Genomic DNA, 57,671 nt, shown 5'->3' with positions numbered 1-57,671 from the left:
GTCTGTTGCACCTTTCGTACGAGCTTTCTCGCGCCATTGTTGTTCTACGAAAAGGTCTCCAGCGAGTGTACTTTGAGCGCTTTGCTTCAAGTAAATCTCTGCTGAGTCGTTACTACAGCCACTGAGTACGATAGTTGTGAAGAGAAGAGGAAGTACACGTGACATCATGATGTAGTCTCCTTCTTGAAAGTTCGTTTCACAGAGGTAATGCTGTACCGGTCGTCATCGAACGTAACCTCATATTCGACGATAGCACGATAGAAACGTTTCTTTTCTTCGTCATTACTAAAATGAAGTAGAGCATACGTCTCGGTCGTTTCAACTCTGAAATCATTTTCGTTGAGGGCTTCTATATGATTGAATGTCATATCTTTTAATGTGATGTAACTATATGGATCTTCTTCAGGCACCTCAAGTAAATCACTGAAGTGGTCTCGCTCATCTTCTGTTAAATCATCTTCACCGTAGAATAAATCAGCATAGGAATTGTAGTCCTCGATGGTGGAATCGTAGTAATCCCAGACACCGTCTTCTCCATTATTGAGCAAGGGAAGACGCTGGGCGTAACTGTTTAGGAACTCGTACAAGGAATCTGCTGAGGCTGCATCAAACATGAGGTAATCCTCAAGGTCTTCATCATCTAGTTGATTACGTTGTGTCGCTGAGGCACCTTCCGGCAAGACTTGATCGATATCGGCCGCTGCATGTGTCAGCTCACTTGTCTTAAATAACGGTTGTGCAGCTTGATATTTGAGATAACCGAAAGTTCCTCCACCAATGCAAAGCAATACAATCAGCAATCCGATAAACCAGGATTTTTTTGAGGAACGGAATCGCGTGTGACGATTTTTTTGACCACATACCGGACAGTAAATCATTTGATCATTCATCGGGGTCTGGCAATTCGAACAATGTGACATAAAAAAGCACTCCTTTCTTACCTTCGTCATTATAATGTAAAATAAAGATAAAAAATAACAAATTTTTGAACGAAAGGAGAGGGAATCATGGATCCATATGAACGATTAGGAATATCGCGTACCTCATCGATGAAAGAACTGGAGCGCGCGTATGCTGAAAAGCTAGAAATACATCCGGAGGAGTCCGAAGAGCGGACGGAAATCGAACGGGCATACGTCGTCATTAAATACGAAAAGAAACAAAAGAATAAACGGAATAAAAGAACAGTAGGCATTGGAGCAATCGTTCTGTTGCTCGCTGCAGGAGGTGGAACTTATGTCTTTTTGAATCAGGAAGGGACGCCTCAGGCGGTCGAACAGAAGAAGCAGGATGCTTCGTTCGTCATTGGTGAAGAAGAGAAGGCAAGTCAGGAAAAAGCGGAAACGAAATCAACGGAGTCGACGAAGAAATCAGACTCGAAGGAAGTGTCCGATCAGGATTATAAGAACATTCAAGATATTTCAACGCTCTTTTTCCGTGAACTCGAAGATGCTCTGACGGAGCGGAGTGTCAAAGGACTATCCGTCAGTACGAATACTTATAATCAGAATTTCCAAGGTAGTTTGAACGATCTGGTCACAGGAGGTTATATCTTTGACGGTGAACTGACGGTCAACGACATTCCTCAAAACGATATTACGATCAAAGGAGATAAGGCGACGGTCAAAGCAACGATCGACTATTCCTCGCGATCCTATCAGCCGTATTTACACGAACGCCCTGAGGGCAGCACGATCGTCTGGGAACTGAATCTTGTGAAGTCAGGTCAAGACTGGCTCGTCGATCAGCGGAAATCGCTATCGGATTCGGCGACAGGCAGAGGTATGGAAGTTCGGGAGTCGGTTAAAGAGGATATCATAGGCGCCGTACATCAGCATGCGAAGGAATGGGAGCAGGCGTATATCGATAAAGACACGTCGGCGTTCACATTGTTCACTTCGTCTGCGTACTTAAGTAAGCAACAGAGTTACTATGCTAGCATGAATAAAAGAGGCGTCTATTGGGAAGGATACTTGGACGAAATCGAGTATTCACCAGCATCGATCAATGTCAGTGAAGTAGCAACTGATTTGAGCGCGACTGTCGAAGCGCTTTGCTATTACGAAGGTGATTATTATAAAGAAGACGATGATTCACTCGAAGAGCGTGATCCAGGAGAAGATGTTCCCTTCAAGTATTATCTGAAATATAACTTAGATGACGAACGCTGGTATATTGTTGATTCGGAAGCACTGAAAACCTTTAGTCATAACGATACGACGACGTATTAAATCGAAGGAGGAAATCCGGATGAAAAAAGTAGTTGTAGCTACAGCACTGGGTCTTATCATCAGTACACTACCGGTAGCAAGTGATTCGGTAGCGGCACTTAGTAAGACAGAGAAATCAATTGTTGATCGACAAATTGCCGCTTTGAAGAAAAGTAAACTATCGGGTGGATATAAACCGATCGATGTCCGATCCGTCTATCTACTTGGTGGAAAGTATCCCGAGACGTTTACGCTGTACGAACGATTCAACTCGAACACGTACATGAATGATGTTATCGGTAAAGCCCAAAAGTATGACGCGAAAAAGAAGAAATGGACGACGATTTATACGTATACGGATCGAGATACAGACTACTATGATGTTCGAGCGAAAGGAAAGCTCCTTGATACGAAAAAAGAACAACTCGTCATCGGACCCGCTGGTGGGAGTGGTGGATATGTAGTACCGATCCTCATCGGATCAACGGATGGGAAGACTATCAAAAAGATGTTCGAAGCAAAAGAAGCGTATCCATTCGGTCGGGCGCTGATTAAAGATAAAAAACTCTATCTTGGTTCGATGACGATCGTCCATGATGTCTACTCCTACAAAGGGAAGGCACTGAAGCATCGTGCCGGTACAGGAGCGGATGACCGGATTGTTGCCGGGAAGGTCTCTAACTATATGACGCTCGATTATTATGGCGGCAGCACGCATCTGACGAGTGGTAAAACGATGACACTCAAAAAAGGACAACGTTTCGGAATTGTTCGTAAATCGACGAAGGATACGAATCCATACGTCTATCGGGCATTTTCTTCAGGAGAAGGAAAGCTACAACTCGACGGGTACGGATTTAAAGCGATTAAGACTGGCGTCGAAAAATGGCACTTCGAACCAGACGCATATAGTGATGCTATTACGATGAAGTTTACAGTAAGATAAGTGCGAGCCAGTTGCTGATTGCTTTCAGGAGCTGGCTTTTTCGTTTGTTCTTCCAGTGTGATTGCAAGCGATTTCATGATACGCTGAGGGACAGAAAAACCTGTCCAGAAAGAAGGGATCCCTATGCATATTCTTGTCATCGATGATGAGGCGAGCATCCGCCATCTCGTCAAACTACAACTCGAGCTCGATGGTCAAACGGTCGAGTCGGCAGCCGATGGAGCAGCAGCACTTGCCCTACAGATGACGCAGACATTTGATTTGATCGTCCTCGATTTGATGCTTCCGGATACGACCGGCTTCGATTTGATTCCCCGTCTTCGAAAGATGACGCCTGACTTACCGATCTTGATGCTGACGGCGCGTGATCAGATGAACGATAAGATCATCGGGCTGCAGCTCGGAGTAGATGACTATATGACAAAACCGTTCAACGGAACAGAGCTCGTCTTACGTGTGAAAAATCTGTTGAAACGCGCGAAATCTCTAGCACCACCTGTACCCGTCGTGACGGATCCGTTTCTGTCCGTTGATCCGGAAGAACGGGTCATTCGTCTAGACGGACAACCATTGCCGCTGACATACCGGGAGTATGCGTTGCTCGCGCTCTTCCTGACGCATCCGAAACGTGTCTTCGAGCGTGATGAACTGCTCGAGCAAGTCTGGGGTTTTGACTTCTCTGGTCAGACCCGTGCTGTCGATATCATGGTCCAGCGTTTGCGGAAGAAGCTCGGAACGCAAGGCGAACGGATCAAGACGATTTACGGCGTCGGCTACAAGTGGATCGACGCATGAAGCTACGCCAGGTCATTACGGAAAACTTCGTCTTGCTTCTCGTTCCGGCTCTACTCGTCCTCTTCTTGATTCTCTACGCCTTCATTCAATCGAACCTGTACGAGAACGCCGTCGAGTCCGTCCAAAAACTGAGTCGGGAAGCCGATCTCTATACGACGAACTACCTCGTAAGCGAGGAGACGGACGCGCTCGCCGATACGGCAGTCCCGATCGCTTCGTATCTAGCGGATCGGTTCGATGCACGCGTTCAACTGTTCGGACCAAACGCGGAACTGCTTGCGGATTCAGAACGTGATCAATTACCGCTCCTCGCTAGTGATATCGATCAAGCATTGAAAGGGAAACCGAGTTATCTGTTCCTCAAGGAGACCGATGTTCCGGTGCTGTTTTTCTCAAGTCCACTGTACGGCAAGACGGACGTCATCGGATCGGTCCGTTTTCTCGTCGATCTCCGGACGGAAGCTGAACTGCTCAGGCAATTCACGTATGTCTTCGCCGGTGTGTTTCTGATCTTGATTGTGATTGCCGTCTGGACAGCGCGCCGGATGGCGAAGACGTTGATCGGACCAATCGACGATTTACGGAGCGTATCGCATGCCTTGACGAAAGGGCACTATGCGCATGCGTTGCCCGCGTATCCGTATGAAGAACTGAATCGACTGGCGGCAGACTTCTCGACGCTTGCTGACGCAATCCAACATAACATCGGACAGCTCGAACAACAAAGAAGCGACCAACAGACGTTCATTGATCACATCACCCATGAACTGCGAACACCGATGACGGCGATCATGGGCTATGTCGAGTTGATTCCGAAGCTGCCGCCTGATGAAGCTGCGAATTGCTATCACTATATCGAAGTCGAAAGTCAGCGATTGCTACGACTCGTCTCACATAATCTCGAGCAGGCAAAACAGCAACGTAACGAACGCCAGGTGACGTCGACGATGTTCGCGCTCGATGCTTTGCTTATAGACGCCTTATTCATCATGCAACTGCGGCTCGATGGACAAGGGATCCAAGTTGAACGAGAGGTTCCGTCTATTTACGTGCTCGGGCAACCCGATCAGACGAAACAGGTCTTGTTGAACTTACTTGAGAATGCCGTCAAATATAGTGATGCGATGACGGTGACGTTTGCGGTACTTACCACGAATACGACGTTGCAACTTATCATGACGGATGATGGAATCGGTATTGATCCGGTGGTCCTTGCAGAATGGGAAGAAGAACAGCACAGTCTGACGAGTGCGAACGGAAATGGACTCGGTCTACCGCTCTGCCGGCGTTTGATGCAAGAACAAGGTGGCGACTTCACGCTTGAGAGTGATACGAGTGGGACACGCGTTATGTTGACATTCCGCTTAGCGAACCAGACGTAATGTAATCGCTTACAAATGATACATTTACGAAACAATTCGACCGGATTTATGAAACAATTGCCCGGTAATCTAAGAATCAAGCAAGGAGAGGAATCATGAAAGCATCGACCATCGCATATCTCTTCCTGATGGGCATCTTGTTTGCCCTTGGTCTTCTTTTGCTTCAGCAGACGGTCTTCGGACGCTTACATGTCCTTGATGGACCGAAACGGCTGAATGCTTCCGATGACTCGATCCCGACCGAGTTGACGTTACGTCACCGGTCATGGGGCGAGCAAACGGTAGAAGACGGGACGGAAGTCCAGCGCATCACGACTCTTTTGAAGCAAATGAAGACGGTGACAAACGGTACGTGTCCGGCAGGTAAGGAAACGTTCAATGGAACGCTTCGTTTCTTAAACGGCACGACGTGGACGTTTTCGCTTGGAGAAAACATGACGCTAAACGGGCGATGTGTCGCAAAACGTCCAAGTACTGAGACGACGACACTGAAAGCACGGTTCTTGAACGCGTATCACGAACCGGAACAGCTCGCGCGTCAGTTCGCCGAGGCGGAAGTCGTAACGTGGTATGAAGCAGGGAAATCTCGTTCTTTGACTGCAAGCGAGCGAGAAGACGTTAAACGTCGTCTGACGCAGGCAGAGCCGATGACGGACTACGAAGAAGTCAGTCAGGCGCTTGATGCCAGTCAGGGACAGCCGCGCATTCTTAAGCTCCAGCGGTTCAAGAGTGAGCAGAACACGCGTGCCAACCTAATGAATATCACCGTATATGAGACATTGTTCAGTGTCCAGTACATGGATGATGACAATGGGAACACCTTCTATTTGAGAAGACAACTCCTGCCGACAGAGAAGGAGGCGGGACGATGAAAAAAGGAATGCTCTTCTTGCTGAGTATCATTTGTCTTATGAGCATTTGGATCGTCCGAAACAATGAACAGACGAAGCAAGGGACAGCCGCGCGGGAGACAGTTCCGCATTTGACGGCGTACGTTTCTGCGAAAGAGGATATCGGACGCGCATTGTTATCATCGTATTGTAAACAATCGGGGTGTACGTATGAGTTCGTGCGTCTCTCGACGGAGGAACTCGTCCGACGCGTGACGAAGGAAGCGGATCATCCACGAGCCGACGTCATCATCGGTGGGACATGGGATGCCCATCAGACGCTTAAACAACGTGGTTTATCGACACCATTCCCGAGTGATATGGATCAAGCGGAACTGCAAGATCCGGATCGCTACTGGATCGGTTATGAAGTCGAGCGTCTCGCGATTGTCATCAACACGGATGTCTGGAATGAACGATTTGGGGCAACGCCTTATCCGAAGACGCTCGCTGACTTGACGGCGAAACAGTACCAGGATGAATTAATCTTGCCGGACCCGAATCATTCTGGTACGGGGGCGACGATTCTGCAAGCTGTCTTTGAAGGATACGGAACAAAAGCGGAAGATATCTTACACCAATTGATCGAGCGAACACGTCTATTTACGACGAATGGTTTTGCGCCGACTTCGTATGTAGCAAGTGGGGAAGCCGTGCTTGGGGTCAATTTCATCGGGGATCAACAATCACTACGTGAAAAGTATTATCCGGTCAAGAGCATCCCGCTTGATACGTATTCGATCAACGCGATCTCGAAGTTAAAGGGACGGACGCAACAGAAGCAGGCGAATGCCTTCATGCGTTTTGTGCTTTCTTCTGACGGTCAGGCAATCCTACGGAAAGTATCGTTCGGTACACCGACCTATGCGATCGCGAAGACACAACCGATCCAGCAAAACATCGGACAGGATATCGTCGCCGATTACCGGGACTATCTCCGTCGATTCAATCAGCTCCAGGACAAATGATGCGAAGACTCTGATTCATGATAGGGGAAATGGAAGATGGGATTCTTCAGCATCAAAAAATTGCCGAATGCCGGCATACCGATTGAAGTACAACGGAAACAATGGTTGCAGCAATTTTTAAAAGCATTTTTAGTCGTCTTCTTTTCATATATGGCGATGTACCTAATTCGAAATAACTTTAAAGCCGCACAACCGCTTCTAAAAGAAGAACTCGGTTTCACGACAACTGAACTCGGATATATCGGCTTCGCTTTCTCGATTACATACGGGATTGGGAAGACGTTGCTCGGGTACTTCGTAGACGGTAAAAACACGAAACGCGTCATCTCATTCTTATTGATTTTGTCTTCTTTAATCGTGACAGCCATGGGGATGTTGATGAGTGCCGGAGGAAGTCCTGTCGGTCTCCTGATGGTATTGTGGGGGATGAGTGGATTCTTCCAATCGGTCGGAGGACCGTCATCCTATTCGACGATTGCCCGCTGGACACCGTTTGAAAAACGTGGACGTTACCTTGGTTTTTGGAACGTCTCACACAACATCGGTGGTGCGATTGCCGGTGGTCTTGCGCTTTGGGGAGCAAACGTCTTCTTTAACGGAAGTGTCGTCGGGATGTTCATCTTCCCTGCTGCGATTGCTCTCGTCATCGGGATCGTTGGTCTGTTCATCGGGAAGGATGATCCGGAGGAACTCGGGTGGAACAGGAGTGAGGAAATTTTCGAGGAACCGATCGAACCGGTGAACATTGCTGCAGAAAGCATGACGAAGTGGCAAGTCTTCAAGACGTATGTCATCTCGAATCCGTGGATTTGGACGCTCTGTATCGCGAACGTCTTCGTCTATATTGTCCGGATTGGGATCGATAACTGGGCACCGCTCTATGTTACGGAACACTTGCACTTCAGTACGGAGAGTGCCGTCAATACGATCTTCTTCTTTGAAATCGGTGCGTTATGCGGCAGTATGATTTGGGGGTATGTGTCCGATTTACTCAAAGGACGCCGAGCGCTTGTCGCAGCGATCTGTCTCATGCTGACGGCAGTCGCAGTCCTTGGTTATCGTTACGGTACGAGTGAAGTCATGATTTACACTTCATTGTTCGCACTCGGTGCCCTCATCTACGGACCACAGCTCTTGATCGGTGTCTCGGTCATCAGCTTCGCACCGAAGCAAGCGACAACGGTCACGAACGGAATGGTCGGAACGTTCGGCTACTTGTTTGGTGATTCAATCGCGAAAGTCGGTTTAGCAAAAATCGCTGACCCAGAAACGAATGGTTTAACGATCGGCTCAGTTACATTACACGGCTGGAGCGATACGTTCGTCATCTTCAATGCTGCGTTACTGTTCGGTTTGATTGCCCTTGCAATCGTCGCTGTCGTCGAGGAGAAAAAGATTCGTCGGCTTGGGAAGCTCGAAAAACAAACAAAAGAAAAATTGAGTTCTTGAAGACAATGACTTCTATTTCATCGAAGTCACGGATTTTAGATAAAAAAGATGGAAAGTCACTTGAATGTGGTTTCCCATCTTTTTTTGTCTCTCTCTTTCCTTTTTATTTTTAAATATAGTTTGTCAAATCAAGTACAACATTTCTTAATTAAGGCATTTACTTTGTCTTCTACCGATTCAGACAAGTGTTTGATTAATTCTACATGAGGTCGTACACTTTTTGTGTTTTCTTCTAAGTGTTGTACTTAATATTACAATTCGTCATATAAATATGCTCCATTAACCAAAATTTAAAAATAGATTACAAATTTTGTTTTTGGAAATGATTATTTATCAAGAAGATATAATATGAAATCGGCGAGTAAAAATAAATAATCGTATATAACGCGAAAGAAAATAGCTCTGTTCTAGATAGTTCATTTTCTTTGAAAAATACAGAATGTGAATGTTTTTGTGAGGGGAGGGTAAAAGTAAATGTTAGTTATATGAAAAGAAACCAATACTTACGGAGGCGGAAAAAATGAAGCGACTTGACGGATTTCCAACATCATACTGGCGCACTTCGATTGAACATACGACTTATCCGAAATTAGAAACAGACAGTACGACGGAGATCGTCATCGTCGGTGCCGGCATCGCAGGACTCGTCGCAGCTGTCCAGTTGATTGATTCCGGATACGCCGTGATGCTGCTTGAAGCGGATCAAGTCGCGAGCGGGACGACCGGGTATACGACGGCAAAAGTCTCATCGCAACACGGATTGATTTATGATCAATTGATTCAGACGATCGGCCAAGAGAAAGCACGTCTCTATTTTCAAGCGAATGAAGAAGCGATTGGTTTTTTACGTGAGCAGGTCGAACGACTCGGCATCGACTGCGAGCTTGAGACGCAGGATGCGTACCTGTACGTCGCGTCCTCAAAAGAAAAGGCCAGTCAACTCGAAAAAGAAATCGAAGCCTATGCCCGACTCGGAATGGACGGGGGAGAGGCGACGGCGGAAGTGCAAGCGAAGTTGCCCTATCCGGTTGAAAAAGCAGTCGTCTTACGTAATCAAGCCCAGTTCCATCCCGTTAAGTACTTACAAGGACTCGCACGGTACTTCACGGCAAATGGCGGTAAGTTATATGAACAGACACGAGCCGTGTCGGTCGAGACAAAGCGGACGCCGACCGTCGTCGTTGAGAACGGACGTAAAATCGAAGCGAAAAAGGTCATCGTCGCCTCGCATTTCCCGTTCAATGATTTAAAAGGGCTCTATTTTTCAAAACTCGAAGTCCACCGGTCGTATATCGTCTCCGGCTTCGTCGATGCAACGTTTCCGGACGGTATGTTCATGAGTGCCGATCAACCGAGTCGCTCCCTCCGGCATGCAAAGACGACAGATGGACGAACGCTCGGTTTCTTCGGTGGTGAAAACCATTTGTCGGGACACGAGACGCATACGAAAGCCAATTATCAAACGTTGGCGCAGTTCGCGGAAAACGAGTTCGGGGTCGAAGCAATCGAACAGTTTTGGTCGGCACAAGATTTGATTTCACTCGATAAAGTCCCGTATGTCGGTCAAATGACGAGTGACGATTCGAACCTGTTCGTCGCAACAGGATTCGCAAAGTGGGGAATGACGAACGGGATCGCGGCAGGTCGTCTCTTAGCCGATCTATTGACCGGGAAATCAAACCGCTACCGGTCCTTGTTCGATCCGAACCGGTCGAAGTTGAGCAAGCAGGATGCGAAACAGTTCGTCAAAAACAATGCTGATGTCGCGCTCGAACTCGTCAAAGGGAAAGTCGCACGTGGCGAGAAAGAGGCGGAGGCGTTAGCACGTGACGAAGGTGGACTCGTCCGCCACGACGGGAAGACGGTCGGCGGGTACCGGGACGAGACGGGTGAACTGCATCTCGTCAAGACGACCTGTACGCATCTCGGTTGCGACGTCAAGTGGAACGACGGGGAACGGTCATGGGATTGTCCGTGTCATGGCTCACGGTTCGATTACGAAGGAAATGTGCTCGAAGGGCCGGCCGTTAAGCCGCTGAAAAGAATGTAACGACAGCCAAAAGGCTCACGATGCGTCGTGGGTTTTTTTGTCGTATCTTCATCAATTCGAGAATTCCTGCTTTATTTTTTATAACATGTGCTATAATTACCTGGTATAAAAAATATTTAAGCGTATAACTATATCGGTCGGGTCGAGTATCATGTGGATGTTAAGAATTCACCATCACGAACGCCGTTTCCTGGTTTCATTCAAGCACATCATCTCATTAGCGTCGTGAACGCTGTAACCGAATTCGAGGAGGAAGCAACACATGAGTAAAGAAAAAATCGCCCAGCTTCGTAAACATGTCTCGCCGTTTGAAAAGGCAGACATCAAAGCGAGTGTCAGGCAGATGATCAACACGATCCTACCGTTTCTCGTCGCTTGGTTTCTCGCCTACCAAGCACTCAAAATCTCAGTCTGGCTTGCGGTTCCGCTTGCGATCGTCGCAGCCGGGTTCGTCGTCCGGACATTCATCATCTTCCATGACTGTACGCACGGGTCATTCTTCAAAAACAAGAAAGCAAATGCGATCGTCGGGACAATCACAGGAATCTTGACGTTATTCCCATATGAAAAATGGAAACGCGAGCATTCGATCCACCATGCGTCGAGTGGTAACCTCGATAAACGTGGCGTCGGTGACATTTGGGTCATGACGATCGAAGAGTATGTCGAAGCATCGAAATGGACACGGTTGAAGTATCGTCTCTACCGGAACCCGCTCGTCATGTTCGGTCTCGGACCATTGCTGTTGATTCTCGTCGTCAGTCGCTTTAACCGGAAGGACGCACGGAAAAAAGAACGCATCAACACACACGTCATCAATGCGTCACTCGTCGTCTTATATGCCGTCATGATTTATATCGTCGGTTGGCAGGCCTTCTTGATTATTCAAGGAACAACGATGTTCACAGCGGGCGTGCTCGGGATTTGGTTGTTCTACGTCCAGCATACGTTCGAAGACTCGTATTTCGAGGATGAAAGCGAATGGGACTACGTCAAAGCGGCGATCGAAGGAAGCTCGTACTACGAGTTGCCGAAAGTCTTACAGTGGGTGACAGGGAACATCGGCTTCCACCACGTCCACCACTTAAGTCCACGTGTGCCGAACTATCATCTAGAAAAAGCCCACACGGCGACACCACCCCTTCAAAAAGCAACGACGATCGGCTTGTTCTCGAGTCTCAAGTCGCTTCGTTATAAACTATATGATGCTAAAAATAAAACGTTCGTGACGTTCCGCGAAGTCAAACATCTGTTGCGTGAACCGAAAACATCTATATCCTAAGCAAAGTGCTCACCTGTTAAACGGGTGAGCGCTTTTTTGTCTCCGTCTTTAGGCGTAGGTTCCAAGTCGTTTTTCATGGTAAGCTATTCCGATAGTAGAAGGAGGGATGCTACATGCGCCGGATACCGATTGCCTATGTCACAGGAGGCGCCATCCTGTTAGCATTGTTTGGTTTTAGCTCGATGACGTATGAACAACAATCCTTGATTCCATTTTTGACGAACCATGTCCCGCTCGGCTGGGTCGATGCGTTTTCGTTCGTCTCGTTTCATTATGAAGTCCCGATCAGTGTCGCAGCACTCGGACCGGCCGCATTCGTCGAGTTCTTCATCCGCAAAGGCATGCACGCGGGTCTGTTTTTCGTCCTCGGTGTCAGTCTGGTCCATTTGTTGCGGATGCGACGTTATCGCCCGGTCCCCGCTGCCTTTTTTGCTTTTACGACAGCAATGACCGTCGGCGTGCTCGATGAGTTCCATCAACTCTTGACCGGTGGACGGACGCCTCTCGTCGGTGACGTCTTAATTGACGGGAGCGGGGCGTTCGTCGGAATCCTGCTTTACACGGGACTCCGGCTTTTCCTGAAGGCGGACCGGATCGTCAAAACGGACTATCAACGAACGAGCTAACCAAAACATCCCCCGTTCCCTCAACAATAGTTGAGAAGACGGGGGATGTTTTGATTCAGTTAAAAGCGTTGGACCCACTCGATTTTGTATTGTGTCCGGCCGTTCTCTTTTCGAAGCATGTTGTCTGCTTTTTTGCGGGCAGTCGTGTGATCACTCGCCCGGATGATTAGGCGATTGGTATCGACGATTTCTTCGCGTTCGATGACATGGTATTGGATGGTATATTCTTTGTTGAACAGATTCAGTAATCCCATGAAATTAAATACCATATTCTTCATTAAGATAGTTATTATATGGTATTTAAAAAAGGGTGGAAATCTAAAATAGTGGCTTTCGTCTCTTTTTATAATAAATAGTATATGAGTCGAATGATTTAGTGGTTTTTTTGATCAGAATGACGATAAAGCGTGATGAAATGCGAGATTGTTCTGAAAATTATTATTTTTGAATATTTTTTGAAATGAAATCCTGAATCATTTGACCCATTCAGAAAGTCTCGTACTCTAAGCGGAAGATATATTTAGATAGTTTGTTTGAGGATTAACAATAATTAACTTGGAATCCGTTTGGGATTATCGGTATGATAGGGAAGAGTGGTGAAGAGGCCATTCGTGAAGAAAGGGGTCGAAGACTGACCATGCACGACATCAATGAAACGAATCAATCAACCCGTCAAAAGGAACCGGTTGTAAGACGCGAGCATGTGTATTTTTGGTTGCTGCTCCTGACGTCAATCGTGACGGCATGCGGCATACTCGTTCTCATCATCGAATTTCCGATGGTTGGACTGATGATAGTAAGTGGAGTGGTTTTAGTACTCGGACTGGTTGTGATGAGAAAGTGGATCCAGCTGACGGCGTTACGGAGTGAACAAGTTTGTGTGAGTGACGTCTTGTTTTACGATCTTCAATCCCGAGTCGCGCATCAGGCGAAAGAACTCGGACTTTGGCGGATGCCGGAGACTTATTTGATCGACCATCCACAGCTGACGACACCACGAATCGTCTATTTTTTGCAAAAGTATACGCTGTTGCTTCCGGCATCGTACCAGTCGCTTGACGATACCGGTGAATTTTTGATCATCCGAGAACTCGCGCACGTCAAACGGAATCATCATGAAAAACGTCTTGTCCTCTTGCTCGGAAGCTGGGTGCCCTTTTTACGCGCGGCCTATGTACGTGCCTGTGAGGAAACGGTCGATCGGATGGCGCTTCGACGGGTCCCGCGTGACGTTGCCGTACGTGGCATCATCAGTTCGACGGTCGGTCGGGCGATGGTGGAAAATCTTGATATGAACGTCTACATAACAGAAAAACAAGCAAGGGCATCACTCGCGACAGAAATCGCACAACTGTTTCGGAAGCAACCGGACGTCTTACGGCGTCTACAAGCGACCGGAATCGATACTGCGCATCGGCAGACGATACGTTGGGTCGTCCGAGGGCTCGTCATGAGCGGAACGCTGGTCGCGCTCTTAGGGCTTGCTGTCGTCGGTCGACAAGTCCCGCAACTGTTTGCTGACTTGACGACATTCGTCGAACAAGAAGCCGGAATCGAGCAGGACTTAGGTGAAACGGAACTGATGGCGGCGATTCAAAAGGGGACGCTCGAGGAAATCGCACAGCTGTTACCGACGAGTGATATGCAGGCCGTCGATGCTGACGGTGATACGGCCCTGCATTACCTCGGATACCGAAAGTCGAGTAAGGGGCTTGAAGGTGTGTTTGACGCCTTGATTAAAGCCGGCAGCGACGTCGATGCGATCAACGACTTCGGGGAGCGACCGTTCATCACGGCCGTCTACAGTAACAATCAGGAACTCGTCGCCTTGTACTTGAAGCAAGGTGAGAAAATTGATCAGCAAGACGAGGACGGCTATACCCCACTCCACCATGCCGTTGAAGGCGAAGGCAAGCAGACCGTCAAGCTGTTGCTTGAGAAAGGGGCCGACCCGACGATTAAAAATGATGAAGGCTATACACCGTTAATGCTTGCGGAAGAATATGAACTCGACGACATCATTCTTTTACTGAAACAAAATGTACCGCAAACGTTATGAAAAAAGACGCTCTCCCGGTAAAGGGAAAGCGTCTTTTCGTTGTTTCTTAGTTTGGCATCGTTGCTGTATCGACGATGCGTCCTTCAATTTTGTAATCGACTTCTTTAAGTGATGCTGTGAAGTCGCGGAGGTTCTCCCAGTCCGAGAGACCGAGATCCGTGACGCGTCCATCTGCATAAGCAGTTGCGAATGGTGTGAGACCGTCGCCGCCCTTCGCAGTGAAAGCGTTCGTCGCGATGACGTACGTCTTCGCAGGATCGATTGCTTCAAGTGTCCCGTTGTTGTCGACTTCCATCTTCGTGACACGTTCGCCCTTAACATTTTTGCTGTTATATTCGAATTTCATACCCGATACATGGAGGAACCCACCGTTTTCGACTGGAGCGACACCGATGCTGATTTCAAGGAGGTCCTTGATTTCTGCACCTGTCATTTTCGCAGTCGCGAGTGTGTTACCGAACGGGAGTGTCGTTAAGACTTCACCGACTGTGAGTGGTCCGGCATTGATTGCTGCCCGGATACCGCCGCCGTTTTGCATCGCGATGACAGCATCTTTGTTGTATTCTTTAGCTTTTTTGAGCATGCCGTCTGTGATCAAGTTACCGAGTGCCGTCTCGCTGTTACGGACACTGACTTCGCCACGCGGGTTTGTGAGTTCATTGACGATGTTCGCCCCGACTTCTTCATTTTTAAGCTCAGCGATTTGATCCGCATATGGTTTGAGGATTTCGGCAGCTTTCGCGTCTTCTGCTGCTTTAGAAACGTCGATCAGCGAACCACTGTACTCTGTTAATTTCCCTTTGTAGTCGAACGTCAAATCGAGATTTCCGAGGAAATCACCGTATTGATACGCTTGAGCGATGATTGTCGGTTCTGTTTTACCTGGAACGTCTTCTCCATCGATGACGACTGGCGCTTCAAGTTTCGAGTGCGAGTGTCCTCCGACGATGACGTCGATTCCGTCAACGTTACGTGCGAGCAATTGATCGTTGTCGACTGCAGCATTATCATCGAAACCGATGTGTGTCAACGCGACGATTTTATTGACGCCACGGTCTTCGAGTTTCTTGACGGCTGTTTTTGCGCTCTCGATGTAGTTCGCGAAAGCGACCGTACCCGGACTTGAAATTTCTGCTGTCTCTTCTGTCGTTAACCCGAAGAAGCCGATTTTTTGTCCTTTGTATTCTTTAATTACACTTTGGTAAATTCGCCCATTATAAGGTTTAAATGTAGTTTTGTTCGATTGAAGACCCGCGAGAAGTTCGTTTTTACTGAAGTCGACATTCGCCGAAATGAATGGGAATTGTGCATTCGTAATAAAGTCTTTTAGAGATTGATGGTTGTCTTGGTCACCGAGATCGAACTCGTGGTTACCGAACGTCATCAAATCGTAGTTCATGTAGTTCATCAACTCAAGGTCAGCCTGACCACGGAATTTATTGAAATAGAGTGAGCCTGAGAAGACATCCCCTGCATCAAGTAAGAGGGATGGTTGACCAGCTGTTTCATAGCTTGCACGAAGATTTTTGATGACAGTTGCACGTTTCGCTGCTTTGTCAAGATTCGCGTGTGTGTCGTTCGTGTGGAGTAAACCGATTGAGAAATCTTCTTTTTTGGAATTATGCACAATAATTAATTTGATTTCAATTGGAGCTTGTTTTTTACCATAGACACCTTCAACGGTTTGGAGACGGTTGAATTTTTTTGTGTCGTACGATTCCCACGTGATTTTATCACCAAGATATGTAGCTGGTAATTTGACAACTTCTCCATTTTTGAAGACGAGTGTCTTTAGTTTGACCGTTTTGACTTTGACAGGTGTTGCAGCAGAAACAGTAGTTTGCGCAACCGGCACGATTGCCGATGTCGTCAAGGCGACAGCGACAGCTGCCGCGTAAAGCGGTTTTGATTTGGACATACGTAGAAATCCTCCTTCAAAGTGGGTATATGAATGCAAGGTCAAAATGCGATCGTTGACCTCTTCTTCTACTATAAGTGTTTTGGGAAGCACTGTGCGGATAATGTTTTGTAAAAAACGTAAATTCTTAGGTCGGACGACGGGACAACCGATTGGAGAGGTTTGCTTGTTAGACTGCAGACACTGAAAAAGTGAGTGAAAAACAAATAATAACGCTTTCATTATATGTCGGATTAGTTCAAAAGGGAATAAAAAACTATGAGAAGTTTATGGAGAATTCCCATTTTTTGATAAATTCCTTGTGGTTTTTAGTGATCCTCTCTTGTATAATATAAAGTAATGGACTAACGTGTGAAAGGATGATCAACTAAAAATGAATGAAGCAATTCGAGGGAGTTTAGTCGTCTTGATCCTCTGTTTGATGATTGTCTTACTCGGATGGGGATTATCTTCACCTCCGACGACGATTGGTAGTACAAATGTAATCAATTTAGAGCTGTCTCCGTTATGTGTCTCAGGACATCGATGAAGGCAGTTTTTTTGTTGTTTTGAAAGCTACAGTTTGGTGTCGATTTCTTCAATAGATTGACATGATTTTTAACGATGGCTAGAATTGATAAAGTGTATAATAAATATCACCTATTTTAAATATGAAGAGATTCATTCAATACGAAGGAGGAATGGTGTGATTAGGCAGTTATGATGAACTGTGAACGAAAGTAGATTCGTTTGATAACATCGCGAATTTGAGGTCGTCATTTTTAAACTAGAAGTAACGCAACTAAAATACATGTACCTTTATGGATCGGAAGGAACTTAATTATGTTGAAAGAAATGAAAAACATCATCCGCGAACAAATAGAGAATTTTCCATTGATTCGGCGCCTAGCACGATATGAAATTAAGTCAGCGCACGCGGAGCAACGTCTTGGTCTTTTATGGGAACTGCTTAACCCTGGTCTTCAAATCCTGATTTATTGGTTTGTTTTTGGTGTCGGTCTTCGTGGGAATAAGAACGTCGATGGCAATATTCCATTTATCGTTTGGCTTCTCTGTGGAATTGTAGTTTGGTTTTTCATCAACGATGCGCTATTACGCGGATCGAATTCAATAAACGCTCGACTTGCGATGGTGACGAAGATGAAGTTCCCGATGAGTGCCATTCCATCCTATGTAATCCTCTCAAGGATGTATCAACATTTCGCAATGTTATTGATAGTTTTGATTGTTATACTACTCAATGGCATCCCGATGACGTGGAAGCTATTTCAACTACCTTACTATATGGTAGCAACCTATATATTTGTCTATGCATTCTCACTTCTTTTCTCAACGTTGGTTACACTCGTTAAAGACATTCAGCTTTTCTTACAATCAGTGATGCGAATGTTCTTTTATGTGACACCAATTTTATGGAATATCGATCGTTTTCCGGATGTCTTACACGGTGTATTACGTCTTAATCCAATTTTTTATCTTGTTGAGGGTTATCGAGCAAGTTTACTCGGTGGCAACTGGGTCTGGCAGGAATGGGCAACAGGACTTTATTTTTGGAGCGTGACGCTTCTATTGTTCACAGCCGGAACGTACTTACACATCAAGTTCCGAAAATCATTCACCGAGCTTGTTTAAAGGAAGGAAATCGCTATGTCTATGATAAAACTCGAACATGTCACGAAACGCTTTGACATGGTTACGACGACGAAAGAAAAATTTAAGTTGTTATTCAAAAGTAAAAGCAAGAGCGTGAAGACGTTCACGGCACTCCGTGACGTCACGCTCGACATCGGATCAGGAGAAGTCGTCGGTCTCGTCGGCATCAATGGTTCTGGTAAGTCAACGTTATCGAACTTGATCTCAGGTATTATCTATGCGAACGAAGGCGACGTCGAAATCAATGGTGACGTCGCAATCATCGCCGTTTCGCAAGGACTGAAGGGTGTCTTGACGGGGCGCGAGAACATCCGACTCAAATGTTTGATGCTTGGGATGGACGACGCGGAAATCGAACGTCGGATGCCAGGTATCATTGATTTCGCGGACATCGGAGACTTCATCGATCAACCGATTAAGAAATATTCGAGCGGGATGAAGTCGCGTCTCGGCTTCGCAATCGCGGTCAACGTCGATGCTGATATTTTGATCGTCGATGAAGCGTTATCGGTCGGGGACCAAACGTTCTACAACCGTTGTATCGATAAGATGAATGAATTTAAGGATGAAGGCAAGACAATCATCTTCGTCAGTCACTCGTTGTCGCAAATCGGTAATTTCTGTGAGCGCGTCGTCTGGCTCGAGTACGGTCAAGTCAAACTCGACGGGACGACGAAAGAAGTCGTGCCGCAGTATAAGCAGTTCTTGACGTCATACAAGAAACTGTCGAAAGATGAGCAACATCAGTACCGCAAAGATCGCTTAAAGGAACAAGCAGAAAACGCGACACCGCGTAAGCAGAACGTCGATGCTGAAGATACGGTCAAACATCCAGGCTGGATCTTGTCCGGACTCGGACTGCTCGTACTCGCAGCCGGCAGTGTGATGGTCATCGATGAAACGCCATCGTTTGCATCACTGACTGACGCAATCGCCAACCTATTTTAAACACCGACGACCAGTGATACGTTTTGTGTCACTGGTCTTTTTTTGTCGAGGAAACAGGGAAACACGAATCAAAAAAAGAAGTAGTACAACGGACAGTACAGCGTTAGACGATTCAGCATAAGGGAGGGCGCGGGATGCAGAAGATTCGAAAAGCCATCATTCCGGCAGCGGGACTCGGAACACGTTTCCTGCCGGCGACGAAAGCGATGCCAAAAGAAATGCTTCCGATTTTGACGAAGCCGACGATTCAATACATCGTCGAGGAGGCCGTTGCTTCAGGAATCGAACAAATCATCATCGTCTCGGGACGAAACAAACGGGCAATCGAAGACCACTTCGATCATGCACCGGAACTCGAAAACATATTACGGCAAAAAGGGAAGCTCGAGCTATTGAAAGAAGTCGACGCCTCGACGACGATGGCAGAAATCCATTATATCCGGCAAAAGGAACCTAAAGGTCTTGGACATGCGATTTGGAGTGCCCGTCATTTCATTGGGAATGAACCATTCGCCGTCTTACTCGGTGATGATTTGATCGTCGCAGAACGTCCCGGTCTCAAACAGTTGATTGATCAGTATGAGACGACAGCGTCCTCCGTCATCGGCGTTCAACAAGTCGCACCGGAGCATACACATCGCTACGGGATCATTGATCAGATTGAACAAATCGGGAATCGGTACCACGTCCGGCAATTCGTTGAAAAACCGCCGCAAGGTACAGCGCCGTCAAACATGGCAATCATCGGGCGATACATTTTGACACCAGCGATCTTTACGTACTTGGAGACGCAACAGGCGGGTTCAGGGGGCGAGATTCAATTGACGGATGCGATTGAACGCTTGAATGGAATTGAGGACGTCTATGCGTATGACATCAAAGGAGAACGGTTTGATGTCGGCGAAAAGATGGGGTACGTCGAGACGACGCTTGCCTTCGCGTTGAAGGACGAAGAGATTCAAGAGGATGTCAAAGCATTACTGAAGAAGTATGTCGCGGAGTGGGAAGCTTAAAAAAAGAGGGGGGGAACCCCCTCTTTTAAACAGTGATATTAAGATTGTTTACGTTTGATCCGTATTCAAGTAGGACTTGACGTGAGGGGCTTCGTATTGACGAAAACGCTCGAGTAAGGCTTCAGGTGTTGACTCGACGAGCAGCATCGCTGCATGCTCGGGGATGATGAATCCTTGGGTTTCCATCTGCTTGAACAACGCGATGAGGGAATCGTAGTACCCGTCGATGTTCAAGATGCCGCACGGTTTTTCATGGAGACCGAGCTGGGCCCACGTGAAGACTTCGAAAAATTCTTCCATCGTTCCGGGACCACCCGGTAAGATGATGAACCCGTCCGCAAGTTCCGCCATCTTTGCTTTTCGGTCATGCATCGAGTCGACGAGGTGGAGTTCTGTCAGGTTCGGATGAGCGATTTCTTTTTCCTGTAAAAAGTGTGGTAACACACCGATGGCTTGTCCGTTCGCGGATAAAATGGCATCTGCGACGGCACCCATTGTTCCGACACGCGAACCACCATAGACGAGTCCGTAATCCTGTTTCGCAAGCACCGTGCCGAGCGTCGCGGCGGCTTCCTTGAAAAGCGGTGATGCTCCATCTTTTGAGCCACAAAACACAGCGAGTTTTTTCATGACAATCGTTCCTCCTTCAAGACTGGTCTTTTCTCAACATACCATATCGCCGCGGGAAATTGAAAAGCGACCTCGTCTTCTTAGCGGGAACTTTACATTGATGACGCCATTAGAATGGAGGGGACACCAGTGAGACCTAAAACAATTGTCTGGCTTGTACTGATCATTGCCGCAATTAATTTACTGCTCGGCATTTTTATACCGGAATCACCGACACGGACGACGATCAGTACGATTTTATTAGGCGTGATTCTGCTGTTAGGGGTAGGTTATTTCATTACCCTGCGTCGATCTTCTAAATGAACAAGCAATCTCCCTGGCTGGATGTTTCAGTCAGGGAGATTGCTTTTTTTGATAGATTAAGAACACAATAGGTATGAAGGAATATTCTAAAAAATCTATTTTTATACATATTTTCGACACAAGAGTGGATTAAATGTAAAAATTGCACAACTTTCGGGACGTATGACCCGCGACTAAAGTAATGAGAAGTGTAAATAATGTGCAAAATACGCATAATATTCGTATTCGAATATTTGGAGGGGGTCTAAGGTTATATGATGATATCAATAAGCCATATAAAAATATTAGGAGGTCATTAATCATGAACTTGAAAAATAAATTACTGATTTTAGCTGGTCTAGCGACTATTAGTTTTGCAACTGCAGAAGCAAATTCATCAGAAGTAATCAAACAAGTAACAAAGAATGACTTACCATATGAGTACTCAGTCAAACAAGTAGCGAAAAATGACTTACCGTATGAGTATTCAGTCAAACAGGTAGCGAAAAATGACTTACCGTATGAGTATTCAGTCAAACAGGTAGCGAAAAATGACTTACCATATGAATATATTGTTAGTCCCAAAGCATAAAAGCACTAAATGAACTCAGCTTTATTTTTTAAAATGATTTGCTGATATTCTTCCATCTTAAGAAGGTCGAAGAAAACATTTGCTCTAAAATAAGATTGTTTAATAATGGATTTTTCATAATTTAAGTTTTCTAAACAAAAACCTTGCTGATAATATAGTTGACCTAATAGGGACATATCCTTAAAACGTAAACTTTGTTCAATTGCTTCTTCTACAATCTTTAAAGCAGCTTTGGAATCTTTTAAGTGTAAAAGGGTTTTAGAAAAATTATAAAGAATTCTTATTCTATCTAATAGTAACTCTTCACTTTCGAAATCCAGTTCCAGTAGTTCTTCGTAAACTTTTCTACTGTGTATAAAGCTCTTATTTTCAGAATAGAGATTAGCAATAGCAGATTTAATACGAATGATCATGCTAGGTGAATAAAAAGTTGAAGAGTACTTTTCAGATAGTTGTCTTAACACTACTATACAAGTCCTATAATCTGTTTTATTTAATCGATGAGCAGATATACTATTGTAATACTGTAGCAATAATGACACTTCTTCATCTATATACATCTGATTTAATTTACTTTTTGTTTCTTCATATACAGTTGAAAACTCTCGATTTCTAAACTTTATTAACAAATCATCATCGAGATGATAAAAAGATTCCTTGTAGTTTGCATGATCGAAGAAAGAAGAAAAAGGCACTTGTAATCGTTTAGATAACGCAAACAACAAATCAACCGTCGGTGAATGTGTGCCGCTCTCAATCTTACTGATCTCCGCTTGGCTACAAATCCCGTTCGCTAGATCCTTCTGCGTCAAGTTATGCTTCTTGCGAAGACGGCGAAGGGCGAGGCCAATCTGGGGTGACGTGAATTGATCCATGGGTTCGGTCCTTTCTATCAAGTGGATTCGACTACGTGTCTATCTCCTTATTATAGAAGTGATGCCCGGACAAAACCAACTTTTTACTGTGATAATTCGTCAACGATTTTGATTATCCATTCTAAACGGAAGAAAGGGGTATTTCCTATGAATCTCATTTTTAAAGAATCGCGACGTACGATTTCATCTTGTGGCTGGTGTTTAAACGCTTCTACGGTTACGGTCGCACCCTTGGCTAGTCGGGAGATGGAACGCGTCAAACCGGTGACGAAACGTCGCACTAAAACATCTTAAAAAAACGTCCATTAACGGCGTGGCTTCATTCCGTTCGTTACGGTTTGAAGCCATTTTTTTACACACTCAGATGAAAGGAGAATGAACATGATTGGACTTACTGTACTCGCTGAGAGTGAAGGCTGGCTCCACCAGCTTGAACCGACAGCGGACTTCATCGCTTTTTGTCAGTCGCATCGTTTTTCGTTCGATCATTACGATTACAATGTGCACACGTTTCTTGATTTACTGGATTATATGGATTTTCAAGAATTTGAACACTATTTGTTCATTCTTCGGGGGAGCGGCGAACGGACGATGCGACTCGTCGCCTATCTTCAACAACGGATGCTGCATGTCCAGTTTCATTTGATTAATGACCGGGGGGACGTTTTGTTTGGGGATCCGTATTTTTTAGACGGCATCACGGTACCGTTCGAAGAACCGCTCGCTGACTCACAACCGATTGCCTTACAAGATGCCTTGATGTCTTTATTCACAGGTGTCTATCCGGACGCGACGTCCCGGCATCCGCAACCACTCCGGCATATTTACGCAGAAGAGACGAGTCTACTGAATTCCATCAATCCGGCACTATTCGATCAGATGACGATCAACAGCTTACTGTACATCGACCAACCGACACGGCACGATTTACCGGTCATTGAACTGATGAGCCGCGTTCCGGTCTTGGTCGCCTTCTCGGATACCCTATCGTTCGACATCAAGGCACACCTTGCCGTCGTCAGTCGAACGGCAATAGAAGCTGCCTTCGAAACGTGGCAGACGACGAGCCGCGTACCGAACCCGGGACACTATATGGGGATTCTCGATTATGCGACACTCACCGGGATGACCGTGTCTCATCGGCTATTTATTTTTAAAGACGGCGTCTGTGCAGATTACGGAAAACAAATCTGCTTGAGCGGGCTTGAAGAGATTGATATTTGTCAGTTGCGTCATCGTCAACGGGAGACATTCGCACCGATCGCGCCACACCTTCAACTCGCATTGTATCCTTTACTGTATCAGCTGGCCTCGGCCTTCTTGACCGAAAGTCAGTTTGTCACTCCATATACCCAGTTGGATTTACCTCGGACGGCCGGAAAGCTCGGTCCCTTAACGATGATTGGCATTCAAAATCGCGAAGGGGCATTCGTGTTCGAACTGACGACGAACCAGCTGTTTGAAACAGATGAAGTCTTTTTATGGATTTTAGAAGCCGATCAAAAAGACCGGTTCGATGTATTGCCGGAACGCCTCGGTTCTGATTATGAAACAGCCATTCAAGCCTATAAGGAGTTGATGTATCATGGGTGACGTACCACTCTTTGGACCATTTTCACGAAAAGGAAGTTATTCGAGAGTGACCGTGCTCGATGATTTCAACGCAGATAACCGTTTCATGCGTCTGCATCAGGAAACGATGCAACTGGCAGAAATCGATGAATTGACATTTTATCGCCGGTATTTAAATCGGAATGACCGTGTCCTCGTTTATGGAACGTTTGATCCGGGCTTGTTCAACACGTTATCTGAGGAAGGATATGATTTGTATCTCGTCGAACCGGAAGCCGGCCGATTGAATGGAATTTCTTCACGGTTTATGCATAAAGTATACGGTCTTAGTTATGATTTAATCGACGCTGTCGGGTATGAAGCATTTGAGAAGCTGATTTTGCCTGGGACGACGGTTGCCCGGTATTCACGCGGCGAATTACTGTTATTTTTCCGAAACATCCGCCAGCTTCTGACGACAGATGGTCAACTGTTAGTGAATGTTCATAATGCCAAGCATTTAAAGCAACAGACGCAACCGATCGCTTCAAAACGTGTAAAGGACTGTGCTCTATTCTATGGACAGAAGGTGGAGGGGGAGCGGTTGATACTAAATCTTTATCTGAAATCTGATCAGGATGAGAAAGTCAGTTATGCTGTCGAGCATCTCTATGAACCAACCACTCTCTTTGAATTCGCGAAACTATCGAAATATGCAGGACGTACTCTATATGCAGGGAAAACCGTACACATCTTAGAATTTGATAAATTAGGATGAATTTTAACAGGGGGCAGATTAATAATCTGCTCCCTTGTTTTTGTTTAAGGATTAAAGTACGGATTAGACTTTTTAATGAAGAATGATTAAAAAAATATTTTAAATATTAGTTTGAATGGGTCTAAAGTCAGGGTATTATTTAAACTAGTTCATCACTTAGGGGCAGCCATCATGAAATTCGGAGGATCAATACGTTATGGATAAAAAAATGGCACAATCACGGACTATACAAGCCAGCTGTTTTGAATTCATCTCTACCTTATTTCCGGAAGAAACGTTTCAATTCATGGAAGAGCAAACCTTTCCGGATGCATTCGGTCAAATCGGCACATATTTGACGTTTAAATCGAAGGAGCGGGAACTAAAATTTAGCTTCGTTGAACAAGCCCACCAAAAGTTCGAGCGGGTTTTTCTTGCGGAAAAGAGTAAGGAGTCTTCTTTTTTTAGTCGTTTGTTAGAAGCCACATATGAAGAGGAAACATTATACATTCATCATATCGTCAAACCGGATTGAACTAAAAAAACACGATGAGAAGTGCACGGGAATAGTTCCTGTCTACTTCTCATCGTGTTTTTTAGACTTCGATTGATTCGAGACCTTGCTGTAGGGCTTGATTGACAGAGGCAGCCATCTCTTCACGGACTTCATGTAATAGTAACCGACCGTTAAAGTAAACTTCATTCGAGAGTGTAAGGTGAACGAGTATATCTTCAAGGACAAGCTTAAAGTCGATTGGTTTCGATGGTTCGAGCGATTGGCTCATAAAATCACTAAGGGTCGGATGCTGGACGTGCTCTGGATCAACCAAATCAATGACAGTCGTGTTGAGGGCGATGGCGAGCCGTTCAAGTGATTGCGTGCTTGGCATCCGTTGTCCGCGTTCATAGGCAGAAATCGAGGTCGTCGATTCACCGCATCGCTCAGCGAGATACTTTTGTGTATACTTGTGCTGTTTTCGTAGTTGCATGATTTTTTTCCCGAGAGCTCGGTTCATGTTATAGGTTGTCAGACGCTCAAGACGTTAGTCAGGAGAGGGACATCCTTCACCTCCTTTTTTAGAATGTAATCGATTTATCGGTAGAGCAGCCAACGATAAAGCTTATGGTCTGTGAAGCTCAACTCCTACTTTTAACGGTACTGCTATAGTACTAAATAACCACTTCGACTATATCGCAAACCTATCAAATGTAAAAAAAAGTTTTTTAGTAATTCAAATTACATAATTATGTAACTAAAAGGGTCTCTAAACAGTAATTGTTCCATCGATTAACTGAGAAATTCAAGAAGAACTCATGGTATTCTAGAAGCGTATTGAATAAGGAGGACGAGTTATATGCGTAAAATTCCTTGGTCCGGTTACATCACCTTGGCTATTCTAATTATTTTATTTATTTCGAGTTCGATGCCGTATGAAGAGCAATCGTTAAAGCCCGGGCTGTCCCGTTATTTTAATTTGGACTTTGTGGAGGCGTTTCGCTTCATCTCATTTGATTATCACGGAGAAGTCAGTGTTGAAGCGCTTGGTGCATCCGGTTTTGTCGAATTCTTTATTCGAAAAGCAGCGCACTTATCGATTTTCATTGTACTCGGATTTGCCTTGGTCGACTTGACCGTTCGCTTGTTGCGTCCCTATGTACTAGCCGGTTTATTCGCCTATACGTTGGCAATCACGATTGCTGTCTTTGATGAATTCCATCAAATTGTAACAGGCGGACGAACCGGGTTGATTCAGGATGTCTTATTAGATGGTACAGGTGCGTTAATTGGTATTGTATTGTATCGATTCATTCGGAGAAAACGTCGAGCGGAGCAACTGATTAGACTGTCTTGAGACTTTTGTCTCAGTTCAACGTTTTTTTGGAAGGAATCTTGTCTAGCAAAAGCGAATCCTTCAGGAACAACTTATAAAAGGAGCGGACAACATGAAGAGACCTCATCTGTTGATTACGAGTGCCGGTCGTCGTGCGAAGCTGGTCGAATACTTCGTTCAGGAGTTTCAGGAGGGGGCGGTCAGCGTGGCAGACTGTAATCCACTTGCACCGGCACTCTATATGGCACCGAACTACCATATCGTCCCGAAGATTGATCAGCCGGATTACATCGATCATTTATTAGAATTGTGTCAACGCGAGCAGGTGACGGCATTGTTGTCGTTAATCGACCCTGAACTCGAGTTGCTCGCGACAGCGACGGAACGGTTTGCGGCAATCGGTGTCACGGTCATCGTTTCTCCGCCATCGTCATGTCTGCTTTGTTTTGATAAGTACGCGATGTTCGAGCACTGTACCTTGCAAGGTATCCCGCATGCGAAAACGTATCATGCCCTCACGTCGTTTCGTGAAGCGGTCGCACTCAAGGAAGTTGGTTTTCCAGTCTTCGTCAAGCCACGCAATGGGAGTGCGAGTATCGCCGTAAGACGCGTCGAGACATTAGAAGAAGTCGAACGATTATTTGAACAGAGCCCCGGCTTAATCGTGCAGGAATTTCTTGATGGGCATGAACTCGGCGTCGATGTCTACGTCGATCTACTGTCTCATGAAGTCACGTCCATCTTCATCAAAGAAAAATTGGCGATGCGAGCCGGAGAGACGGATAAAAGTCGCTCCGTCCTCCGGACCGATGTATTCGAACTCGTCGAGCACGTCCTCGCCGGTTCTGGACTGGTCGGTCCGCTCGATTTCGATATTTTCGATGTCGACGGAACGCTCTACTTATCGGAGATCAATCCCCGCTTCGGCGGCGGGTATCCCCATGCCTATGCATGTGGTGTCAACTTCCCCGCTCAAGTCTGGCGCAATTTATGCGGGCTCGTCAATCAACCGGATATCGGTCACTATCAGGAAAACCTTTACATGATGAAGCACGATACGCTGACGCTCGTATCGGCGGCACAGTTTGAACAAACGAAATACTAAAAAGACGGAGGATGGCTCCTACGTCGTTCCGAAATCTTAGTGATGGAAGCGCGAACTGATTGTATCTCGATATCGCATGTTCACGCGTCATAAGCGTGAGCATGCTGAAAGCGAATCTTTGAGCTGTGCCGTAAGGAAGAAAATTCATGCAGATATTTAAACGCGTGTTCCGTCCCGCATATAAAATAAAACGCCGATGTTTCCGTTTTTCCTACGGAGCCATCGGCGTTTTCGATGCGTCTTTTCTCGTTCCTGATGTCTTGATGCGTCTTTACGTTATACATACGAAAGCTTTGATTTCTTTTGAGCCAGCCCCGTTTTTAAATGGAATTATGAGAGCGAGACACGGGAACGCTTGAGGCACTGAACAGCGGACGTCCAGCTTCCGAAGAGGGCATTGATCGTCGAAGTGCTCGGGACAGATTTTCCTTCAGCCCACTTCCGGTAATGGATGATGCTGAAGGAAGGAAGTTCAGCTTGCGCTTGTTTTAAGGCGCTGAGAACATCTTCTTCGACCCATTTCCGGCGGGGAGGCGCGATATCAAGGCACGCGAGGGCATCGACCCACGAGCCGTATTTTCGGGCAATCGTCGCGACCGTCGGATGCCCATTTTCTTGCGCCCAAATCGAATAGGTTTGGGTCGTCAGACGCGGGAGGACGTCCGATGCTTCGAGGAGCGCATTGATGATGCGTTCTTCCGTCATGCAGACGGAGCGTGTCATCTCGATATGTGCTTCCTCAAGGGCCCGTGACCATGACCCGAAACGAAGGTTGATTAACGTTAAGGAAGGACCCTGTTTCGCTTTCGCCCATTCACGATAACTGTTGCTATGAAACGGATGAAGGCGGTTCGAGGCTTCTTTGATGAACGTCAAGATTTCTTCATCGGAAAAGTAGGGACGAATCGATGAAAGTCCTGCTGCATGCAACGCTTCGCGCCATGAACCGAAGACGTTGATGATCGTCGTGATCGAAGGTACTTCTTTAGTACTGGACCAGCGGGCATATGTTTTAGCGTCTAACGCAGGTGAAGCAAGACTTGCCTCGACCAAACTATCGATAACTTGTTGTTCTGTCCATTTCTTCATGATGTCATACCCCTTTCGTGTCGGTGTTCGTCTAGGTGTGGGTACTGTCTGTTGGTGTGTCGCGACGGAATGTCGCGTATGCGAGTAGATTGAGCCAGATGAAATAAAAGCCGCCCGGTCGAATCAGGATGCTTTCTGTAAACTGAAGCAACAACAACCAGAAGATGAGCAGTAGAAGTGTGAGCGACTCGACGTCGTCAAAACGATAATTCCGAATTAAACGAAACAAGATGAAACTAAAACATAAAACGTAGAGGAGTAACCCGATGATGCCGAACTCATAGAGGAAAACGATCGGCGTACTGTGAAACGTGTAAAGGGTCTCTTCTCCCAATTGCTCAAATAAGCCGGTCGTTGCGGCGCCAAAACTATGACCGACCCAAAAGCGATCTGCTGAAGCTGCGAGTCCCGCCTGCCAAAGATCAAGGCGACCATTCAAACTGACTAAATGGAGGAGGAGTCCCGGCTTTAGCGACAGGGCGCCAAACACAATTGCGATTCCGGTGATGTAACAGGCGCTGACCTGAAGACGTAGTCGCCGCGAAGGTAACAATAGAACGGTCGTCAATAAAGTGAGTAGAAAAAAAGAATAAATGCCCGTTTGCGAAGCACTTGCCAACAGCCCTCCGCATATCAATGCCAGCGAAACGCCAAAGAAGAAGAGACGGCGCCAGGCACTCGTCGTGATGGAACGGAGGACCGCAATCCAAGCAATCAATCCACCAGGAACAAGCCAAGCAGCAAATGCGTTCGGATTGTTCGTCAAGCTGGCTAAGCGTAGAAAGCTACCTTGCTCCCCGACATAGAGTTGTGGAAGCGTGATCGGACCAATCCGTAACCACTGCAAGTTGTCGATTGGGATGTAGGATTGTCCAAACGAGACGAGCAGGGCGTAACTCGCTAAAAATAGTGCCTGATAAAAGAGGATGAGAAATAAGAACCGGTGCCAGTGAGTGAAAAGCGGAGAAGAGAGTGATAGGACGATGATCAGAAACATCCATGTCGTCAAAAGAAAGAAGAGTGAAAAAGGTGCATCCGTCGCGGGACGAGAGAAAAACAAGACAGTGTGTAATGTCAAATAACTCAAAAAGACGAGGATGAGTCGATGCGAACGAGACCGAAACGGAAAGTATAACGGACGGGACACGATATAAAAAATGAGAAAGAGTAACGGGTATAAAAAGACGGTCACGACGTTCCAATGCTCCGGTAAGACTTCATCCGTAAAGCGTAACGGACGCGTCCACAAATCAATCGTCACAAATAGCAATAGGATGAATAAGGCAATTGACTCGGGTATATTGACGGATTTTAACATCATTTCTAAAGTCTATCCACCCTTCATATAGGACTTATTACCGATTATGTGACTTTTTAATCATCAAATTGGTATTTACCCGTAAATAAACGATATTTATGCGGATAAGATGAATGTTTTTGAAGGAACGACGATTATTTTTCTGTGAATCGTCTTTTTTTCGTGAAACGATATTTTTCGATGATGTAATGATACGCATGCACAACGACTACTGAAAAAAAACTAATCATTTCCACCAAGCTCTAATTGTTTTGGTAGTCGTTTGGAAATAAGGTGAAGTCATAACCAATGACCCTCCGACGTTCAAGGTAAGAAAGGGGTGAACCATGTGAATACCATGCATCAAAAAAGAACATTTGCAGACCACTTGATGACATTGAAAAAGGGCTGGTGGATCCTCATCGTCTGTGCCATCTTGTTTGCGGGTGCCGGTTACCTGATCAGCACGTACGTCATTAAACCTACGTATGAAGCAACAGCTTACATCCTCGTCGTACCGCAAAAGAGTAGTGACACGACTTCCTCGACGTCACTCGTCAGTACCTATCAAGATATTCTTCGGAGTCCGGAAGTCGTCGATCAAGTCGCCCAAAAGATGGGTGTGACCGATAAGCGTCTATTCGATTTAACCGATCGCTTGACGGTGTCGAGTAACCTTGATTCTCAAGTCATCGCCTTATCCATTACAGATGGATCAGCTGAACAAGCTGCCATCCAAGCGAACACGATGACAGAAGTGTTCCAAGATTACCTGCCTCAGTTGATTGATACGAGCAGTACGGAAGTTTTCTCGACGGCACGGATTCCGACGAAACCGATGTCTCCGAACATCTTGATGAACACGGCAATCGGCGGTGTACTCGGGTTGATGTTCGGCTTACTAATCGTCTATTCCCGTGTACTAGGAAAGAAGTCAGCAACTGAATCAACGAAAGATGATGCATCCTATCCACAAGCCGTCAGCCGTCCACACTCATGATTCGGGGAAGGAGGAGCAGTCATGCAAGCACCACCATTGCATCAGTATCGTCGCCATATGAAAATCGGACTTTTACGCGGGGTCGACGCACTGATCATCGCCGCCGCAACCGTCGTCACCTTCTACTTCTTCAATCCCCTTCACCTGACCGTCCAGTTCGATTTACGGAATGCGATTGAAATCGCATTGATTCAATGGGTCGCCCTAACACTCGTCGCCCACTGGATGCGCTTTTATCAAATCGTTTGGCGTTATGCGAGTCTGAGGGATTTAGGTGTCCTCCTGTTTGTCGTCGTCGCCAGCAGCTTTGTCTTACTCGGGCTCGAGTATGCCTTGTTCGACTTCGCCGTCGAGCGCGCCGTCTTCCTGCAAACGGGACTTGTCCTGAACGGTATCTTATTTGTCCGCTTAGCGATTCGCGGACGGACGCTTCAACTGAAACGGGACCGGACGCTCGGTAAACGTACGTTAATCATCGGTGCCGGAGCTTCCGGACAGATGATTACGAAAGAGTTAAAGCAGAAAAAAGCGCACATCTTGAACGTCGTTGGTTTACTCGACGACCTCGCAGAACTCAAAGGAATGCGCATCCACGGCGTCCCCGTCATCGGAACGATCGAGCAACTCGAATTCATCATCGAAGAACAGAAAATCGAAGCGGTCGTGCTCGCGATTCCTTCCTTATCCTACACGGAGCGGGTCGCTTTACTCAATCGCATCAAACAGACGAAGGTCGAAGCCCACACGTTACCGATGCTCGTCGAACTGGCGTCAGGAAAAGTATCAATCAATCAAATCCGCGAAGTCTCCATCGCTGATTTGCTCGGTCGTGAACCGGTCGAACTCGACATCACGGAAATCGAACGAAGCGTCAGCGGGGCGACCGTCCTCGTGACGGGAGCCGGTGGATCGATTGGCTCAGAGATTTGTCGCCAGTTGATTAAATTTAAGCCTGACCGGCTCATCCTCCTCGGACATGGCGAGAACAGCATCTACTTGATTCGCCGGGAGCTCGAATGTATGACCGATGGTACGGTCCTTCATTCCGTCATCGCGGACGTTCAGGATTTAGAACGACTGAATGAAGTCATGGGACGGTTCGAACCGGATCTCGTCTATCATGCAGCAGCCCATAAGCACGTCCCGTTGATGGAAGATAATCCACGCGAAGCCGTTAAAAATAATATTTACGGGACACGCAACGTCGCGCTCGCGGCGGAAGCAGCACACGTCAAACGATTCGTCATGATCTCGACCGATAAGGCCGTCAATCCGACGAGCGTGATGGGGGCGACAAAACGGATTGCCGAGATGGTCATCCAGCAAATCGCCCGCAACAGTGAAACGACGTTCGCCGTCGTCCGTTTCGGAAACGTACTCGGCAGCCGTGGTTCCGTCATCCCGCTCTTCAAGGAACAAATCGCAAAAGGCGGACCGATCACCGTGACGGACCCGGCGATGACGCGGTACTTCATGACGATTCCGGAAGCGAGTCGGCTCGTCATCCAGGCAAGCGTCCTCGCAAGCGGAGGAGAGGTGTTCGTCCTCGACATGGGAAAACCGGTCAACATCACGACGCTTGCGAAAAATTTGATTCACTTGAGCGGTTTTACGGAAGAACAGATTCCGATTGTCTACAGCGGCATTCGAAAAGGCGAGAAGCTTTATGAGGAGTTACTCGCAGAAGAAGAAGTCCATGAGGAACGGGTTTTCGAGAAAATTCTAGTTGGGAAGACCCGGCCCTTCGGCTCCGTCGAACCGTATCTTCGGGAAATCAATCGTTGCCTCGACGATGAAGAGGCGCTTCGGACGTACCTGCTCGGTGCGACGAATGACAGCCGCCCGGTCGCGATGCCAGAAGTCGTCCGGATCGCGCGAGAATGAGAGGTGAGATAAATGAAAGCACCGCGGCAGTTATCACGCTTTAACTTGATTTTCATTGCCGATACGGCCTATTCCTTACACCAATGGATGATTTTGACGCTCTTAATCAAATGGAGCACGCCACTCAACATCGGTTATTTCAATTACGCTCTCGCCTTGACGGCACCGATTGTCATGTTTTGTTGGCTCAATGCCAGCACGATTTTGACGGCGGAACGGGCCGGGCTGAAGAACTTCACACTTTTCATCAAAACACGGTTCTTCCTCTTGACGCTCGGTGTGTTCGTCTTACTGATCGTCTATTATTTCTTCGGTGAAGCGGATATCCTACTGTTGACGTTACTCGTTTATCTCAATAAATACATGGAATCGTTCGCCGATCTCTCGTACGGCTTCCTCCAAGGACACATGGCGTTCAAAGAAGTCGCGTTATCGAAGATTTTCAGAAGTCTGATCAACGTTTCGGGTGCAGCCTTGATCCTCTTTACGACCCATTCGATTCACGGCTTCGTCCTCGCGATGATTGCTGGGAACTTAATCATGCTGATCATCTACGATTTACCGACCGTCCGCCGGATTGGACAAGGGTTTGAAAATATCACGATGAGCGATCGCTACCAAACGGGCCGGCAATTGTTTTTCAAGGCCGTCCCGCTCGGATTTGTTGCCTTACTCGTTGCCTTGAATGCCAACATCCCGCGTCTCTTCGTCGGTCAAACCATCGGGACGGAAGAACTCGGTTACTACGCGAGTATCGCTTACTTACTCGTTTTAGGTAGCTTGTTCATCCACTCGCTCGTCGCCGTTCTCTTACCAAATTTTTCGTCAGAGACGGGCGAACGACAAAGTCTCCCGGCACTCCGAAAGCTGACACGCTCGATGCTGCTGATGACAAACGCGGTCGGTGTCCTGTTGATCATCGGTGCCATCTTCTTCGGAAAGTGGGGGTTGACGATTTTCTACAATGCTTCATTCGTGCAGTACCATACGATTTTCGTCTTGATGATGGTCGCTTCGCTCTTTTTCTATAATTCGACCGTCATCCAAGCGTTACTAACGGGATTCCAGCAATTTCGCATCCAGACGCTTGCGATTTTCGGAAGTGTCGCCGTCAATCTGATTGCCTGCAGTTTCTTGATTCCACTGTATGGGTTATACGGTGCGACGACAGCTTATGCGTTATGCGCCGTCACGCAAATCGTCTTGTTGGTGCCAGCGCTCTACCGGGCGCTCTATCCGCGGAACTTGCCGCTCGCGATTGAACAAAGTAGCTAAAGGAGGGAAAAAGATGCGGCCGATCCTCATTCTACTGATCATTGAAGCATTGCTCAGTCAACTGTTGCGGCCGCTCTTTTCGACACCGGAAAGTTATGTCACGTTGATGCTAGTCGGCAATTCCATCTTGATGCTCTGGTATTTGCTCAAAAACTCGGAGACGACGCCATTATTTCTCGTCTTCGTCACCGCCTTCATCGTGCGTCTCGGATTGATGTTCGTCGATCTTGAGCTGTTTCGGCTCCCGCCACACAGTGGGGATGATACGGAGGCGTTCCATCTCGAAGGGCTGCAAATCTATCTCGATCCAGCGATGTTCAACGAAGTCGTTCGCGGAAGTTACTCGAAGTTCCTCGGCATCTTCTATCTTGCATTCGGACCTGAACGGATCTTGGCACAATACTTTAACGTCATCCTCGGCGTCGTCGCCGTCGTCATTCTCGCGAAAACGCTTCGGCTGCTCGGTCTGCCGATGCGGGTCGTGTTCCTGTCGACGCTGTTATTTGCCTTCTTCGCCCAAGGATTGTTGCTTTCGCCGATCCTGTTACGCGATCAACTCGTCGCACTCGGTATTGTCTATACGCTCTATTACATGGTGCGCTGGACGATGGATAAGTCGGGTACTTCCTTGGCACTGGCCTACCTCGCTTACTTCGTCAGTACGATTTTCCATTCCGGTCTCGCGATTGGAATCGTCGTCTTATTGGTTTATTTCTCCTTTTATAATCATGCGACCGGTCGGATGGATTTCGAAGCTTCCAAAGTACAGCGGTTGGTCATGCAAGTCCTGATCGTCGGCTTCATCGTCTACAGTTTTCAGGATGTCTTGTTCGCAAAATTCACACACGTCTCGGAAAACGGTCAATTGTTTAGCGGGATGAGTTATGACCGTGGTGGATCGGCTTACTTGAACGGGTTGACTGTCACGGGACCACTTGACATGATTCTCTATTCACCGCTTCGGATGATTTATTTCCTCTTCTCACCGTTCCCGTGGCAATGGTCCAGTGTGACGAACATCGCCATCTTCTTCTTCGACGCCGCCGTTTATCTCCTGCTGTTCGCACTGACAATCCGGCACTTCCGCTATTTGAAACACCATCCTTACGCTGCTGTTTTATTGTTCATGTTGCTCCTCTTCATCGTCAATGCACTCATCTTTGGTCTTGGGACAGGAAACGTCGGAACGGCAATCCGTCACCGCTACAAATTGTTTCCGATGCTCCTGATCGTCTACACATCGATTCATTATATTCGCTACCAGGCGCTTCACCACTTTGAGGAGGTCGAACAACGTGCAGAATAAAACGATTTTAATCACCGGTATCGCAGGGTTTATCGGGTTTCATGCCGCTCGTCGATTTTTAGCGGAAGGGTACCGTGTCATCGGACTCGACGAAGTCAACGATTACTACGACCCGGCGTTGAAAGAGGCGCGCTTAGTCGAACTCGATCCGAGACGCTATACCTTTTATCGTGTATCGCTCGAGGATACAGCAGCCGTCGACGCCATCTTCGCGAAGGAACAGATTGATCTCGTGCTTCATCTCGCAGCACAAGCGGGTGTCCGCTACAGCATCGATCGACCGGACGTCTATATCACATCGAACATCGTCGGCTTCCTGTCGATTCTCGAAGCTTGTCGCCATCATCCGGTCGAACAACTCGTCTATGCCTCTTCCAGTTCCGTTTATGGCTCGAACACGAAGATGCCTTTCGCCGTGACGGACGCGGTCGACCATCCGCTCAGTCTCTATGCCGCTTCCAAAAAAGCGAACGAGTTGATGGCCCACACCTACAGCAGTCTATACGGCATCAAAACGACGGGGCTTCGATTCTTCAGCGTCTATGGTCCGTGGGGACGCCCGGATATGGCGTTGTTCAAATTCACGGAAGCAATCGCGAACGGTCAACCGATCGATTTATACAACTACGGTGAGATGGGACGCGACTTCACCTATGTCGACGACATCATCGAGAGCATCTATCGGTTGTTACAGACAGAGCCGGTCGCTGATCCGTCCTTTGATAAAGCGGCGCCACAGCCAGACCGGAGCTTCGTTCCATACCGGGTCTTCAACATCGGCAGTCACAGTCCGATTCGCCTGAACGAATTCGTCGCCTTGATCGAACGGCGGCTCGGGAAGACGGCGATCAAACATGGTATGCCGCTCCAGGCAGGAGACGTCCCGGAAAGCTTCGCTGACGTCACGTCGTTATTCGAGACGATCGGTTACCGGCCACGGACGACGGTCGAAGCTGGCGTCAATGCATTCATCGATTGGTATGAACGTCATTACCAGCTGAAGGAGGAGGTCCAAGATGGCGCTTAAGGAAGATCTTTATTATAAGTCTCCGATATTTATTCAGAATATTTTGACATCCATTTATGGCAAAAAGCTGATGCATGAACGGTACGGGGCCCGTTATGAACAAAAACTGATGCAATTACGCGAAAAAGACCGGTCGCTTGACTATCGCGTCGAACAACTTGAACGTTTGAATGCGTTTCTCTTGTTCGTGCACCAGCATACCCCGTACTACCGGGAGCTGTTTCGACAGCTCGACATAAAACTTCCGCTGACGTCACTCGATCAGTTGGCGCTGATTCCGGTCCTTGAAAAAGAAACGTTACGGCAGCAAAACGACGAATTCATGTCGGAAGTCGACGCGCCTGTCCGAGGACGGACAGGCGGAACGAGCGGGAAGTCACTCCAGGTTGCTTTCATGCGCGAGGACATTCAAGAACGAATGGCACATCTCGATTACTTTAAGGAACAGCACGGGTTTTACGGCGGGATGCCACGGGCTAGTTTCACAGGACGGACCTTGACGGCAGTCGATCAGAAAAAGCCGATCTTTTGGCGGATGAATCGTCCGCTCAATCAATTGCTGCTCTCGATTTTTCATATGAAAGAAGAAAACTTTCCCGCCTATATCGAGGAATTGAATCGTTTCCGACCAGTCGCGTTAGACGGGACGCCGACGGCGATGGTCGAAATCGCCCGTTATTTACTCAAAAATAAGATTCGACTCGATTTCAAAATCGTTGCCATCTTTCCGACGTCAGAAACAGTGACAGAAGAAATGCGATCGATTCTTGAGGAGGCATTCGTCGCACCGGTCTTCGATCAATACGGTTCGTCAGAAGGCGCTCCGATCATTTCTGAATGCACGCACCGGAAGCTGCACCTGCACCACGAAACAGGCATCATCGAACCATACGGACCGGATGGTGAAGTCGTCGTGACGTGTTTTACGACACGCGGGACCCCGCTGATCCGTTACCGGATTGGTGACCGCATGACCCTCAGTCATGAGACGTGTGGATGTGGATTGAACGGACCGGTCATCGCCTCGATAGACGGACGGGGGACAAGTTTCATCGTCAGTGAGAAGCGGGGCAAAGTCTTTGAAGGTGATATTACGACAATTGCCCGCGAATTACCAAACTCGGTCTTACGACTTCAAGTCGAACAATACGCATTCAATCGTGTCACACTGCGTTACATTCCAGACAATCAGCGTTTCCAACCGAAACATGAAAAGATTTTATTGAACGAGATGCGCAAATTGCTTGGACCGGATATGTTGATTACGCTCGAGTCCGTCGAACAAGTTAAACAAGAACCGAATGGAAAAACATTGATCATCAAACAGTCGATGAAATAGGAGGAGTCCATCATGAATAAGGCAGTCAAACACATCACAGATACGACAGCAGCCGAAACACGATCACTTCCCATCGCCAACCGTTCAATTGCCGTCGTCGGCCTCGGCTACGTCGGTCTCCCGGTCGCCATCGCTTTCGGTGAAAAGACAGGTGTCGTCGGTTTTGACATTAAAGAACAGCGCATCCAGGAACTTCGTGAAGGAGTCGATGCGACGCTCGAACTGACACCGTTCACTTTAAAAAATGCGGACGTCAATTATGTAACGGATGCTGCGGCACTTCAAGCGAGTGACTTCATCATCGTCGCCGTACCGACACCGATTAATGCGCAAAATCAACCGGACTTGACGCCGCTCTTACGGGCGTCACAACTTGTCGGACGCCAGCTGAATAAAGGCGACATCGTCGTCTACGAGTCGACCGTCTATCCGGGGGCGACGGAAGAAGATTGTATCCCGGTCCTTGAGGAATCTTCGGGTCTTAAAGCAGGCGTCGACTTCTTCGTCGGTTACTCACCGGAACGGATCAATCCGGGGGATCATGAACATACGTTCAAGACCATTAAAAAAATCGTTTCAGCACAGGATAAAAAAACGCTCGATGTTGTCGCAGAAGTGTACGAAGCCGTCGTCGAGGCGGGGGTCCACCGGGCATCATCGATCAAAGTCGCAGAAGCGGCAAAAATCATCGAAAATACGCAGCGTGACTTAAACATCGCCTTGATGAACGAACTTGCCATCATCTTCGACCGGATGGACATCGATACGCTCGAGGTCCTCGAAGCAGCAGGGACGAAGTGGAACTTCCTTCCGTTTCGACCAGGCCTCGTCGGAGGACACTGCATCGGGGTCGATCCCTTCTACTTGACGATGAAGGCTGAATCGCTCGGTTATCATCCGGAAGTCATCCTTGCCGGGCGACGCATCAACGATACGATGGGGCGCTTCATTGCGACATCACTCGTCAAAAATCTAATCAAACAAAACATGCCGGTCCTCGGCGGACGCGTTACTGTCCTCGGTCTTTCATTCAAGGAGAACGTCAGTGACATCCGGAATTCGAAAGTCGCGAATTTAATCAAGGAGATCGAAGAATTCGGAATTGAAGTCCAAGTGACCGATCGCCTTGTCTCGAAGGATGAAGCGAAACGCGAATACGGGATTGATCTGCTCGACATGACAGAGCTTAAACCAGCCGACGTCGTCATCTTCGCCGTCAGTCATGAAGAGTACGTCGAAGGAAACTGGCTACTCGCGAAACACTTACTCAAAGTGGGGCGTGGTGTCGTCGTCGACATCAAAGGGATGCTCGCACCAGCTGAAAAACCGGAAGGGGTGCACTTATGGCGTCTTTAAGAATTCTCCAAGTTTGCGCGCTTGATACGACAGCTGAAACGATGCTGCAACCGTTACTGCTTGCGCTGCGCGACGCAGGGCATGATGTCGGGATTGCCTGTGCCGACACGGGAGCCTCTGACAAGCTGGCAGCACAAGGCTTTGCGATGCATGACATTCCAATTGAACGGAAAATTGACTGGACGAGTAATTGGAAGACTGTCCGCTCGATCGTTCACATTTTAAAGACGGGTCGCTATGACGCCGTCCATGTCCACACACCTGTCGCGGCAGCGCTCGGACGGGTCGCAGCGAAACGAGCGGGGACGAAGCATATCGTCTACACGGCACACGGCTTTTACTTTCATGAAAAGATGGGACGGGTGACGTATCAATTGACCTATTCCGTCGAAAAATGGCTCGCCCGTTTCGCGACGGATTACCTCCTGCTCCAAAGCGGGGAAGATTATGAACTGGCAAACCGGAAACGTTTTAAGGCGACGAAACGGTTGATGCATTTAGGGAACGGTATCGATTTGACCCGATTCTATCCACAGGCGCGGCAAGGAAACGAAGCTTTCACCTTCCTGTTCATCGGACGGATTGTCGAGGAAAAAGGAGTGCTCGAACTTCTGAATGCTTTTGAAAACGTCGTGTCGCAAGACCCGGATGTCCGCTTGATCATCGCCGGTGAAATGATGGAGAGCGAACGGGATCAAACGACGAAACATCGTTTCCTCGAACGTCTACGCGAGATTCCGAATATCGAGTATCGAGGGTTCGTTGAAGATGTGCCACGACTTTTACAACAAGTAGATGCCTTTGTCCTGCCATCGCACCGAGAAGGGGTCCCGCGCTCAATCATCGAGGCGATGGCGACGGCGAAACCGGTCATCGCAACGAACATCCGCGGCTGCCGGGAAGAAGTCATCGATGGCACGACCGGTTATTTAGTCGAAGTCCATGACGAAACGCAGTTGGCAGCAAGAATGAGTGATCTTGTCAAACACCCGCAACAGGCGTCAGAGATGGGACGGGCCGGATTCGAACGGGCAATGAAACATTTTAACGAAGCTGATGTCATCAAACGACAACTCGATCTCTTTTCGACTATGTAAAAGGAGGAAGTCATCATGAAACGGACATTCGATTTCACAATCAGCCTAGTCGCGATTCTCATCTTACTCCCCGTTTACCTGTTCGTCGCCTTGTTCATTTATACGAAGCTCGGTCGACCGATCTTCTTCAATCAAGTTCGTCCTGGTTATCACGGACAGTTATTTAAAATTTATAAATTCCGGACGATGTCGAACGAGACGGATGCGGATGGCCTCTTACTCCCAGACGAACAACGGATCCCGCACGCGATGGAATGGATTCGGCGGCTCAGCCTGGATGAAATCCCACAATTTTTCAATATCGTCCGCGGTCAGATGAGTTTCGTCGGACCGCGTCCGCTCCTCGTCAGTTACTTGAACCACTATTCGAAAGAGCAGATGACGCGGCATGATGTGTTGCCTGGACTAACCGGTTGGGCGCAAATTCATGGGCGGAACGCGACGACGTGGCAAGAGCGGCTCGAACAAGACCAATGGTACGCGGCACATCAGACGTTTCGTCTCGATCTCTATATTCTCATGAAGACAGTAAAAATCGTCGTCTCCTCAGAAGGGAACTCGACGGAACATCAGACGGGGATGGGCGAGTTCAAAGGACTTGACGGAGGTGTTCCCCATGATGTCGCTAAGCGATGAACGACTCATCCATGATCCGACCGAATGGGACGCACTCGTCAGTCAGTATCGCCTCGATTGTTATTACGAACATGCCTACTTCGCACTTGAAGAAGTAGGCATCCCGGAAATGTTCTTCTATCCGACAGAATTCGGGACATTGATCTACCCTTATTTGAAACGACCAATCGATGGAACGTCATATCACGACATCACGACACCCTACGGATACGGGGGACCGATTTTCGTTGGGCTTTGGTCACTCGATCAAATCCGCGAAGTCCGTCAACGTTTTCTCGACTATTGTCGTGCGGAACAGATCATCACCGAAACGATTCGGTTCCATCCACTCTTGCAAAACGTCGAACTGGGAAAGCATTGGTGCCGTTCGACGCAGCGACTCCAAGCGACCGTGACGGTGGAGCTGACGGATTCATATGAAGCGATTCTCGGTGACTTTTCAAAAATGACACGGCGCAATGTACGAAAAGCAGTCCGGGAAGGCGTCACGATCCGTGTCGCCGCACCGACAGAGTACGAGAAATTTAAACACCTCTACCGCTTGACGATGGATAAGCACGAGGCAGCACCACGGTATTACTTTACGGATGAATACTTTAAACAGCTGTTATCAGGAACACTCGACGCCGAAGTATTGGTTGCAGAATTAAATGGTCACATCATCGCCGGGTGCATCGTCTTATATGGAAGTCGTTTCGCCCATTATCACCTCGGGGCGTCCGATCCGAGCCAGTTAAAGGTTCGACCGAATCAGTTGTTATTCGCAGAGATGATGCGACGTGCAAAGGAGAAAGGTATGGTTGCGATGCATCTTGGGGGCGGCACTTCACAAGATGCATCAGACAGTCTTTTATTATATAAACGTTCCTTTAGTGAAGGAGCGCATACGTTCTTTTCGATCGGGACGTCGATTCTTGACGAAGTGGCGTATGAACAATTGAACCGAGCGTTTTTAACGCAGTACCCGTCAGCGAACGATTGTAAGTGGTTTCCCGTCTATCGCACACCGATCCGTCACTTGTCATCAAGAGGGGAGGAAACATCATGAAGCAAATCCCACTATCGATCCCGCATCTCAGTGGCCAAGAAGCACGCTATGTCACGGAAGCACTCGAAACGAACTGGGTTGCACCACTCGGACCGAACGTTGAAGCCTTTGAAGCGGGGATGCGCGCATATACCAAAACAGAGGCAGCCCTCGCGACAAGTAGTGGAACGGCAGCGATTCACCTCGCCTTGGCGACACTCGGTGTGACGACGGGCGACGATGTTTTCTGTCAGTCGTTGACGTTCGTTGCTTCCGTCAACCCGATTCGTTACGTCGGTGCCCGCCCTGTCCTGATTGATTCGGAAGAGGAGACGTGGAACATGTCACCCGCGGCACTCCGGCGAGCCATGATTCAAGCCGCGACACGCGGACGCCTGCCGAAAGCCGTCATCGTCGTCCATTTATACGGGGTCGTCGCAAAGATTGAAGAGTTGAGTGCGATTTGCGCCGAGTATGACGTTCCGTTGATTGAGGATGCAGCTGAATCACTCGGTTCGACGATCAACGGTCGAATGACTGGGACATTCGGGACGTTCGGAATTTATTCGTTCAACGGTAACAAAATCATCACGACATCAAGTGGCGGAATGCTTGTCGCAAACGATCCGCATTTGATTGAACGGGCGTTTTATCTCTCGACGCAAGCTAGGCAACCGGTCCTTCATTATGAACATACAGAAGTCGGGTTTAATTACCGGATGAGTAATGTCTCAGCCGGCATCGGACGCGGACAACTCGAAGTCATCGAAGATCGCGTCGCGGCACGCCGGAAAATCTTTCAGCGATATACGCGGGCTTTCGACATGCTCGACGCCACACAGTACCAAGCAGAGGTTGAAGGGAGTCGCGCCAATCGCTGGTTGACGGCTTTGACATTACCGGGAGGAATGGAACAACGGGATCAATTGATCATCCGCTTACAACAGGATCACATCGAGTCACGACCGGTCTGGAAACCGATGCACTTGCAACCGGTCTACCGGGATGTCCCGTTCATTACAAGTGACGGGATTGATGTCAGCGGTCGCTTGTTTGCTGAAGGACTTTGTCTGCCGTCCGCCTCACAGATGACGTTTACGGAACAAGCACTCGTGATTCGCTCCGTTCGTCAAGGTATTGTTGAGGATGTTCGACGCAACGTTCGGCTATGAATGTGTGGGAGGGAGACATCGTGATGAGCGATCTGGAGGAAGCGATCGAAGCACTCCGTCTCGCTGCGAACGGGAAGAATGAACTGACGGCAAATACCTATTTTCGTTGGCAACTGAATACCCAGTATCCGACCGTCGCGGAAATCCTGATGTTATTTGGATCTTGGCAAATCGCGCTGGAACGCGCTGAAATCGGGCAAATCCGAGTGGTTTATACAAAATCCGACATCATCGAGGCATTACGAGCGGCGAAAGCGGAACTCGAACCATTCACGAGTGCGACATATCGTGAGTGGGCGCAACGGCATCAGGCGCCGAGCTTGACCGATATCGTCCATCAATTCAACTCGTGGCAGCAGGCATTATCAGAAGCAGACATTTTGAAGGAACGGGTCCAGGAGATGGAACGTCGGATCATCGAATCATTACTGGAAGCACAGGAAGCATTACCTACATTAACGAGTCAAGCCTATACGAAATGGGCGGTCGGAAAAAATCGGCCGACGGTAGCGACAATCGCACGACGGTACGGTTCATGGACGAATGCGCTAGAAATCATCGGCATCGAACTTCCGCGAAAACGGTGGACGGAAGAGGAAGTATTGCTCGTGTTAGGGCGAGCCAGATACGAGACGGAGCATTTGACGATTGCGAGCTACCAACGTTTTAGCGAAGGACAGGACGTACCGAGTATTGGTGTCATCACATCCCTGTTCGGGAGTTGGAGCAATGCAATCATGGTGCTTATGAACCAACAAGATTCGTAAATCGACTTGATTCGAAGGGGATGGAGATATGAAAAAATGGAAGTGGATTGTCTTGACCGTCATTGGCATCGGACTGCTCGTTCTCTTCGGATCAGGTGGGTATGTCTACCATCAAGCGAGTCAGACGCTCGAAGACGTCCAGTTGCCGGTCGAGGCAAGTGTCGAAGCGATTGAAGCGGTCGAACAAGAACGAACGATTTCCTTTCTCTTGCTCGGGGTCGACCAGCATGGAGATGAGGCGGGACGGAGCGATACGATCATCGTCGCAACGATTGATCCTGCGAGTGGGGAAAGTAAGATGCTCAGCATACCTCGTGACTTGAAAACAGAAATCATCGGAAATGGCTCACGCGATAAAATCAATCATGCCTATGCTTTCGGGGGGCCTGAAATGGCAATCGATACGGTCGAGAACCTACTCGATATCCGAATCGATTACTTTGCTGAAATCAATCTCGAGGGTTTTACGGATCTTGTTGACGCAGTTGATGGTGTCCGTGTTACGAATGACATCGATTTTTCGTATTACGAGATGCAGTTTCCGGTAGGGCAGCTCGACTTGAACGGAAAAGAAGCGTTGGCCTATGCGCGGATGCGCTACGACGATCCTCGAGGAGACTTCGGTCGTCAAATCCGTCAACGTCAAGTCGTTCAGGCTGTCGCAGACAAATTGACGGCAGATTTTTCGCTCAGTCGCTTTAACGACGTACTCAGCGTGCTCGGGGAAAACGTCAAGACGAACGCCCCGTTTCCGGTCGTCCGGAAAATTGCGTTAGACTACCGTGATGCTTTGAAGAACGTCGAGACGTTATCGCTCGAGGGAAGTGGTGGAATCGAGTCGGATCAGATTTATTACTGGCATCCGACGGCGGAGTCACTGAAAGAGGTGCAAACGAGTTTGCAACAATCGTTGAGATAGAGCGGGGTTTTAAAGTGAACGGTGTCTGGGTTTTTGCTTGGGATCAAGACATCTTCCGAATCGGAAAGTGGAGTTAAGTGGCGGGAAAGATCGTAGTAGATCGATGCAAGTGGTACGAAAGATTCTTGCTTCCCGTGCTTTCCTCGGGCGAGGCGCAAGCCGTTGCCCCTTTCCCTTACAGGTCAAGGGGCAGGGTCTCGCCTGCCTCTGACAGCGCAAGTCACCTTGCGCTTTTTCCCGTAGGAGTCACGATGAAGCGAATCTTTTTAGCTTTTCTGATAGAAGGAAACCCAAGGATTGAGTGATGCGAAACGGGATGTCTTATGCATCAAAAACGTAGCTGATCGATGTAAGTGGTACGAAAGATTCTTGCTTCCCGTGCTTTCCTCGGGCGAGGCGCAAGCCGTTGCCTCTTGCCCTTACAGGTCAAGGGGCAGGGTCTCGCCTGCCTCTGAAAGCACAAGTCACCTTGTGCTTTTTCCCGTAGGAGTCACGATGAAGCAAATCTTTTTAGCTTTTCTGATAGAAGGAAATACTAGAAAGACTGTGATGCGTCGCGTTTCCTGACACGAATCGCTTTCGAGCGAAAGAGCAAGAAGGAGCGACCCTGCAGTGAAACGAAGCGGCGCGAAAGCTTGCCGCTCGGAGACGATTCGGGAAGAGAATGCGCGACGAAAAACGCGAATACCTTACGAACCAAAAAGCTTGCCGCTCGGAGATGATTCGGGAAGAGAACGCGCGACGAGAAACGCGGATATCTTACGAACCAAAAAACGCGCTATTCCCTGTAAGCGTCAAGGGAACAGCGCGTTTTATAGTAGCATGTGTCGGACATCATGATTGGACAGGTCGGCGAAGCGGCGACAATTTCAAGGCCGAGTAAACAAAGTAGAGAACGGTCACGATGGCAGCTGCGCTCCATAACAGTTGGTAGCTGCTTCCTGCCGTACCGAAACGAAGTCCGACGAGTGCAGGTACGATCAACGTCAACCAGCTGAGGACGAGTGCGACGCGTGCCGTCAATGCATCGACATTGCGGTTCAGTCCCATTCCGATGAAGAACATCGACCATAAGAGTGTCCAGAACAACCACGTCGTTCCGCTCATCCAGTCGCCTGCGCTAAAGCTGACGCCGGCATAGAAAAATGCAGCGATGGCGACGAACAGGGAAAACCAGCCGACGCCGCTCCCGTCGAGTCCGAAGATGAACGTGATGCCGACATACAGATACGTAAAGGCAAACAAATAAATGCTCGCATAGCCGAACGTCAAGATCGGATCACCTGCTGCACCGATGACGAGCAACGTCGCAACGAACGTTTGTAGTAATCCTGTCAACAAACTGAAGACACCGGCACTCTTTAAATCAACTTTTCCAAACAAGGACAAACTATTTAAAAAGAGCGCAACGCCCCCAAATAATAAACTTACATTTCCCACGGTCATACCTCCATTGAGACGTCAGACGTCTGATTGTGCTTTAACCATATGATGAATTCGCTTCCAATGCAAGTGAAATTTTAAACGGAATCAGAACAAAAAAATCCCCTAGAAGCGTTTCCGAAGAAAGTCTCCTAGGGGACGGGCGATTAACGGTTTAAGACAGCGCGTAATGTCGTTTCCGTTTGTGGAAGTGTTCCTTTCAACGTAACGAGGCCGTAGCGCGTCGAACCTTTTTTAATGAAGAAGACACGTGTATAGGCAGATTCTGGTGTATACCCTGTCTTACTCGCATAGACACGCGATTCGTTTGGAAGCGACGTGTTCGTATGGTACCACGTCAACGTCCGGGCGTATGGTCCTTTGACGGTCGTTTTGTATGATTTTCGGCCACTGACGGTCATCAAGTAACTGTATTCAGCATACGTGTTAGCGAGTTTTTGCATGTCTGCTGCTGTCGTATAGTGACTCGCATGATAGAAGCCGTGCGGATTCATGAAGTGACTTGACGCCATACCGATTGTTTTGGCACGACTGTTCATCAACGAGACGAACTTCGATTCAGAACCTGCCGTACGGATGGCGATGGCTTTTGCTGCGTCGTTGCCGGAGCGAATCAACATCCCGTTCAACAGTTGACGGAGTGTGACTTTATCACCCGAACGGAATCCAGCCGTGCTGCTTCCAGCAGGAACGGCGAGCATAGAGTAGGTCAAAGTGAACGTTTGATCGAGCGTTCCTTTTTTGGCAGCGGCGTCATAAGCGACGAGGGCCGTCAACAGTTTTGTCGTGCTTGCCGGATAACGGCGTGTCGTACTGGCTTTTGACAGTTCATAACTTGAGGAGCCGAGTTTGAAATAACGCATCGAGGCGACGGGATAACTACTTGAAGTCGCAGGTGCACTTGTCGTGATTTTTTTCGCGACCTGACTTGAGACGTAATAATAGTTCACTTTCCCTTTTACTTTGTACCAACCATTCGAATAGGAAACGGCATTAAACTTCGAGTTGTATGTAGCGAGCCGTTTAATATTTTTAGAGGACGCGGTGCTTGGTGATGTACGGACGTTCGCACCATACTTCGAGTAGACGATGATTTTATACGTTTTCGTCGAACTTGCCGTGACTTTTTTCGCGACTTGATTCGAAAGGTAGCGGTACGCACTACCATCTTTGATTTTGTACCAACCGTTTGAGTACGAGACTGCTGTGAACTTCGCTTTGTACGGAGCGCGACGCGTGATGGTCGCTGATGAACTCGTGCTCGGCTTCGTTCGGATGTTCGCCCCGATCGTCGAAGTGACGACGACCTGGTAACTGGCAGCTTGTGCGGGTAATGCCGGAAGACATAGGGCGACGAGCAGTAACAGTGTCAGTCCAATTCTGAGCGATACTTTCATAAAAATCTCATTCCCTCCTTGTTCAAATATGTCTCTAGCATAAAACAAAAAAAGGAAATTCTCTTTTTTTTCAAAAAACTAGAATTTTCTACACGCCAGGTATGAAACTACGTATCATAGGGAATGAGTAGAACAGAAAGAACTGAGGGGGATTTATTCATGAAAATTGCAGTCATTGGTCTTGGGGATATTGCACAAAAAGCGTACTTACCGGTCTACGCGGAGCGGTCCGACTTAGACATTTATCTTGTCTCGGAAAATCAAGACAAGGCGAAGCAACTGTGTGATGCGTATCGTTTTGCCGGGACACTGACATCGATCGATCAGTTAACGGAAGCAGGCATTGGCGTGGCGATGATTCATTCGGCGACGAAAGTGCACGCGATGCAAGCGAAACAACTGCTCGAAGCAGGCATCCATGTCTACATCGATAAGCCCGTTTCGATGGAAATCGAGGAAATTCGTGAGCTGACACGATTAGCAGGGGAGAAAGGCTTACACTTCATCACAGGATTCAATCGACGTTTCGCGTCGGCACACCGGACGTTATTAGAAGTCGAACAACCGAATCTAATCGTCATGCAAAAAAATCGGATTTCGTTCATTGAAGATGCGAAACCATTCATTTTTGACGACTTTGTCCATGTCGTCGATACGTTACGTTTTTTGACAGGGTGCGGTAAAATCGAAAACTTGAGTGTCCGCGGGAAAAAGGTCGACGACTTACTGCATCACGTGACGATCCAGTTCGAAGCGAACGGGATCACGGCAATCGGAATCATGAACCGGAATAATGGTGTGACAGAAGAACGTGTCGAAGTCATGGGACCACATGAAAAACGGATTGCGACGGACGTGACGTCGGTCGATCAATTAACGAAAGCAGGCACGCTCCGTCGTCCGCTTGACAACTGGGAAGCGACACTCAAGCGGCGCGGATTCGTCGAGATGGTCGATGCATTTATTGCGAGCGTTAATGGTGAACCGTCATCGTCCGTTACAGCGGAAGACAGCTTGGCGACTCATGAATTATGTGCGGAAATCGTCGCCAAGTTATAAAAAATTACACGACATTTCTTGTTCGCGTGATGTGGGCAGACGAATGGGACTATTCCAGCTATCGGAATAGTCCCATTTTGTCATCTGTCTGTTTTTACGCATCGTCTTTTAGTTGCTTCAAGTAATAAATCCGTTTTCCGCCGGGGCCTTCATATGTGATTTTTAAGGTCGTGCGGATGAAGCGGTAAGAGATGACACCTTCTGATAAAGGGACGCGGGCCGTCAAATCTGGTTCAAAACGGATTTCATCTGTTCCTTGCCGGGGTGCTTCTTTCATGCCGAAGTCATCATAGAGGAAGGTCGCAATCAGGGAGTGTTCGTCATCGAATCGAATTTCGATGTCGCCTTGTCCGTCAAATTTTTCTTCGGACACTCCTGTATCCAACAGACTGCGATCGACTCGGTAGGTCGCTTCGAGGCGCGACAGGTCCTGTAACAACGCATCGACACCGAGACGGATTGAGACGGCCCGTTCACGAACGGTATGGTCATCCGGAAGATTAAGCTGTTCAATTTTTTTTGAGATGGTTACGACCTCCTGCAAACGATAGCTGGCTAATGCCTGTTCGAGCTGCACCATCAAACGGGCGGGTTCGTTCATCTCGTCTTGATCGGTCGATAAATCGACCGCTTTTGTATATTGATTGTTGTCGAGCTCATCTTGAATCTGTGTTGGATCTGATGTACAGCCGATCAAAAAGAAGGGCACCAATAAGAGCAATCGTTTCATGTGTTGACCTCCTTTCGCGTGATGGTCGTGATTTGAAGGTGGTCGGTATGCAGACGAACCGTATAGTGAACGTCATACGTCACGAACTGATTTTCCGGAACGGTAGCGATCTTATACGTTTCTGTCGTCTCGACTTCGAACGTCGTCCCTTTTGAATGGAACTGATCGAAATCAATCGTATGCGGGAGTGGCGTGATTGGATGATCGCTTACGGCGACAATTGCGCGAAGGGCATCGAACTCTGACTGGAATGCCTCAAGCGTTGTGAACTGAATCGCGGCAAACGTTTCAAGCGAATCATTTGCTGCGGAGTACGTCACGAGCTCCGGAATTGTTTGTGTATATTGGCGAACGAATTTTAGGACTTCATATGAAGTCGGTGGATTCTCTTTTGAATACGTTTGATTATAAGCACTGTCCTCATCTGTCCATTCAGATAAGGCGATTGGTTGGACGTTCGACGGATTGTCAATCTTCGTTGCCGTCGTCGGACCAAACCAAGACCAGGCACCGAAAGAGATGACGAAAACCGTCATGACAGCAATCGTCCAAAGCAGAGGATGTCGTTTCTTTGATACGTGTGACGATGAAGTGGATGACATATGTAATCGTTTTTTTTCAGTCACAGGATGCTGGCAATGGGAGCAAGCTGTATCCTGTGATTTTAAAGGTGTTCCACAAAGCGAACAGCGTTCCATGCGACAGACCTCCTGTAAGAAAATAATTTCTTCAAACAAATAAATATTATGAAAATTAAGTCCATAATAACATTAACTGGAAGCGGAATCAAAAAACGATGTCCGATTGAATCAAAAACGTCAGGAGGGATAACGGATGCATCATTTTATCAAAATCAGGCGAGAATACGCCCACTTCTAAACAATCAGGGTGAAGCTCGAGTGAAAGTGGGAGATGAATCGCCAGCCTGCTTTTCGGGTATATTCTTTTTGAAGGAGGTGAAAAATCTTGTTGACTCACAAGGCCTACAAATTCAGAATCTATCCGACAAAAGAGCAGGAAATCCTGATTGCGAAGACGATTGGTTGTTCGCGCTTCGTCTTCAATCACTTTTTGACGAAGTGGGATGAGACATACAAAATGACAGGAAAAGGACTGTCTTACGGTTCTTGTTCGAAAGAAATTCCGATGTTGAAGCAGGCGTTCGACTGGCTGAAGGAAGTCGATAGCACGTCTGTTCAAGCGAGCGTCAAACATCTTGCCGATGCCTTTGACCGCTTCTTTAAGAAGCAGAACGAACGACCCCGCTTCAAGTCAAAGTGCAACCCTGTTCAATCGTATAAGACGAACATTCAGGGCAAGTCTCAACTTCCAGAAGTCTCGATCGTTGGCGCCAAAATCAAAATTCCAAAGCTGAAGTGGGTGCGCTTCGCTAATTCGAGGCAGGTCGTCGGACGCATCTTGAACGCGACCATCCGGCGGAACGCTTCAGGAAAATACTTCGTCTCCCTGCTCGTCGAGCAGGAGAGCAATGAAATGCCGAAGACGGGTTCATCCGTCGGCGTCGATGTCGGGTTGAAGCACTTCGCCATCCTGTCGGACGGCACGGTGTACAAGAATGACCGTTACTTCCGTTCGCTTGAGAAAAAGCTGGCACGTGAACAACGTAAACTCTCTCGTCGTCAACGGTTGGCCTTGGACAAGAAAGGAACACTTTCCGAGGCGAAGAACTATCAGAAGCAGAAGCGGAAGGTCGCCCGCATCCACGAGAAGATCGCCAACAAGCGAACCGATTTCCTGCACAAGGTATCGACCGAGATCGTCAAAAACCACGACGTCATCGGGATCGAGACCTTGCAGGTGAAGACCATGCAGAAGAATCGCAAGTTGAGCAAGTCCATCTCCGAGGTCAGTTGGTCGGAGTTCTTCCGCATGCTCGGATACAAGGCGGGATGGTACGGAAAGACCGTCGTGAAAGTCGGCAAGACCTTCGCCTCTAGTCAACTGTGTTCCAGTTGCGGACATCAACACAAAGACGTGAAACATCTTGGCTTGCGTGAATGGACATGCCCGAGTTGCGGCATCCACCACGACCGTGATGTGAACGCAGGACTGAACCTCAAACAAGAAGCTGAACGCCTCTTAGCTTCTTCAACCGTCGGGACGACGGGGTTAGCCTGATCAATTTTCGACCGTTAGGTCGGATCACTCAGGAATCCTCCACCTCTAAGCGAAGCGTAGGTGGAGGTAGTTCAACATCAGCGATAGTTTCAAAGGCAGTTTGACATCGGAGGAAGTAGCGTTGGCCGTCCAAAACGGGATTTTACAAGGGGATCGAGAGGCGACGATTGACTGGAGCCCGGGAGCAGATGGAGGAGAAGGAACACTTGAGATGCTGTTTACGAACGACTTTGTTCAAGCAGAAGCAGAAACAATCGATTTAGCAGGTCGTCCGATTCGGGCACAATATGCCAGAAAAAATGAACAAGCCATCATCGAGGTGGCGAGAGTTTGTGGTGTTGGACAGGTCAGAGCAACCGATTTGCCGATCACTCTTCATACGAGAGGCGTCGGGCGACTCGTGCTCCGCGCGATGGATGCAGGGGCAACAGAAATTTTTTTGGCACTCGGTGGGACAGGGACGACGGATGGAGGGCTTGGATTTTTGTATGAACTCGGTGCAGTGTTGCTTGACGGACGAAGTCAACCGATTACTTGGACGGACAATCCTTTACTCGAGACGGAACAAATCATCTTGCCAAAGCTTGCCGTTAAACTTCACGTGTTGGCAGATGTAACAGCTGCTTATGCCGGAAAGCACGGGGCAGCGAAAGTATTCGGACCACAAAAGGGATTGACGGCGCGAGAGATTGATGTGCTCGATGTTCATCTCGAACGAATCGGTAACATACTCGGTGTCAACGAAGTCGCAGGTGCTGGTGCTGCAGGCGGGTTAGGTGGAGTTGCTGCGGCATTAGGGGCGGATATCTTTTCCGGAGCACTCTTTTTGTTGAATCAGATTAAGTTTGATCAACGGCTCGAAGCGGCAGATTACGTCTGGACAGGGGAAGGGAAAGTGGATGCGCAAACGGCACTAGGGAAGTTACCCGCAATCGTCGCCGAGCGGGCGAACGAAGCTTTAGTACCATGCGTGATACTTGCTGGTCATGTCGAACGTCCATACGCGCCAGCTTTAATCTGTGAATCGATTCATGATGCTGACGAATGCGTCACGTTAGACAGCGAATTATCCCGTTTGCGTCTCGCTCGTCGTGCTGAGCAAATCACGCGTCGATTAACTACGTGAATTCGAAATCTTAGCACGATTTTCAAAGAATAGGAATGAAGCCTGTCTAAGCTGGGTAAAAGACTATATATTACCATATCATTTGGAAGGCAGGTCACATTCATGATCAATCAATCGATTCAACTGTCATTTCGTCAAGTGCGGGCACTCGTCGAACATACACTATTATTATTTAAAGAGCTGGACCAGCAGTTGGCGAATCGAGGGTACGAACCGATTCTTCCCGATCTTGTACAGACCGAGCATGGCTCAAGCATCCATCAGACAAAAGATAGTGCCGAGTCACTTGTCCCACATTTTTTGACGCGGTCGTACATCCGACAAAATGACAAGCACGTCCAACATGCGCTCGTCGTGTCTGTCCAATACACGCACCCGCTCCATGAGCGATTTGACCCCGTCGTACTGGTCGGCGACGTCGCGTTCAAACAACCGAAGCAGGTCGTGAAGTTGTTGACGGACAAACCATGGTTATTAAAGTATGCCGCGTTTGAGTCGACGATCGCCAGTTCATTTGAACCGACGGGCGAACGCTTCAACACGCAGCCGATTGAAGAAATCGAACGACTTGACGTCTGGGGACATTCGTTTACAGAAATGCGTGATATCGAGGACGTGACACGTCTCGCGGAAGAGATGATTAAAGAACACCTTGAACCGGGCACACCTTAAATAGAAAAGACCACTGGTCAGATTCGCTGAAGAATCCGGCCGGTGGTCTTTTCATGTTCAGACACGAACGAGTAAGCGTTCGATGGCTGCTGTCAAATCAGTTGGGTTCGTCTTCGGTGAGAAGCGTGTCACTTCACCATCTCGCGTGACGAGGAACTTCGTGAAGTTCCATTCGACGTCGTCCGCACCGTCTGCGTTTGGTGCGGCTGCTTTTAGTTCGGCGAATAAGGGATGGGTCTGTTCACCATTGACTTCGACTTTTGAGAAGACAGGGAACGTGACACCGTAGTTGATTTGGCAAAATTCTTGGATTTCTTCATCCGTGCCCGGATCCTGCTCAGCAAATTGGTTACACGGGAAACCGAGAACGACGAGACCCTGATCGCGATACGTTTGATGCAACTGTTCGAGTCCTTCGAATTGTGGCGTCAAACCGCATTTACTGGCGGTATTGACGATCAGCCAAGCTTGTCCTTTGTAATCGTCTAACGTCGCTGTCGTACCGTCGACGCGTGTGAATGAGTGTTCGTGTAACAAAAAAAATCCCCCTTAACCTGTCTTACCTAACAGTGTACCAAATGAATGTCTGAAGCGCCGAAAACGTAAACTTTCAGATGACAGTTCCGTCACAAAGCGTCGTCAATCCCGTGTCACTGCCCCACAAGCGGCCTGATCTTTGTTAGAATAGTAAGCGAGTATGGAAGGAAAGGAGAGATGCCACATGAGAAAAATGTTGAAACAATCGCGTCATGTCATGATCGCGACGCTCTGTCTCGTACTGGTCGCAAGTTGTATTACGTTGTTGACCCTTGGATTCGAACGCGATATTGTGATTCTTGTTTCTGGAGTGGTTGCCCTGTGGGTAACGATGCTAGCTCCTTTGACGGTCCAAGCTAAAATGAATGAGCAATCATAATCATCGGTCAAAGAAAAAACGCTGTTTCCGCAATGACGGGAACAGCGTTTTTTTGTTGCGAAGCAAAGTCGTGCTTATCGTGCAAAAACTGGAATATCGAAGACGGCCGTATAACTGTCCATCTGTTTATAGAGGTTATAGAGTTGGTACGTCTGTTTAACGGCCCAGCCCATGTCTGTTGCATATTGATGGGAACCAGGGCGCGTCGGACTCCAGCGCATTTTGTAAAGCGTGTTTTGGTCGTAGGCATTATGGATGTACTTCGTGCTAATGAACTCCGCACCACCAATGATTGCTGCTTCCGGTGTGAACCAGCCTTGGCTATACGCGTAAGCTGCGCCAGTATTGATCGCATCATAGTCATATGCACCGATTCCGTACATGTTGTAGACTTTACGTCCGTTCCATGTCACACCCATCGCGAGTGTCGACGTGCCGTTGCCTGTTTCAAGCATCGCATGCGAGATGAGGTATGCTTCATTGACTGTATATTTTGAACCTGCGTCGATGAAAGCTTGTCCGCAACTTCCTGTCGTACATTTTGCAAAGATGCCTTTTGAACCGATGACTTTATCGAGCGTCGCGGCAGAAGCACCCGTCGACTTCGATAAATCAAGGAATTGATAGAATGATTGTGAGTTACCGTCGACCTTCAAGGGATCAGCGATATCACGGACGTCTGACTCGAGTGCATTTAACCACTGGATTGTCGAGTAGTTCGAAGATGAACTGTAGACACGCGGATACGTCGTATAGAAACCGCTGACGTTTTGGTAGACTTTAATCAAGTTGTTTGGCTTGAACTGACCATAGATGTGACTCGCTGTCGTCGCGCCTGAACGAATGTTGAGTGGTGTCGTCGCTGTGACGCTTGCAAGCGTTCCGTAAACGGGGTCCAGTCTACCGCCGAGTCGGACGTAACCAGCACTGACATACATGATCTTATTTTTGTACAGATCAGTTTGCGGTGATGGGTACAATTTCATTTGTGCACTGATGAAACTGTCGAACGAGTACGGTGTCGAAACCGAGTTGTAAACGTTCAATTTCGATGATGTTGTGACGAGTGTGCCATTATACGCATAGCCTGTTTTACCATCGTAGCTGACTTTATACCAGTTTCCGATTTGACCAGTGACGGTCAGGACGATGTTTGCAGGAATCGTCGTTAAGACGTTGTAAGAATCACCGACGTACGAGCGAAGTGAAGTAGGCGCAGTTGCTCTTACATACAGCTTGTCTTTTGCCGTGTAGCTGATTGGTGACGTCGCTTGACCGAGTTTGACGTACCCCGTCTTACCATCGACCGTGATTTTATGCCACTGGCTGTTCGTGAATGTCGTGACGAGTTTTGAAGTATAATATACGTTTCCTGAACCTAAAGTTGTTATTGTAGCTGCTGTGTCATCGGGTGACACTTTAACTGCAAGTGAATTATTTAGTAAGAAGCGTGACCCATTGATTGTTTGGGTTTTAGTGTATGCTTCAAGAGTTTCAATAGAAGCATATCCAGTTTTTCCATCAAAACTAATTCTCAACCAATCACCAATTTGACCACTGACAGAGAGAACTGTGTCATTTGGAATTGTTTTAATAGCAGAATAAGATATTCCGGCATATGATCGTAATAAAGTTGTAGATTTAGTAATATATTGATGTGAAGGTAAAGATTTATAAGAAATCGGTGATCCTTGATTAATAGGTAAATATCCTAATTGACCATCAATAGAGACTCTATGCCAATTTTCATTATACCCATCAGTAAACAAAGTTTTAGTGTAATAAACATTGCCAGGCGATAATACTTTTAATGTCTTAGCTGTAGAATAAGGTTGTTCTTTAATGTTTACTGATTTGGATAAAATATACCTTTTTGGGGATAAATCTTGACTTTTTATTGTGTTTGATATAGTTGATGAATGAGCATAACCTGTAACACCGCCATAAGTGATTCTATACCACTCATTGATTGTTCCTGTGACTTGGATATTTACTCCGCTAGGAATGGTTTTCTTAATTGAGTAAGATGATCCGGCGTAGGATCGTAATAAGGTTGTGTTTGTAGTTCTCATTGATACTTTTTTAGATAGATACGATGCTGATGTTCCTTCTTTAAATAAAATATAACCTGTTTTACCATCTTTTGTAACTCTGTACCATGATGAAGAATCAATTTTCACGCGTTGCGACGTGTAAAAGACATTTTCTTTATCTAAAGTATCGAGAGTTCTTGAAGATTCCTCAGGTGTTTCTTTTATATCAACTGAAGTGGATAATTTGTATCTCGAACCTTTTATATTTTCTGCTGTAGCGATATACATATAGCCTGTTTTTCCAGCATAAGAAATTCGATACCAATCGCCAATGCGTCCTGTTGGTTTTAGAGAAGTTCCGGCTGGGATAACAGAATGTCGTGGATAGCCCGTTCCAGCATAGTGATAGAGGCTAGAAGGAACTGTTGTTTTATACGTCGTCCCAGTCACGCTTTTGTAACTAATTGGATTTACATTCAAGGCTTGGATGTAACCAGTTTTTCCATCATAGACGACACGATACCACACTTCACCGTAGGGATTAGTGACTTTTTGAGAAGTATAGTAAACATCGTTCGCGTCCAGCGATGCGATTTTTTTTGATGTAGTCACAGCAGATTGGTAAATGGTCATTTCTTTAGAAGTAATAAAGCGTTGCCCGCTAATTGATTGTTTTTTAAAAGTATTCGTCTGTTTAATTAGTGCTGTTGTTAAAATATATCCGGTTTTCTCTTTGTAAGTCACGCGGTGATATAGTCCAGATTCAGCAGATGATTTAAGGATAGTGTTACTCGGAATTATTAAAAGTGATTTTTTAGAGAGGCCTGTTGAGTCATAAAGAGACGTTGTTAACCTTGTCTTGAAAGTCGTTTCCGGAATCGTAACAACATTTTGCTTTGAAGCACCGGCAAAAGCTTCTTTATACATATAGCCTGTTTTTCCAGCGTAAGAAATTCGATACCAATCGCCAATGCGTCCTGTTGGTTTCAGAGAAGTTCCGGCCGGGATAACAGAATGTCGTGGATAGCCCGTTCCAGCATAATGGCGGAGGCTATAAGCATCGGTTGTTTTATACGTCGTCCCAGTCACGCTTTTGTAACTAATTGGATTTACATTCAAGGCTTGGATGTAACCAGTTTTTCCATCATAGAC

The 57,671-nt window shown here is 47.5% G+C and carries 56 protein-coding genes (1 of these 56 only partly in view); 41 read left to right on the top strand and 15 right to left on the bottom strand.

Annotation, left to right across the window (positions count from 1 at the left end):
* Positions 1-168 carry the beginning of a DUF1254 domain-containing protein gene (locus KNP94_RS13100; protein WP_215115786.1) on the bottom strand. 516 nt of this gene lie to the left of the window's left edge, so 168 of the gene's 684 nt are visible here — the first part of the coding sequence; it begins with the start codon at positions 166-168; the stop codon falls past the left edge of the window.
* On the bottom strand, positions 165-920 hold the full coding sequence (locus KNP94_RS13095; protein ID WP_215115785.1) for a hypothetical protein: 756 nt from the start codon (positions 918-920) through the stop codon (positions 165-167). The genes KNP94_RS13100 and KNP94_RS13095 overlap by 4 nt, the downstream gene beginning before the upstream one ends.
* Positions 921-1,007: 87 nt before the next feature.
* Here KNP94_RS13095 and KNP94_RS13090 point away from each other — a divergent pair, with 87 nt between their 5' ends.
* From KNP94_RS13090 to KNP94_RS13045, 10 genes are all read left to right on the top strand, one after another.
* A complete protein-coding gene (locus tag KNP94_RS13090; protein ID WP_215115784.1) occupies positions 1,008-2,231 on the top strand; it encodes a hypothetical protein in 1,224 nt (407 codons plus the stop codon).
* 19 nt (positions 2,232-2,250) lie between these two features.
* Positions 2,251-3,156 carry a hypothetical protein gene (locus tag KNP94_RS13085; RefSeq protein ID WP_215115783.1) on the top strand — a complete coding sequence of 302 codons (906 nt, stop codon included), beginning with the start codon at positions 2,251-2,253 and terminating at the stop codon, positions 3,154-3,156.
* 123 nt (positions 3,157-3,279) lie between these two features.
* Positions 3,280-3,951, top strand: a complete 672-nt coding sequence (locus KNP94_RS13080; protein WP_215115782.1) for a response regulator transcription factor — start codon at positions 3,280-3,282, stop codon at positions 3,949-3,951.
* Complete coding sequence (locus tag KNP94_RS13075; RefSeq protein ID WP_215115781.1) at positions 3,948-5,333, top strand: sensor histidine kinase; 1,386 nt, start codon at positions 3,948-3,950, stop codon at positions 5,331-5,333. The genes KNP94_RS13080 and KNP94_RS13075 overlap by 4 nt, the downstream gene beginning before the upstream one ends.
* Positions 5,334-5,428: 95 nt before the next feature.
* Positions 5,429-6,205, top strand: coding sequence for a DUF3919 family protein (locus KNP94_RS13070; RefSeq protein ID WP_215115780.1), 777 nt, complete (start codon positions 5,429-5,431; stop codon positions 6,203-6,205).
* Complete coding sequence (locus tag KNP94_RS13065) at positions 6,202-7,191, top strand: ABC transporter substrate-binding protein (RefSeq protein ID WP_215115779.1); 990 nt, start codon at positions 6,202-6,204, stop codon at positions 7,189-7,191. Before KNP94_RS13070 ends, KNP94_RS13065 begins: the two co-directional genes overlap by 4 nt.
* A gap of 36 nt (positions 7,192-7,227) precedes the next feature.
* Positions 7,228-8,640, top strand: a complete 1,413-nt coding sequence (uhpT, locus tag KNP94_RS13060) for a hexose-6-phosphate:phosphate antiporter (protein WP_215115778.1) — start codon at positions 7,228-7,230, stop codon at positions 8,638-8,640.
* A gap of 520 nt (positions 8,641-9,160) precedes the next feature.
* Positions 9,161-10,690, top strand: coding sequence for an FAD-dependent oxidoreductase (locus tag KNP94_RS13055; protein ID WP_215115777.1), 1,530 nt, complete (start codon positions 9,161-9,163; stop codon positions 10,688-10,690).
* A gap of 262 nt (positions 10,691-10,952) precedes the next feature.
* Positions 10,953-11,972, top strand: coding sequence for a Delta(5) desaturase DesA (gene desA, locus KNP94_RS13050; protein ID WP_215115776.1), 1,020 nt, complete (start codon positions 10,953-10,955; stop codon positions 11,970-11,972).
* Between the two features lie 113 nt (positions 11,973-12,085).
* Positions 12,086-12,598 carry a VanZ family protein gene (locus KNP94_RS13045; protein WP_214846223.1) on the top strand — a complete coding sequence of 171 codons (513 nt, stop codon included), beginning with the start codon at positions 12,086-12,088 and terminating at the stop codon, positions 12,596-12,598.
* Between the two features lie 59 nt (positions 12,599-12,657).
* Here KNP94_RS13045 and KNP94_RS13040 read toward each other — a convergent pair whose 3' ends face one another.
* Positions 12,658-12,852: a hypothetical protein gene (locus KNP94_RS13040; RefSeq protein ID WP_215115775.1), complete on the bottom strand. Its 195-nt coding sequence runs from the start codon at positions 12,850-12,852 to the stop codon at positions 12,658-12,660.
* Between the two features lie 383 nt (positions 12,853-13,235).
* Here KNP94_RS13040 and KNP94_RS13035 point away from each other — a divergent pair, with 383 nt between their 5' ends.
* Positions 13,236-14,657: an ankyrin repeat domain-containing protein gene (locus KNP94_RS13035; RefSeq protein ID WP_251132659.1), complete on the top strand. Its 1,422-nt coding sequence runs from the start codon at positions 13,236-13,238 to the stop codon at positions 14,655-14,657.
* A gap of 46 nt (positions 14,658-14,703) precedes the next feature.
* Here the strand turns inward: KNP94_RS13035 and KNP94_RS13030 are convergent, their stop codons facing one another.
* Positions 14,704-16,575, bottom strand: coding sequence for a bifunctional metallophosphatase/5'-nucleotidase (locus KNP94_RS13030; protein WP_215115774.1), 1,872 nt, complete (start codon positions 16,573-16,575; stop codon positions 14,704-14,706).
* 373 nt (positions 16,576-16,948) lie between these two features.
* On the opposite strand from KNP94_RS13030, the gene KNP94_RS13025 reads away from it, so the two are divergent.
* From KNP94_RS13025 to galU, 4 genes are all read left to right on the top strand, one after another.
* Positions 16,949-17,104 carry a hypothetical protein gene (locus tag KNP94_RS13025; protein ID WP_215115773.1) on the top strand — a complete coding sequence of 52 codons (156 nt, stop codon included), beginning with the start codon at positions 16,949-16,951 and terminating at the stop codon, positions 17,102-17,104.
* A gap of 293 nt (positions 17,105-17,397) precedes the next feature.
* Positions 17,398-18,207, top strand: a complete 810-nt coding sequence (locus KNP94_RS13020; protein WP_029331641.1) for an ABC transporter permease — start codon at positions 17,398-17,400, stop codon at positions 18,205-18,207.
* 15 nt (positions 18,208-18,222) lie between these two features.
* Positions 18,223-19,176, top strand: a complete 954-nt coding sequence (locus KNP94_RS13015; RefSeq protein WP_215115772.1) for an ABC transporter ATP-binding protein — start codon at positions 18,223-18,225, stop codon at positions 19,174-19,176.
* Positions 19,177-19,310: 134 nt separating this feature from the next.
* On the top strand, positions 19,311-20,189 hold the full coding sequence (galU, locus tag KNP94_RS13010) for a UTP--glucose-1-phosphate uridylyltransferase GalU (protein WP_215115771.1): 879 nt from the start codon (positions 19,311-19,313) through the stop codon (positions 20,187-20,189).
* 48 nt (positions 20,190-20,237) lie between these two features.
* On the opposite strand, the gene KNP94_RS13005 is transcribed toward galU, so the two are convergent.
* Positions 20,238-20,819 (bottom strand): LOG family protein, encoded by a 582-nt coding sequence (locus KNP94_RS13005; protein WP_088837898.1) that lies wholly within the window; start codon positions 20,817-20,819, stop codon positions 20,238-20,240.
* A 129-nt stretch (positions 20,820-20,948) separates the two neighbouring features.
* Between KNP94_RS13005 and KNP94_RS13000 the strand changes: the two genes are divergently transcribed.
* A complete protein-coding gene (locus KNP94_RS13000; RefSeq protein ID WP_167331091.1) occupies positions 20,949-21,122 on the top strand; it encodes a hypothetical protein in 174 nt (57 codons plus the stop codon).
* 301 nt (positions 21,123-21,423) lie between these two features.
* Entirely contained in the window at positions 21,424-21,693 is a 270-nt protein-coding gene (locus tag KNP94_RS12995) for a hypothetical protein (protein WP_215115770.1), read from the top strand.
* 5 nt (positions 21,694-21,698) lie between these two features.
* On the opposite strand, the gene KNP94_RS12990 is transcribed toward KNP94_RS12995, so the two are convergent.
* Positions 21,699-22,568 carry a helix-turn-helix domain-containing protein gene (locus KNP94_RS12990; RefSeq protein ID WP_215115769.1) on the bottom strand — a complete coding sequence of 290 codons (870 nt, stop codon included), beginning with the start codon at positions 22,566-22,568 and terminating at the stop codon, positions 21,699-21,701.
* A 147-nt stretch (positions 22,569-22,715) separates the two neighbouring features.
* Between KNP94_RS12990 and KNP94_RS12985 the strand changes: the two genes are divergently transcribed.
* The 4 genes from KNP94_RS12985 to KNP94_RS12970 all read left to right on the top strand — a co-directional run bounded on the left by KNP94_RS12985 (position 22,716) and on the right by KNP94_RS12970 (position 25,411).
* Complete coding sequence (locus tag KNP94_RS12985; protein ID WP_157898498.1) at positions 22,716-22,862, top strand: hypothetical protein; 147 nt, start codon at positions 22,716-22,718, stop codon at positions 22,860-22,862.
* An 87-nt stretch (positions 22,863-22,949) separates the two neighbouring features.
* Positions 22,950-24,161, top strand: coding sequence for a hypothetical protein (locus tag KNP94_RS12980; RefSeq protein WP_215115768.1), 1,212 nt, complete (start codon positions 22,950-22,952; stop codon positions 24,159-24,161).
* Positions 24,154-24,897 (top strand): hypothetical protein, encoded by a 744-nt coding sequence (locus KNP94_RS12975; protein WP_088837894.1) that lies wholly within the window; start codon positions 24,154-24,156, stop codon positions 24,895-24,897. Before KNP94_RS12980 ends, KNP94_RS12975 begins: the two co-directional genes overlap by 8 nt.
* Before the next feature lie 196 nt (positions 24,898-25,093).
* On the top strand, positions 25,094-25,411 hold the full coding sequence (locus KNP94_RS12970) for a hypothetical protein (RefSeq protein WP_088837893.1): 318 nt from the start codon (positions 25,094-25,096) through the stop codon (positions 25,409-25,411).
* A gap of 61 nt (positions 25,412-25,472) precedes the next feature.
* Here the strand turns inward: KNP94_RS12970 and KNP94_RS12965 are convergent, their stop codons facing one another.
* Positions 25,473-25,892, bottom strand: a complete 420-nt coding sequence (locus KNP94_RS12965) for a helix-turn-helix domain-containing protein (protein WP_215115767.1) — start codon at positions 25,890-25,892, stop codon at positions 25,473-25,475.
* A 339-nt stretch (positions 25,893-26,231) separates the two neighbouring features.
* Here KNP94_RS12965 and KNP94_RS12960 point away from each other — a divergent pair, with 339 nt between their 5' ends.
* Together KNP94_RS12960 and KNP94_RS12955 are read left to right on the top strand one after the other, a co-directional pair.
* Positions 26,232-26,729 carry a VanZ family protein gene (locus tag KNP94_RS12960; protein WP_088837891.1) on the top strand — a complete coding sequence of 166 codons (498 nt, stop codon included), beginning with the start codon at positions 26,232-26,234 and terminating at the stop codon, positions 26,727-26,729.
* Positions 26,730-26,820: 91 nt separating this feature from the next.
* Positions 26,821-27,813, top strand: coding sequence for an ATP-grasp domain-containing protein (locus tag KNP94_RS12955; RefSeq protein ID WP_215115766.1), 993 nt, complete (start codon positions 26,821-26,823; stop codon positions 27,811-27,813).
* A gap of 330 nt (positions 27,814-28,143) precedes the next feature.
* Here the strand turns inward: KNP94_RS12955 and KNP94_RS12950 are convergent, their stop codons facing one another.
* Together KNP94_RS12950 and KNP94_RS12945 are read right to left on the bottom strand one after the other, a co-directional pair.
* Positions 28,144-28,902, bottom strand: a complete 759-nt coding sequence (locus KNP94_RS12950; RefSeq protein WP_088837889.1) for a homing endonuclease associated repeat-containing protein — start codon at positions 28,900-28,902, stop codon at positions 28,144-28,146.
* A gap of 31 nt (positions 28,903-28,933) precedes the next feature.
* Positions 28,934-30,223 carry an O-antigen ligase family protein gene (locus tag KNP94_RS12945; RefSeq protein WP_251132657.1) on the bottom strand — a complete coding sequence of 430 codons (1,290 nt, stop codon included), beginning with the start codon at positions 30,221-30,223 and terminating at the stop codon, positions 28,934-28,936.
* A gap of 334 nt (positions 30,224-30,557) precedes the next feature.
* Here KNP94_RS12945 and KNP94_RS12940 point away from each other — a divergent pair, with 334 nt between their 5' ends.
* The 13 genes from KNP94_RS12940 to KNP94_RS12880 are packed head-to-tail and all read left to right on the top strand — an operon-like array spanning position 30,558 to position 45,004.
* Positions 30,558-31,199, top strand: a complete 642-nt coding sequence (locus KNP94_RS12940) for a YveK family protein (protein ID WP_251132218.1) — start codon at positions 30,558-30,560, stop codon at positions 31,197-31,199.
* Positions 31,200-31,220: 21 nt separating this feature from the next.
* Positions 31,221-33,083 (top strand): polysaccharide biosynthesis protein, encoded by a 1,863-nt coding sequence (locus KNP94_RS12935; protein WP_088837887.1) that lies wholly within the window; start codon positions 31,221-31,223, stop codon positions 33,081-33,083.
* 12 nt (positions 33,084-33,095) lie between these two features.
* The gene (locus KNP94_RS12930; protein ID WP_088837886.1) at positions 33,096-34,358 is read left to right on the top strand and encodes an oligosaccharide flippase family protein; all 1,263 of its coding nucleotides are present in this window, start codon (positions 33,096-33,098) and stop codon (positions 34,356-34,358) included.
* Between the two features lie 13 nt (positions 34,359-34,371).
* Positions 34,372-35,664 (top strand): hypothetical protein, encoded by a 1,293-nt coding sequence (locus tag KNP94_RS12925; protein ID WP_214802622.1) that lies wholly within the window; start codon positions 34,372-34,374, stop codon positions 35,662-35,664.
* Positions 35,654-36,691, top strand: coding sequence for an NAD-dependent epimerase (locus KNP94_RS12920; protein WP_214804267.1), 1,038 nt, complete (start codon positions 35,654-35,656; stop codon positions 36,689-36,691). Before KNP94_RS12925 ends, KNP94_RS12920 begins: the two co-directional genes overlap by 11 nt.
* Entirely contained in the window at positions 36,681-38,030 is a 1,350-nt protein-coding gene (locus KNP94_RS12915; protein WP_214767053.1) for a phenylacetate--CoA ligase family protein, read from the top strand. The genes KNP94_RS12920 and KNP94_RS12915 overlap by 11 nt, the downstream gene beginning before the upstream one ends.
* A 12-nt stretch (positions 38,031-38,042) precedes the next feature.
* Complete coding sequence (locus tag KNP94_RS12910) at positions 38,043-39,386, top strand: nucleotide sugar dehydrogenase (RefSeq protein ID WP_088837882.1); 1,344 nt, start codon at positions 38,043-38,045, stop codon at positions 39,384-39,386.
* Positions 39,374-40,483, top strand: a complete 1,110-nt coding sequence (locus KNP94_RS12905) for a glycosyltransferase family 4 protein (RefSeq protein WP_214767054.1) — start codon at positions 39,374-39,376, stop codon at positions 40,481-40,483. Before KNP94_RS12910 ends, KNP94_RS12905 begins: the two co-directional genes overlap by 13 nt.
* 15 nt (positions 40,484-40,498) lie before the next feature.
* The gene (locus tag KNP94_RS12900; RefSeq protein ID WP_088837880.1) at positions 40,499-41,119 is read left to right on the top strand and encodes a sugar transferase; all 621 of its coding nucleotides are present in this window, start codon (positions 40,499-40,501) and stop codon (positions 41,117-41,119) included.
* Positions 41,100-42,167 (top strand): lipid II:glycine glycyltransferase FemX, encoded by a 1,068-nt coding sequence (locus KNP94_RS12895; RefSeq protein ID WP_214802628.1) that lies wholly within the window; start codon positions 41,100-41,102, stop codon positions 42,165-42,167. The genes KNP94_RS12900 and KNP94_RS12895 overlap by 20 nt, the downstream gene beginning before the upstream one ends.
* Positions 42,164-43,318: an aminotransferase class I/II-fold pyridoxal phosphate-dependent enzyme gene (locus tag KNP94_RS12890; protein ID WP_088837878.1), complete on the top strand. Its 1,155-nt coding sequence runs from the start codon at positions 42,164-42,166 to the stop codon at positions 43,316-43,318. Before KNP94_RS12895 ends, KNP94_RS12890 begins: the two co-directional genes overlap by 4 nt.
* A 23-nt stretch (positions 43,319-43,341) precedes the next feature.
* Complete coding sequence (locus tag KNP94_RS12885) at positions 43,342-44,085, top strand: hypothetical protein (RefSeq protein WP_088837877.1); 744 nt, start codon at positions 43,342-43,344, stop codon at positions 44,083-44,085.
* Between the two features lie 28 nt (positions 44,086-44,113).
* Positions 44,114-45,004: an LCP family glycopolymer transferase gene (locus KNP94_RS12880; protein ID WP_215115765.1), complete on the top strand. Its 891-nt coding sequence runs from the start codon at positions 44,114-44,116 to the stop codon at positions 45,002-45,004.
* An 834-nt stretch (positions 45,005-45,838) separates the two neighbouring features.
* Here the strand turns inward: KNP94_RS12880 and KNP94_RS12875 are convergent.
* Both KNP94_RS12875 and KNP94_RS12870 read right to left on the bottom strand, forming a co-directional pair.
* Positions 45,839-46,450 carry an AmiS/UreI family transporter gene (locus KNP94_RS12875; protein ID WP_251132058.1) on the bottom strand — a complete coding sequence of 204 codons (612 nt, stop codon included), beginning with the start codon at positions 46,448-46,450 and terminating at the stop codon, positions 45,839-45,841.
* Between the two features lie 143 nt (positions 46,451-46,593).
* Entirely contained in the window at positions 46,594-47,844 is a 1,251-nt protein-coding gene (locus KNP94_RS12870) for a serine hydrolase (protein WP_215115764.1), read from the bottom strand.
* Positions 47,845-48,003: 159 nt separating this feature from the next.
* On the opposite strand from KNP94_RS12870, the gene KNP94_RS12865 reads away from it, so the two are divergent.
* Entirely contained in the window at positions 48,004-48,903 is a 900-nt protein-coding gene (locus KNP94_RS12865) for a Gfo/Idh/MocA family protein (RefSeq protein WP_215115763.1), read from the top strand.
* A gap of 94 nt (positions 48,904-48,997) precedes the next feature.
* Here the strand turns inward: KNP94_RS12865 and KNP94_RS12860 are convergent, their stop codons facing one another.
* Together KNP94_RS12860 and KNP94_RS12855 are read right to left on the bottom strand one after the other, a co-directional pair.
* On the bottom strand, positions 48,998-49,633 hold the full coding sequence (locus KNP94_RS12860; protein ID WP_215115762.1) for a hypothetical protein: 636 nt from the start codon (positions 49,631-49,633) through the stop codon (positions 48,998-49,000).
* Positions 49,630-50,331, bottom strand: coding sequence for a zinc ribbon domain-containing protein (locus tag KNP94_RS12855; RefSeq protein WP_215115761.1), 702 nt, complete (start codon positions 50,329-50,331; stop codon positions 49,630-49,632). The genes KNP94_RS12860 and KNP94_RS12855 overlap by 4 nt, the downstream gene beginning before the upstream one ends.
* Before the next feature lie 268 nt (positions 50,332-50,599).
* Between KNP94_RS12855 and tnpB the strand changes: the two genes are divergently transcribed.
* The 3 genes from tnpB (at position 50,600) to KNP94_RS12840 (ending at position 53,570) form a co-directional block, all read left to right on the top strand.
* Positions 50,600-51,772, top strand: coding sequence for an IS200/IS605 family element RNA-guided endonuclease TnpB (gene tnpB, locus KNP94_RS12850; RefSeq protein WP_215115760.1), 1,173 nt, complete (start codon positions 50,600-50,602; stop codon positions 51,770-51,772).
* Positions 51,773-51,848: 76 nt separating this feature from the next.
* Positions 51,849-52,898, top strand: a complete 1,050-nt coding sequence (locus tag KNP94_RS12845; RefSeq protein WP_215115820.1) for a glycerate kinase — start codon at positions 51,849-51,851, stop codon at positions 52,896-52,898.
* Between the two features lie 102 nt (positions 52,899-53,000).
* Complete coding sequence (locus tag KNP94_RS12840) at positions 53,001-53,570, top strand: hypothetical protein (RefSeq protein WP_215115759.1); 570 nt, start codon at positions 53,001-53,003, stop codon at positions 53,568-53,570.
* Positions 53,571-53,627: 57 nt separating this feature from the next.
* Here KNP94_RS12840 and KNP94_RS12835 read toward each other — a convergent pair whose 3' ends face one another.
* Positions 53,628-54,107 (bottom strand): glutathione peroxidase, encoded by a 480-nt coding sequence (locus KNP94_RS12835; RefSeq protein ID WP_215115758.1) that lies wholly within the window; start codon positions 54,105-54,107, stop codon positions 53,628-53,630.
* Positions 54,108-54,291: 184 nt separating this feature from the next.
* Between KNP94_RS12835 and KNP94_RS12830 the strand changes: the two genes are divergently transcribed.
* The gene (locus tag KNP94_RS12830; RefSeq protein WP_088837867.1) at positions 54,292-54,486 is read left to right on the top strand and encodes a hypothetical protein; all 195 of its coding nucleotides are present in this window, start codon (positions 54,292-54,294) and stop codon (positions 54,484-54,486) included.
* Positions 54,487-54,560: 74 nt separating this feature from the next.
* On the opposite strand, the gene KNP94_RS16165 is transcribed toward KNP94_RS12830, so the two are convergent.
* Complete coding sequence (locus KNP94_RS16165; protein ID WP_371816050.1) at positions 54,561-57,608, bottom strand: SH3 domain-containing protein; 3,048 nt, start codon at positions 57,606-57,608, stop codon at positions 54,561-54,563.
* Between the last annotated feature and the right edge of the window lie 63 nt (positions 57,609-57,671).

Origin of the sequence: Exiguobacterium sp. s80 (assembly GCF_018618725.1) — a bacterium.
GTDB classification, from domain to species: domain Bacteria; phylum Bacillota; class Bacilli; order Exiguobacteriales; family Exiguobacteriaceae; genus Exiguobacterium_A; species Exiguobacterium_A oxidotolerans.
The sequence above is the reverse complement of the archived record's forward strand: the minus strand, read 5'-3'. Positions and strand labels throughout refer to the sequence as shown.

Excerpts from the sequence above, each read along its gene's own strand:
- KNP94_RS13055 (WP_215115777.1), top strand. The coding sequence starts at position 9,161 with ATGAAGCGACTTGACGGATTTCCAACATCATACTGGCGCACTTCGATT.
- KNP94_RS12885 (WP_088837877.1), top strand. The coding sequence starts at position 43,342 with ATGAGCGATCTGGAGGAAGCGATCGAAGCACTCCGTCTCGCTGCGAAC.
- KNP94_RS12855 (WP_215115761.1), bottom strand. The coding sequence starts at position 50,331 with ATGGAACGCTGTTCGCTTTGTGGAACACCTTTAAAATCACAGGATACA.
- KNP94_RS12990 (WP_215115769.1), bottom strand. The coding sequence starts at position 22,568 with ATGGATCAATTCACGTCACCCCAGATTGGCCTCGCCCTTCGCCGTCTT.
- KNP94_RS12895 (WP_214802628.1), top strand. The coding sequence starts at position 41,100 with ATGATGTCGCTAAGCGATGAACGACTCATCCATGATCCGACCGAATGG.
- KNP94_RS12900 (WP_088837880.1), top strand. The coding sequence starts at position 40,499 with ATGAAACGGACATTCGATTTCACAATCAGCCTAGTCGCGATTCTCATC.
- KNP94_RS12950 (WP_088837889.1), bottom strand. The coding sequence starts at position 28,902 with ATGAAGAAATGGACAGAACAACAAGTTATCGATAGTTTGGTCGAGGCA.
- galU (WP_215115771.1), top strand. The coding sequence starts at position 19,311 with ATGCAGAAGATTCGAAAAGCCATCATTCCGGCAGCGGGACTCGGAACA.
- KNP94_RS13075 (WP_215115781.1), top strand. The coding sequence starts at position 3,948 with ATGAAGCTACGCCAGGTCATTACGGAAAACTTCGTCTTGCTTCTCGTT.
- KNP94_RS12955 (WP_215115766.1), top strand. The coding sequence starts at position 26,821 with ATGAAGAGACCTCATCTGTTGATTACGAGTGCCGGTCGTCGTGCGAAG.
- KNP94_RS12985 (WP_157898498.1), top strand. The coding sequence starts at position 22,716 with ATGAATCTCATTTTTAAAGAATCGCGACGTACGATTTCATCTTGTGGC.
- KNP94_RS13090 (WP_215115784.1), top strand. The coding sequence starts at position 1,008 with ATGGATCCATATGAACGATTAGGAATATCGCGTACCTCATCGATGAAA.
- KNP94_RS12840 (WP_215115759.1), top strand. The coding sequence starts at position 53,001 with ATGATCAATCAATCGATTCAACTGTCATTTCGTCAAGTGCGGGCACTC.
- KNP94_RS12875 (WP_251132058.1), bottom strand. The coding sequence starts at position 46,450 with ATGACCGTGGGAAATGTAAGTTTATTATTTGGGGGCGTTGCGCTCTTT.
- KNP94_RS12940 (WP_251132218.1), top strand. The coding sequence starts at position 30,558 with ATGCATCAAAAAAGAACATTTGCAGACCACTTGATGACATTGAAAAAG.
- KNP94_RS12975 (WP_088837894.1), top strand. The coding sequence starts at position 24,154 with ATGGGTGACGTACCACTCTTTGGACCATTTTCACGAAAAGGAAGTTAT.
- KNP94_RS13070 (WP_215115780.1), top strand. The coding sequence starts at position 5,429 with ATGAAAGCATCGACCATCGCATATCTCTTCCTGATGGGCATCTTGTTT.
- KNP94_RS13035 (WP_251132659.1), top strand. The coding sequence starts at position 13,236 with ATGCACGACATCAATGAAACGAATCAATCAACCCGTCAAAAGGAACCG.
- KNP94_RS13015 (WP_215115772.1), top strand. The coding sequence starts at position 18,223 with ATGTCTATGATAAAACTCGAACATGTCACGAAACGCTTTGACATGGTT.
- KNP94_RS12830 (WP_088837867.1), top strand. The coding sequence starts at position 54,292 with ATGAGAAAAATGTTGAAACAATCGCGTCATGTCATGATCGCGACGCTC.
- uhpT (WP_215115778.1), top strand. The coding sequence starts at position 7,228 with ATGGGATTCTTCAGCATCAAAAAATTGCCGAATGCCGGCATACCGATT.
- KNP94_RS13085 (WP_215115783.1), top strand. The coding sequence starts at position 2,251 with ATGAAAAAAGTAGTTGTAGCTACAGCACTGGGTCTTATCATCAGTACA.
- KNP94_RS12925 (WP_214802622.1), top strand. The coding sequence starts at position 34,372 with ATGCGGCCGATCCTCATTCTACTGATCATTGAAGCATTGCTCAGTCAA.
- KNP94_RS12945 (WP_251132657.1), bottom strand. The coding sequence starts at position 30,223 with ATGATGTTAAAATCCGTCAATATACCCGAGTCAATTGCCTTATTCATC.
- KNP94_RS13040 (WP_215115775.1), bottom strand. The coding sequence starts at position 12,852 with ATGGGATTACTGAATCTGTTCAACAAAGAATATACCATCCAATACCAT.
- KNP94_RS12930 (WP_088837886.1), top strand. The coding sequence starts at position 33,096 with ATGAAAGCACCGCGGCAGTTATCACGCTTTAACTTGATTTTCATTGCC.
- KNP94_RS12880 (WP_215115765.1), top strand. The coding sequence starts at position 44,114 with ATGAAAAAATGGAAGTGGATTGTCTTGACCGTCATTGGCATCGGACTG.
- KNP94_RS13030 (WP_215115774.1), bottom strand. The coding sequence starts at position 16,575 with ATGTCCAAATCAAAACCGCTTTACGCGGCAGCTGTCGCTGTCGCCTTG.
- KNP94_RS13080 (WP_215115782.1), top strand. The coding sequence starts at position 3,280 with ATGCATATTCTTGTCATCGATGATGAGGCGAGCATCCGCCATCTCGTC.
- KNP94_RS12965 (WP_215115767.1), bottom strand. The coding sequence starts at position 25,892 with ATGAACCGAGCTCTCGGGAAAAAAATCATGCAACTACGAAAACAGCAC.
- KNP94_RS12870 (WP_215115764.1), bottom strand. The coding sequence starts at position 47,844 with ATGAAAGTATCGCTCAGAATTGGACTGACACTGTTACTGCTCGTCGCC.
- KNP94_RS13045 (WP_214846223.1), top strand. The coding sequence starts at position 12,086 with ATGCGCCGGATACCGATTGCCTATGTCACAGGAGGCGCCATCCTGTTA.
- KNP94_RS13020 (WP_029331641.1), top strand. The coding sequence starts at position 17,398 with ATGTTGAAAGAAATGAAAAACATCATCCGCGAACAAATAGAGAATTTT.
- KNP94_RS12980 (WP_215115768.1), top strand. The coding sequence starts at position 22,950 with ATGATTGGACTTACTGTACTCGCTGAGAGTGAAGGCTGGCTCCACCAG.
- KNP94_RS12890 (WP_088837878.1), top strand. The coding sequence starts at position 42,164 with ATGAAGCAAATCCCACTATCGATCCCGCATCTCAGTGGCCAAGAAGCA.
- desA (WP_215115776.1), top strand. The coding sequence starts at position 10,953 with ATGAGTAAAGAAAAAATCGCCCAGCTTCGTAAACATGTCTCGCCGTTT.
- KNP94_RS13065 (WP_215115779.1), top strand. The coding sequence starts at position 6,202 with ATGAAAAAAGGAATGCTCTTCTTGCTGAGTATCATTTGTCTTATGAGC.
- KNP94_RS12865 (WP_215115763.1), top strand. The coding sequence starts at position 48,004 with ATGAAAATTGCAGTCATTGGTCTTGGGGATATTGCACAAAAAGCGTAC.
- KNP94_RS12995 (WP_215115770.1), top strand. The coding sequence starts at position 21,424 with ATGAACTTGAAAAATAAATTACTGATTTTAGCTGGTCTAGCGACTATT.
- KNP94_RS12915 (WP_214767053.1), top strand. The coding sequence starts at position 36,681 with ATGGCGCTTAAGGAAGATCTTTATTATAAGTCTCCGATATTTATTCAG.
- KNP94_RS12970 (WP_088837893.1), top strand. The coding sequence starts at position 25,094 with ATGGATAAAAAAATGGCACAATCACGGACTATACAAGCCAGCTGTTTT.
- KNP94_RS13025 (WP_215115773.1), top strand. The coding sequence starts at position 16,949 with ATGAATGAAGCAATTCGAGGGAGTTTAGTCGTCTTGATCCTCTGTTTG.
- KNP94_RS13005 (WP_088837898.1), bottom strand. The coding sequence starts at position 20,819 with ATGAAAAAACTCGCTGTGTTTTGTGGCTCAAAAGATGGAGCATCACCG.
- KNP94_RS12860 (WP_215115762.1), bottom strand. The coding sequence starts at position 49,633 with ATGAAACGATTGCTCTTATTGGTGCCCTTCTTTTTGATCGGCTGTACA.
- KNP94_RS12960 (WP_088837891.1), top strand. The coding sequence starts at position 26,232 with ATGCGTAAAATTCCTTGGTCCGGTTACATCACCTTGGCTATTCTAATT.
- KNP94_RS12910 (WP_088837882.1), top strand. The coding sequence starts at position 38,043 with ATGAATAAGGCAGTCAAACACATCACAGATACGACAGCAGCCGAAACA.
- KNP94_RS12905 (WP_214767054.1), top strand. The coding sequence starts at position 39,374 with ATGGCGTCTTTAAGAATTCTCCAAGTTTGCGCGCTTGATACGACAGCT.
- KNP94_RS12935 (WP_088837887.1), top strand. The coding sequence starts at position 31,221 with ATGCAAGCACCACCATTGCATCAGTATCGTCGCCATATGAAAATCGGA.
- KNP94_RS13095 (WP_215115785.1), bottom strand. The coding sequence starts at position 920 with ATGTCACATTGTTCGAATTGCCAGACCCCGATGAATGATCAAATGATT.